Source organism: Kribbella sp. CWNU-51 (assembly GCF_054073265.1).
The window spans coordinates 1-57671 of record NZ_JBSXMZ010000003.1; the positions used below are offsets into that span (position 1 = coordinate 1).

Below are 57671 nucleotides of genomic sequence, written 5' to 3' on the forward strand. Positions count from 1 at the left end.
GTCGACAGGACTCAAACAGTCCAGGAGGTATGAGTGCTCACCCGCCAGCGGCTACCAGCCACCGAGTCTGTCACCAACCGACCCGATAACACCCATTAGGAGGTCTCGGCCCTGCTCCCGCCCAGTCGGCCGGTCTCACGCCTGAACACCCCGCGCGAGCGCCGCCCCGGGACCGACACCTCCTGTCAAGCTGCACCACACCCGGACCGATTCGTTCGCCTGGTGGTCGCGCGGCAGATCCCGGACCCGGACACCATCTGGGGACCTCGGACAGGCTGTGTCATGTCCGAGGTACGGGTGTGGTGTCCGAGGTTCCTGCTGGGTCGGAGCTTTCCCCCGACCGGGGTGGGGGTCAGAGTTTGCGGAGTCTGACCCAGCGGACGGCGTGGTCGGGGCCTTTGCGGAGGACCAAGGTGGCGCGGGAGCGGGTGGGGAGGATGTTCTCGCGCAGGTTGGGGCCGTTGATGCCGTCCCAGAGCGACTCGGCCTTCTTGACCGCTTCCTCCCGGCTCAGTTCGCCGTACCGGACGAAGTACGACTCCGGGTTGCGGAACGCCGTCTCCCACAGTTTGAGGAAGCGGTGCACGTACCAGGACCGGATGTCGTCGGCGGCCGCGTCGACGTACACGGAGAAGTCGAAGAAGTCGCTGACCGCGAGGCCGCTCTTGCCGTCCGCGTGCCGGGGCGCGGGCTGCAGGACGTTCAGGCCCTCGAGCAGCAGGATGTCGGGCTGCTCGACGGTCGTCCGTACGCCGTTCATCCGGTCGTAGTGCAGGTGGGAGTAGACCGGCGCCTCGACCGCGTCCATGCCGGACTTCACCTCGACCACGAAGCGCAGCAGCGACTTGCGGTCGTACGACTCCGGGAAGCCCTTGCGCATCATCAGGCTCCGGCGCTCGAGCTCCGCGTTCGGCCAGAGGAAGCCGTCGGTGGTGACGAGCGCGACCCGGGGGTGCTCGGGCCAGCGAGCCAGCAGTTCGCGCAGCAACCGGGCGGTGGTGGACTTGCCGACGGCAACCGATCCGCCGATGCCGATCACGAACGGGGTCCGGGTCGCGGCCGGCTTGCCGAGGAAGCTCTCGGTGTCGGCGTGCAGCGCGCGGGCGTGCCGGACGTAGAGCGAGAGGATCCGCGACAACGGCAGGTAGACCTCGCGGACCTCGTCCATGTCGATCTCGTCACCGAGGCCGCGCAGCCGCTCGATCTCGTCCACCGTCAGCGGGGAGACGGTCGTCTCGGCCAGTTGCGCCCAGGCGGCACGGTCGAGCTCGGTGTAGGGAGTCACCTCCCGCGACGGCTGCAGCATGAGCCCCATTCTTCCCATCCTCTCGGGGCGCACCCACCCCGGGAGGTAGTGGGCTTCGTCTCAATCGGACAGCGCCGAAACTTTCGGACCCGCGGCGCCCCGGAGTGACCGGGGTCGTGTGAAAGGATCCGGCGTGATGTTCGACCCCTGCTGGCTCGGCTCTCAGCGGTTGCCCGAGGTGACCGTGCACGCCTCGGGGGCGCTGGCCCAGACGATCCGGGCCGAGCTCCGGCAGACCCGCCGGATCCGCAACGGCGTGGAAGTTGCGCTGTGCGTGCTGACCCGGGTCCGGGAATCGTCGTTGTGGCAGGAGGTCGAGGCCGCGCTGCCGCTCGACGGGCTGGGCGCGGAAGGCTTCGTGGTGGTGCGACGAGGCAACCAACTGGTCGTCGCCGCCGAGGGCGGTCGTGGCTTGCTGTACGGGTACTTCTACCTGCTGCGGTACTTCGAGTGGATGACCGGCGACTTCACCGTGGTCGAGCGGCCGGCCATCCCGGTCCGGATGCTCGATCACTGGGACAATCTGGCGGGTTCCGTCGAGCGCGGGTACTCCGGTGGATCGATATTCTTCCGCGACGGCCGGGTGGTCCAGGATCTGACCCGGGTGCGGGCGTACGCGCGGATGCTGGCGTCGATCGGGATCAACGCGGTCGCGATGGCCGAGACCCGGTTGCTCGCCGACCATCTCCCGGATGTGTCCCGGCTGGCGGCGGTGTTCCGCGAGTACGGGATCGCGCTGAGCCTGGCGGTCGCGATGACCGATCCACCGGACGAGCGGGCGGCGCAGTGGTGGTCGGCCGCGGTCGGGCGCCTGTACGACGCCGTACCCGATCTCGGTGGGTTGGTGGTGTCAGCGGACTCCGAGGGGTGGTCGCCGGCGGACGGCGCGAACCTGCTCGCCCGGGTGCTGGCGCCGTACGGCGGGAGTGTGTTCTGGCGGTGTTCCGGGTACGGCGGCCGGCCGGACTGGCGGGATCGCCGGACGGATCGCGCGCGGGCGGCGTACGACCACTTCATCCCGCTGGACGGGCGGTTCGACGAGAACGTCGTACTGCAGGTGAAGCACGGGCCGCTGGACTTCCAGGCGCGGGAGGCGATGTCGCCGTTGCTGGGGGAGTTGCAGGAGACCGCGTTCGCGGTGGAGTTGCAGGTGACGCAGGAGTACACCGGGCAGCAGCAGGATCTGTGCTACCTCGGGCCGTGGTGGCGGGAGATCCTGCAGTTCGACACGACCGGATCGGGTGGGCCGACCGTTGCCGAGCGCACCGATGCGATCGTTGCCGTCGCCAACGTCGGCGACGATCCGAACTGGACCGGTCACAAGCTTGCCCAGAGCAACCTGTATGCGTACGGCCGGCTGGCCTGGGATCCGGGTGCCGATCCGGTCAGCCTGCTGCACGAGTGGGCCGCCGCGACCTTCGCGATGGACGATCGGACCCGATCCGAGCTGGTGTCGATCATGGCCGGGTCCTGGCAGACGTACGAGCGCTACACCGCGCCGCTCGGGGTCGGGTTCATGGTCGCGCCGCAGACGCACTACGGCCCGAACGTGAACGGGTACGAGTACTCGGCGCGCGGGACGTACCACTTCGCCGACCGCTACGGCGTCGGCGTCGACCGCACGGTCGCGACCGGCTCCGGTTTCACCGGGCAGTACCCCGAGCCCCTCGCGAGCCGCTACGAGAACGTCAGGACCTGCCCCGACGAACTCCTGCTGTTCTTCCATCACGTCGGGTACGACCACGTCCTGCAGAACGGCCGCACGGTCCTGCAGCACATCTACGACACCCACTTCCAGGGGTACGACGAGGTGGCGGCGATGCTGACCCGCTGGAAGGCCATCGCGGACCGCTTCGAGCCCGTGGTCCGCGAGAACATCGCCTCCCGGCTGGAGGCGCAGCTCGCCAACGCCGCCGACTGGCGGGATCAGGTGAACACGTACTTCTACCGTCTCAGCGGGATCCGGGACGCGGAGGGCCGCACGATCTACGGGTAGGCTGGCCGAAAGTTTCGAGGGGGAGGCGCTCGTGGGTCAGCGGATGACGATCGCGAAGATCGCGGAGCAGGCCGGGGTCTCGGTCCCTACCGTCTCCAAGGTGCTGAACGGTCGCGCCGACGTCGCCGCGGACACCCGGGCCAAGGTCGAGGGCATCATCCAGGAGCACGGCTACCAGCGCCGGAGCGCGAGTACGGCGAGCAGCCCGATGATCGACCTGGTGTTCCCCGAGCTGAGTGGGGAGTGGGCGATCCAGCTGATCCGCGGGGTCGAGGGTGTGCTCCGGGCGGAGGGCGTCGAGCTGGTGCTGTCCGAGTGTGGCGACGCCCGGCGGCCGCGGCAGGAGTGGATCGAGTCCGTCCTGAACCGGCGGCCGCTCGGCGTGATCATGGTGTTCTCCGACCTCGATCCGGACCAGCGCGCGCAGCTGGAGGCGCGGCGGATCCCGTTCGTCGTGGTCGACCCGATCGGTGACGAGGGGGACGACGTACCGTCCATCGGCTCGGCGAACTGGAACGGCGGGCGGATGGCGACCCTGCATCTGCGCAAGCTCGGCCACACCCGGATCGCGATGATCGGCGGGCCGGTCGAGACGCTCTGCTCGCGGATGCGGGTCGACGGATACCAGGACGCGTTGCGCTCGACCGGGATCGCGGTCGAGCCCGAGTTGATCCGCGCGGGTGACTTCAGCGTCGGCGGCGGTCACCGGCAAGCTCTCGCGTTGCTCCGGTTGCCGGAGCGGCCAACGGCGGTCTTCGCGGGCAGTGACATGCAGGCGCTCGGTGTCTACCAGGCCGCGCGCGAGCTCGGGCTGGAGATCCCGCGCGACCTGTCGGTGGTCGGGTACGACGACCTCCCGGTGGCGCAGTGGGTCGGCCCGACGCTGACGACCGTCCACCAGCCGCTGCACCAGATGGCCGAGCTGGCCGCCCGCCTCGTCCTCGACCTCGCCCGCGGCCTCACACCCGCCGCCCTCCGGATGGACCTGGCTGTGGAGATGCGGATCCGCCAGTCGACGGCGCCCCCGGTGGGCTGACCCCCGCGCCACCAGCGGCACGTGCTCTTCCGCTGGAGGCGTCCGGTTAGGGTGAGGACCATGATCGTCGGCGTGGGCATTGATGTGGTCGACGTCGAGCGGTTCATGAAGACGCTCGAGCGAACGCCCGGTCTGCGGGATCGGGTGTTCACGCCGACCGAGGCGGTCCGGCCGCCGGCTTCGCTGGCTGCTCGCTTCGCGGCGAAGGAAGCACTCGCCAAGGCACTCGGCGCACCCGCGGGCATGTTGTGGCACGACGCCGAGGTGCAGACCGACGAAACCGGCCGGCCGTGGCTGGAGATCAGCGGCACGGTCGCGGCCCAGGCGAGCAGGCTGGGTGTCCAGAGTCTGCATCTGTCGCTGAGCCACGACGCCGGCATCGCCTCGGCCGTGGTCATCCTGGAGGGCTGAACATGCGTCGCGCACACACCGTCGAACAGGTCCGAGCAGCCGAGGCCGAGCTGATGGCCCGGCTGCCCGAGGGCACCTTGATGCAGCGTGCGGCGACCGGTCTGGCAGTTGCTATCAGCAACTTCCTCGGCGGGACGTACGGCACCCGCGTCGTGCTGCTGATCGGCTCCGGCGACAACGGCGGCGACGCCCTGTACGCCGGTGCCCGGCTCGCCCGCCGCGGCGCCCAGGTCACCGCCGTCCTGCTCTCCACCAAGGCTCACTCGGCCGGTCTGGAGGCCTTGAAAGCCGCCGGCGGACGGGTCGGCTCGACCGACGACATCAGCACCGCCGACGTGGTGGTCGACGGCATCGTCGGCATCGGCGGTCGCCCCGGCCTCCGCCCGGACGCCTTGGCCGCGGTCGAGTTGGCCGACGAGTACGACGTACCGATCGTCTCCGTCGACACCCCGTCCGGCGTCGACGTCGACACGGGTGAGACCCCGGAACCGCACGTCCGCGCAGCACTCACCGTCACCTTCGGCACCCACAAGATCTGCCACTTCATCGACCCCGCCGCCACCGCCTGCGGCCCGGTCCACCTCGTCGGCATCGGCCTCGACCTCCCACCGGCCCCGGTCGAATCCCTCCAGGCCGCCGACGTCCGCGCCCGCTACCCCGTCCCCCACGGCGAGTCCGACAAGTACTCCCGCGGCGTCCTCGGCCTGATGGTCGGCTCCACGCAATACCCGGGCGCCGCCGTCATCGCGACCGCCGGCGCCCTTGGCGGCCCCGTCGGCATGGTCCGGTACGTCGGCCCCGATGCGGTCGCAGCCGAAGTCCGGGCAGCCCATCCGGAGATCGTCGCCGGCGACGGACGTGTGCAGGCCTGGACCATCGGCTCCGGTCTCGGCGACGAACTCGACATCGACCGGATCCGCGAACTCCTCGACGCCGAGGAGCCCGTCGTCCTCGATGCGGACGGACTGAAGGCGCTCGACGAGTCCGGCGACCACACCGGCGTACTCGTCACCCCGCACGCCGGCGAGCTGGCCCGCATGCTCGGCGTCGACCGCTCCACGGTCGAAGCCAACCGTCTCGAGCACGCCCGGCTCGCCGCCGAACGCTTCGACGTCACCGTCCTCCTCAAGGGCTCGACGACCGTCATCGCCACCCCCGACGGGCACGTCCGCGTCAACACCAACGCCACCCCCTGGCTGGCCACCGCCGGGGCCGGCGACGTCCTGGCCGGTCTCTGCGGCGCACTCCTCGCGTCCGGTCTCACGCCCTTCGATGCGGCTTCCCTCGGCGCCTATCTGCATGGCGCCGCGGCCAACCTCGCTTCGTCGAGTGCCCCGGTCACGGCCCTCTCGGTGGCGGCCGCTCTGCCGGAAGCCACGCGGTTCCTGTTGCGCGCCTGAGTGGTGTGGACGTAGGACTGGATCTGCCAGTGCCTCCACCGCCTTTGGAGTGTGCACGTGAAGCGATTCGTGGGGTTCGTCGTCCTTGCTCTGATTGCTGTGCTGCCGGTGCCGGTCGCATCGGCCAGTGTGGCCAAGCCGTATGTGGCTGATCGGCAGACGAAGATCGACGTGATGGGGGAGTGGGCCCATCCGGACGATGACACCAGCATCATCGGGCCCTGCGGGGTCTGGCATCAGCGGTACGGCGTGAAGTGTGGCGTGATCCAGGTGACGCGCGGTGAAGGCGGCGGCAATGCGGTCGGCAACGAGCTCGGCCCCGACCTCGGTCTGCGCCGCGAGAACGAGGACCGCGTCGCGCACTACCGCTCCGGCACCGTCGACATCTTCAACCTCGACCGGATCGACTTCTTCTACAACCAGAGCGCGCCGCTGACGCAGTACTTCTGGGACGAGGAGGAGACGCTGCGCCGGGTGACCCGCGTCATCCGCGAGACGCAGCCGGAGATCTACATCGGCTTCACGCCGACCCTCGCCGCCGGTCACGGCAACCACCAGCAGGCCGGCCGGCTGATCTGGGAAGGCGTCCTCGCGGCCGCCGATCCGACCCGGTTCCCCGAGCAGCTGAAGGGTCCGCACGCGCTCAGCACCTGGCAGGTGAAGAAGGTCTTCTCCGGCGGCAGCACGGCAGGCACCGGCGGTACGACGACCGCCGCGAACTGCACCACCGGCTTCACCCCGACCGGCCTGGACACCGTCGCGGGCGTGTGGACCGGCTACGATTCGCCGTACAAGTGGCCGGCCGGGAACCTGCAGGGACAGCCGGCCGGGACCGCGAAGATCTGGCAGCAGATCGCGGACGAGGGCCGCTCGGCGTACCCGACGCAGAGCCGGGTGATGTTCAAGGGGACTTCGGTTCCGGCGTGCTCGCGGTTCGGCATGACCGAGTCGTTCGTGCCGTTCCAGCCGAACAGCAGTCCACAGGCGGGGCTCGACGAGGCGATCCTGTTCGGCGCGACCAAGCCCGATCCCGGCGGGCTCCCGCTGGGCACCTTGGAGTACCTGACCTTCTCGCGGTTCTACAACGTCGCCGGTGAGCCGTTCCAGGCGACCGTGCACCTCCAGGCGCCGTCCGGGAAGCTTGCCAAAGGCAACATCGAGCTGACCGTGCCGGCCGGGTGGACCACGGACGGATCGAAGCCCGTCCCGGCGAAGTCGACCGCCGACATCACCTTCACCGTGACCCCGGCGGCCAACGCACCGGTGGACCAGAACGCGAAGGTCGCCGCCCGCTACACCACCGCTCATGCCTCCGGCTACACCGACAACGTCGTACGGATCGTGGCCGCTGCCGAGGGACGTTTCCAGCGGTGGGGGAACTGGCAGGAGTACGACCAGTGGCTGCAGAACACCGCGCCGCAGGCCAACCGTCTCGGCCGGTCCCAGGCCATCCAGTCGATGGGGATCGGCCAGACGATCGACCTGCCGGTTGTCGTGCACAACTGGTCGGCGCAGCAGCAGAGCGGTGCGGTGTCGCTCGACCTGCCGGCCGACTTCACGGTCGACGCGCCCTCGAAGCCGTACGACCTCCAGCCCGGTGCGGACGCCACCGTGACGTTCAAGTTGACCAACACCGACACGTCACTGCCGGCGAACCAGAACGTGTCGATCCCGATCCGGACCGCCACGGGCAGTGAGACGCTGACGCTGACCCTGGTGCCGACGACGGTCATCCCGCAGGCGACCCCGGTGGTCGACGGCACGGCGGAGCCGGGTGAGTACCCGGGCCCGACGCTCGACCTCGGCCGGATCTGGCAGGGCGCGGCCACCTGCACCGGCGTGGACGACTGCGGCGTTTCGTCAACCGGAGAAGGCAGTACGGCGAAGGTGAGCTGGTCCGACGACGCGCTCTACTTCTTCGTCCACGTGCGCGACGACTACCAGTCGTACGCCGTGACTCCGGCGGAGTGTGTCGGCCACTGGCAGGCCGACTCCGTCGAGATCCTGCTCGACCCGCGCGGGAACGCATCGGAGGCGCTGAAGGACACCGCGAACACGTTCAAGCTCGGCATCTTCCCGTTCACCCAGAGCGGCGGGCCCTGCTGGGAGCGGGATGCGGACAACCACCAGGGCTACTCCAGCGGTTCACTCGACACCGGCAACGCACCGGGCGTGCAGGTCGCGTCGACCGCGCAGTGGGTCGGCAGCAACGAGACCACGGTCCCGCACGCGTACGCCGGTGGCGGCTACGACCTCGAGGTCAAGATCCCGCTGGCCGACCTGCCCGCCGCCGTCGACCCGACCCGGCTGGGCCTGAACATCACGCCGTACGACAACGACGACACCTCAGCTGCCGGTACGACGACGCTGCGGCACATCGACATGAGTACGCGGCTGGCCTGGTCTGCGCTCGGCTCGGTCCAGTCCGACCCGTACCGCTGGGGCCTCGCGACCCTGCCGGGCTACACGCCACCGGCGGATCGCCCGACCACCCCGGCACCGCCGAACGTCTCCAACCCGAACCTGAACGGAGCCCTGTCGCCTCAGACCATCGCCCAGTCCGCCCGCAACGGCGTACCGATCTCCGGCCGCGTCCCGACCAGCGACCTGAAGATCCTGTCCGCCGGACTCCGCGGAAACGCCGTGGACATCGTCACCAGTTCGCGTGGAGCCGGTACGGCCCGGGCGTTCCTGACCACCGGTCAGCTCGGTGCGATCCCGGTCTGGACAACCAGCTGTTCACTGGCCGCGGACCCAGCGCCCGACTACGGTCTGACGCCCTGCGCAGTCACCGACGGCGGCATCCCGCCATGGTCCCCGGACATGAGCGGTCATCTCGTCAAACAGTCCAGCCAGCAGATCAGCCACGGCGTCCAGCACTGGTCCATCCCACTCACCGCGGCCCAACGCGCCACGCTGAGTGCCGACGGCCGGCTGCTCGTCTCCTACGAAACCCCACAGAACGAGGTCCAGGCGTTCGACGTCCGGCTCAGCCGGCGGTGAAGTCGAGTCCGCCGGCCGCTGTCCGGAGCTTCAACGTGGACGAGTCGATCTCGTAGCTGACGTCGCCCTTCAAGGCATTGAGGAGAGTGGTCTCGAGGGTCGCCGCGTCGCCGGTGCAGGCGCGGCGGGTGGTGGCGAGTTCGCCGAAGGTGAGCTTGCCGGTGGAACGCGCCACCATGCCCTGGAAGTCGTTGCACCCGGTCGATCCGGTGACGCGCTCGCCGTTGAGGGTCATCCACGCCTTCTCGAAGCCGGCCTGGTGGGTGGCGGCATCGCCGGTGACGACGGTGGTCAGGGTCCACCTGGTGCCGTCCAGGGCGCGAGCCGGCTCGGCGGTGGCGCGGTCCACCAGCGAGATCGTCGTGCTGCCGGAGGTGAGGTCGAGCTTGCTACCGTCGAGCTTCCAGGCCGGCTTGCCGGAGAGGATGTTCGCCAGCCAGGAGTCCTGACCCTGCTGCAGACCGGGGCAGCCCATCATGGTCATCACCAGCCCGCCCTCGAGCGTCAGCTTGCCGCCGCTCGTCGACACCTTCGACTGCATCGAGTTACAGCCGGCGTCCGCGACCAGGCGGCCGTCGTCGGTGAACTCCAGCCGGACCCGGGTGTCCGGCGCGAGCTGTTTGGGCTGCCCGTTCTCGGTCACGGCGGTGGACAGGAACGACTTGCCCGTCAGCGAGGCACCCGCCTGGGACTCTTGCCCGCAGGCGGTCAGGACCAGCAGCAAACCGGCGGCGGCCAGGGCGATCGTCCGCATCTTCACACCCTACGGACGCCGTCGGCCCGTCCTTCGTTGCAGTGTGAAGGCTTCGTTAAGTCGGGCCCCCGGGTTGGCACGTCAGATCACGGTTGGATAACGTCGCGGCGTACGCGAGAGCGAACGAGAAGGACAAGGCCGGTACGCCGGTCTGCCGGATCGGATCGGTGTTTCTGGGGACGCCGCCTGTTTCTGGCCCTCTGGGGACCAAACCAACATTTGTTGGGTCACACTGAAGGTCTGGGGCAACGCAGAGTGGCCCGTCGAGCAGACGAGGAATGTGTTTTCCATGCCCCCCATCCGAACTGCCCGGAGTCGCAAGATCATCCCGGCGGTGTTCCTTGCCGTCGGCGCGCTCGTCGCCGCGCCGATCGTCGTTCACGCGGCCAAGGACTCCCCGGTGTCAACTGCGAACGCCGCGGACAGCACGGTGACTGCCCTTCCGAGCGTCGGACGCGTCGAGACCTGCGTCCTGGACGCCTACTCCAGCTGTACCGTCCTGCACGGCTTCGCCCAGAAGCCGGTCGCCATCACCGCGACCGCCTCCGGACCTGCGATCCTCTCGATCGACCCGAGCCGGACCACCGACCAGAGCTACCGCCTGCGCGCTCTGCGCTACGACGGCCAGAAGTACCGCGCCGGCACCAAGTTGACCTACACGGCGCACTACGACTTCACGGCCGCGCCCGCGCAGCCCACCACTCCGGCGCCGACCACCACGACGACGCCGACCAAGCCGCCGACGACCAGCACGCCGACGCCGTCCCAGCCGCCGACGACCACGACGACGCCGACCAAGCCGCCGACGTCGACTCCGACGACGACCACGCCCAGCACGACGACCCCCACGTCGACGGGCAGCCCGAGCCAGACCTGCACCAACCCGTCGTTCGTCACCACTTCGACGAACAACCAGGGTGACGGCCGGTCGTTCGGCGCCTACTACGTCCACAACAACATGTGGAACAACGACAACGGCACGTACACGCTGAGTGCCTGCAACTACAACAACTGGTTCCTCGACGTCACCCAGCCGCTGCCGGGTGACAAGGGCGTCCAGGCGTACCCGAACGTGCACAAGGACTACAACGACGTCGCGCTGTCGAAGATCCAGTCGGCCAAGTTCGCGGCGACCACGCCCGCCAACTGCTCCGCCTGCATCTACAACGTCGCGTTCGACGCGTGGATCGGCGACGGGCTGAACAACGAGCTGATGATCTGGACCGACAACAAGGGCCAGGTCCCGGCCGGGAACAAGGTCGGCACCGTGTCGTTCGGCGGCTTCACGTACGACGTCTGGCACGAGAACGGCTACACCGCGTACGTGTCCCAGGTGACGCAGAAGTCCGGCACGATGCCGCTGGCCAGCTTCTTCAACGACATGTCCTCCCGCGGCTGGGCCCCGAAGGCCACCACGTGGCAGGTCGACTTCGGCGTCGAGGTGGTGTCCACCGGCAACACCAAGCAGCGCTTCAACTTCACCGACTTCTCCATCCAGGAGAACTGACCCCCGCGCTCTCGCGATACCCGCGGCCGCCGTGACTCCCCCACGTCACGGCGGCCGCATTGCATAGGGTGCGGTGGTGATCGGACTCGTGATCTTCGACAACGACGGCGTACTGGTGGACTCCGAGCGGCTGGCCAACACGATCCTGGCCGAGCTGCTCACCGACGCCGGGCTGCCCTACACCTTCGAGGAAACCGTGCGTGACTTCATGGGCGGCAGCATGGCGTCGATGCGGCAGCAGGCCGAGGCCCGGCTCGGGCGGCCGTTGCCCGCGGACCTCGAGGATCGCTACCACCAGCGGCTCTTCGACGGGTTCGCGCACCTGCAGGCGATCGAGGGCGTTGAGGCTGTCCTCGATCACCTGGAGGCGCGCGGCGTCACGTACTGTCTCGCATCGTCCGGCACCCACCGCAGGATCCGTACGGCGCTGACCGCGGTGGGGTTCCTGGACCGGTTCGACGGCCGGATCTTCAGCGCCGAGGATGTTGCCCACGGCAAGCCCGCGCCCGATCTGTTCCTGCACGCGGCCGGTTCGATGGGGATGAAACCGGCCGACTGCCTGGTCGTCGAGGACAGCCCGCTGGGTGTCGCCGCGGCGGTTGCAGCCGGCATGAAGGTGTTCGGGTACGCCGGGATGACGGACCCCGCGAAGCTCTCCGATGCGGACGCGGTGTTCCACGACATGACCGCCCTGGCAGACCTGATCGACGCGGCCTGAGACACTGGAGGGGCTATGTCTACCCTCCAGTCACCTAGCGGCGACCGCCCGGTCCGTGCCGAGGCCGTCGTCGACCTGGCCGCGATCCGGCACAACGTGGCTACGCTGCGTGCCCGTGCCGCCGGCGCGCAGCTGATGACGGTCGTCAAGGCCGACGGATACGGGCACGGAATGGTCCCGGTCGCCCGGGCCGCCCGCGAGGCCGGCGCCGACTGGATCGGCGCCGCCGTCCTCGAGGAGGCGCTCGCGCTGCGTGACGCGGGCGACACCGGGCCGATCTTCTGCTGGCTGACCACGCCCGGCGAGCCGCTGGCCGACGCGATTGCCGCCGGCATCGATCTGTCCGCGGGCGCGCCCTGGGAGATCGACGAACTGGTCGCCGGCGTGGTGGACCGGCCGGCCCGGGTGCACCTGAAGATCGACACCGGGATGAGCCGCGGCGGCGCCGTACCCGAGGAGTGGCCGGCGCTGATCCGGGCCGCGGCGCGGGCACAGGCGACCGGCCGGATCGAGGTCAAGGGCATCTGGTCGCACCTGGCGTCGTCGGACGAGCCGAAGAGCCCGGTCAACGAGTCCCAGCTCGCGACGTTCACCGAGGCGATCGACGTTGCGGCCTCGTTCGGCATCGACGCCGAGTTCAAGCACCTGGCGAACTCCGGTGCCACGCTCGCGCTGCCCGAGACCCACTTCAACCTGGTCCGCCCGGGGGTGGCGACGTACGGGCTCTCGCCGTTCGGGCACACGCTGCCCTCGGCCGAGCTCGGGTTGCGGCCGGCGATGACGCTGCGGGCGCGGCTCGCGATGGTGAAGCGGGTGCCGGCCGGGGCGGGCGTCTCCTACGGCCTGACCTGGACCGCGCCGCGGCCGTCGACGCTGGGGCTGATCCCGCTGGGGTACGGCGACGGCCTGCCACGGCACGCGTCCAACGGTGCCCCGGTCCAGGCGGGTGGCAGGCGACGGACGATCGTCGGCCGGATCTGCATGGATCAGTGCGTGGTCAACCTCGAGGACGACCAGGCGGCCGCGGGCGACGAGGTGGTGCTGTTCGGCCCCGGGACCGCCGGCGAGCCGACGGCGGACGACTGGGCCGATGTCGCCGGGACCATCAACTACGAGATCGTGACCCGGCTGGGAGCCCGGATCCCCCGCCGGTACGTCGACAGTTCTGACAGCACCCCAGTTGAAAGGTAGACCGGTATGTCCAAAGCAGGACGGACTGCTGGTCTGATCGGGGCCGCGGTCGGCGTGCTGGCTGCGGGAGCGGCGGCCGGGGTCGCGGTCGAGCGGCAGGTGATCGGCCGCCGTTCGGGTCAGCGCGCGCAGCTGGAGGCCGAGCCGTTCGGTTCGCTGCGCGGCACTCCGCACGTCTTCACCGCCGACGACGGCGTCGAGCTGTACGTCGAGGTCGACGAGCTCAAGCGATCGCGCCGGCCGGCCCCTCCGCCGAAGCGCAGGTTCGGCAAGAAACTGCCGCTGCCGCCGGAGGATCTGACCGTGATCTTCGCCCACGGCTACGGGCTGAACATGGACTCCTGGCACTTCGAGCGCCGCGACCTGGCCGGCATCGGCACGATGGTGTTCTACGACCAGCGCTCGCACGGGCGGTCCGGCCGCTCGCCCAAGGACCACGTCACCATCGAGCAGCTCGGCCAGGACCTGTACGGGATCCTGGCGGAGTTCGCGCCGACCGGGCCGGTGATCCTGATCGGCCACTCGATGGGCGGCATGACGATCATGGCGCTGGCCGAGCACCATCCGGAGATCTTCGGGGACCGGGTCATCGGCGTCGGTCTGTGCTCGACCAGCGCGGGCGGGCTGGACGACGTACCGATCGTCTTCCCGGGCAAGCTGGGCATGCTGGCCCGGGCGCTCGCCACCCCGACGGTCTCGGCGCTGGCGCGGATCCCGGACGTGGTCGAGCGCAGCCGGAAGGCGGGGACGGACATCAGTTACCTGCTGACCCGGAAGTACTCGTTCGGCTCCGAGGTCCCAGCGGCGTACACCGAGTTCGTCAACGAGATGATCGCGGCCACGCCGATCGAGGTCATCGCGGAGTTCTATCCGATCTTCGCGCTGCACGACAAGTTCGACTCCTTGGAGCCGTTGCAGAAGGTGGAGTGCGTCGTGATCGGTGGCGACAAGGACCACCTGACCCCGTTCACGCATGCGGAGGAGATCGTCCGGCGGGTGCCCGGTGCGGAGCTGGTCGAGGTGAAGAACTGCGGCCACCTGGGCCTGATCGAGCACCACCGCGAGTTCACCGCCGCCCTCCTCGGCATGATCGAACGAGCCGAACAATCCCTAGGACCCACATGACCGACCTGCACGTCGTCGACGCCACGGCGGATCACGTCGACCAGATCGTCGCGGTGATCCACCACGCCTTCTCCCCCCGCCGGGTGCTCGACCCGCCGGCCACCGCCCTGTCCGAGAACCCCACGACGGTGGCCGCCGCCATCGCGGAGCACGGCGGACTGCTCGTGCTGATCGACGGTGCACCGGCCGGCGCGCTGCTGTTCAAGCAGACCGGTGACGTGCTCACCCTGCGCTGCGTCTCGGTGGACCCGCGCCACCAGGGCCACGGCGTCGCGTCGGCGATGGTGGGTTGCGCCGAGGAGGCCGCCGTACGGCGTGGTGTGAGCCGGGTGAACCTGATCGCGCGGGTCGAGTTGCCGGACACCGTGGAGTTCTGGCGGCGGCGTGGGTACTCGGTGGTCGAGCAGCAGGACCACAACCTCATCTACGCGAAGGCGATGCCGCTCGAGCTCACCGTGCCGACGGCCGACGAGATGCAGGCGATCGGCGAGGAGCTCGCGGGGCAGTTGCGGGCGGGCGACGTACTCGTGCTGTCCGGTGACCTGGGGGCCGGCAAGACGACGTTCACCCAGGGGCTCGGCGCGGGGCTGAAGGTGCGTGGTTCCATCACGTCGCCGACGTTCGTGATCTCGCGGGTACACCCGTCACTGGCCGGCGGTCCGGCGTTGGTGCACGTGGATGCCTATCGGCTCGGTGGGTTCGCCGAGCTGGACGACCTCGACCTCGACGCGAGTCTGGAGGACGCGGTCACCGTGGTCGAGTGGGGTCACGGCCTGGCCGAGGCGCTGGCGCCGGACCGGCTGGACATTGTCGTGACCCGTGGCGACGACGACACCGACGAGACGCGCGAGCTGCGGATCACCCCGGTTGGTCCGCGCTGGGCGGCGTCCGGTGTCCGCGTATCTGTACTGGAGACGAACTGAGATGCTGCTTGCTTTCGACACCTCGAGTGCTGCCGTCACCGTCGCGCTGGCGTCACCGGACGGCGAGATCCTCGCCTCGTCCACGACCGTCGACGCCTTACGGCACGGGGAGTTGCTGGCCCCGGCGATCGCGGACGCCTTCGCGACCGCGGGCGTGACGCCGCGCGACCTGACCCGGATCGCGGTCGGCGTCGGGCCCGGTCCGTTCACCGGATTGCGGGTGGGGCTGGTGACCGCGCGGACGATGGCCGACGTGCTCGGGATCGAGGTCGCGGGGGTGTGCAGCCTCGACATCCTGGCGCGGCAGTCGTCGCTGACCCTGCCCGTGGCGGTCGCGACGGACGCGCGGCGCAAGGAGATCTACTGGGCGCTGTACGACGGCCCGGCCGCGGACGGGAGCCGGCGTCGCCTCGAAGGGCCGGCGGTGGATCGTCCGGCCGAGGTCGCGCACGTGCTGTCGGGCCTGCCAGTGATCGGCCGCGGTGCCGTGCTGTACGCCGACGCGCTCGGCGTCTCCGATGTCGCTGTCGCCGAATATCCGTCGGCCGAGGTGCTGGCCGTTGGGGTGGCGACCGGCACGCTGGAGGTCGTCGCGCCCGACCCGCTGTACCTGCGCCGGCCGGACGTGACGATGTCCGCCGGCCCGAAGAGCGTGCTGCCCAAGTGAGACCAGCCATTCGCGCGGCTGGGGCGGATGATCTGCCCGCGCTGGTCGCGTTGGACGAGGTGTGCTTCGGCGCGGCGGCGTGGAGTACGGTCGCGTGGGCGACCGAGTTCGACCGGTTGTCCGAGGATCGGGTGATCCTGGTCGCGGACGAGGGCTCCGTGGTCGGATACGCCGTACTCCTGGTGCCGCCGGTCGCGCTGGACGTGGTGGAGTTGCTGCGGATCGCGGTGTCGCCGGCCGAGCGCTGTACCGGGATCGGCGGGCAGTTGATGACCGCAGCGCTGGCACGGTGCGCCGGGCGGACGGTGTTGCTGGAAGTTGCTGCGGGCAACGATTCGGCGCTGGGGTTGTACGAGGGCTTCGGGTTCGAGGAGATCAGCCGGCGGCGTGGGTACTACGCCGGTGGCGAGGATGCGGTGATCATGCGGTGGCGGGAGGAAGTGTGAGTACAGAGCCCCTGATTCTGGGGATCGAGACGTCGTGCGACGAGACCGGGGTCGGGATCGTCCGCGGGCAGACGCTGCTCGCCGACGCGATCGCGTCCAGTGTCGAGGAGCACGCGAGGTTCGGCGGCGTCGTACCGGAGGTGGCGAGCCGGGCGCACCTGGAGGCGATGGTCCCGACTATCCGGCGGGCGTGCGAGACCGCGGGGATCAAGCCGGCCGATGTCGACGCCGTCGCTGTCACCAGCGGACCAGGGCTCGCCGGCGCGCTGCTGGTCGGAGTGGCCGCGGCCAAGGGGCTGGCGCTGTCGCTCGACAAGCCGTTGTACGGCGTGAACCACCTGGCCGCACACGTGGCTGTCGACACCTTGGAGCACGGCGATCTGCCGAAGGGCTGTGTCGCGATGCTGGTGTCCGGTGGGCACTCGTCGCTGCTCGCGGTCGAGGACATCACCGACGGCGTCGTGCCGATGGGGAGCACCATCGACGACGCCGCGGGGGAGGCGTTCGACAAGGTCGCTCGCGTGCTGGGGTTGCCGTTCCCGGGCGGTCCCTATGTCGACAAAGCGGCGCGGGACGGCGGCGACAGGCTGTACGTGACGTTCCCGCGCGGGCTGACGTCGCAGCGGGATCTCGAACGGCATCGGTTCGACTTCTCGTTCTCCGGGCTGAAGACGGCGGTGGCTCGGTGGGTCGAGGCGCGGCGTCGCGATGGTGAGGACGTGCCGGTCAATCATGTCGCCGCGGCGTTTCAGGAGGCGGTGTGTGACGTGCTGACCCGCAAGGCGATCGACGCGTGCAAGGACCGTGGGTTCGAGCACTTGCTGATCGGTGGTGGGGTCGCGGCGAACTCCAGGCTGCGCGCGATGGCGGAAGAGCGGTGCACTGCGGCGGGCATCGCCGTACGCGTGCCGCGGCCCGGGTTGTGCACCGACAACGGCGCGATGGTCGCGGCGCTCGGCTCGGAACTCGTCCGGGCCGGGAAGGCGCCGTCGCCGCTGGGGCTGCCGGCAGACTCGTCGATGCCGATCACGGAGGTGCTGAACAAGTGAGGTGGACGGGGGCGGACGGGTTCGAGGCCGACGACGATGTCTCGCGGATCGATGTGGACGTCGTGCAGGGGTTCCTGAGTACGTCGTACTGGGCGAAGGGGATCCCGCGTGAGGTGGTGGCGCGGTCGATCGCGGGCTCGCTGAACATGGGTGTGTACGCGGCCGATGGCGCGATGGTCGCCTTCGCTCGCGCGGTGACGGACCGCGCGACGTTCGCGTGGCTCGCGGACGTCTTCGTGCTGGACGAGTGGCGAGGGCACGGACTTGGCCGGTTCGTGGTGTCCACGCTGGTCGACCACCCGGAACTGAAGGGCGTACGACGCTTCATGCTCGGGACCGCGGATGCGCACGAGCTCTACCGCAGTTACGGCTTCAGCGAACTCGCGGACCCGAGCAGCATGATGGCCATCCGCCACGACGCCGCCGACCTGTACGGCCCCCCGTGATCCAGCCCGGGGTGGACCTGGTGTGGCACCCAGCTGGTGCGACGGATCTCGTCGTACTGGCGCATGGCGGTAGGGAGCACTCTCAGGCGAGCCCGTACCTCTGGAATTCTGCCCTCCTCCGGATGTGGCCGTTCGCGGCAGCCGCGCGCACAGCCGTCCCTACTGCTGCGGTCGGCCTGCTGCGCTACCGCTACCGGGGCTGGAACGGCGACGCCGCCGACTCCGCCGCGGATCTCCGCGCTGTCCTCGACGAGCTTCCTCCGGTGATCCAGCGGGTCGTCCTGATCGGCCACTCGATGGGCGGCCGCGCGGTCGTCGCCGCGGGCGATCATCCCCGGGTCGCCGGCGTACTGGCTCTGGCTCCGTGGCTCCCCGACGGCGAACCACTCACCGCGCTGCGCGCCCCGGTCACCTTCGCCCACGGCACTCTCGACACCATCACCGACCCTCGCGCCACCACCGCCTACGCCAACCGCCTCCGCGCCGCCGGCACCCCGGTCACCGTGTACTCGGTCGCCGCGGAAACCCACACCATGCTCCACCGGCCCGCCGACTGGAACACCCTCGTCGCCGCCTTCACCCACGACGCCCTCAGCACCCCGTCGACCAGAACCCCTTCAGCTGCTGGGGATGCGGAGCCGCTGCCTGAGTACGAGCGTAGGTCTTCAGTGCCGGCTGCGGTCGGGTCCATCGCGGTGGCACGCTTGCGTTTCCCGGTGGTGGCACGCTTCCAGGCGGGCTGAGCTGCGAACGCGGAGCTGCGGCTGCAGTGCGGGGAAGGGCACGGCAGCGGGCAGAGACCTGGGGCTAGTGCGCCGCCTGCTCCCCAGGTGAACGGTCAGCGGCCAACCGGTTTCTGCCCAGCACTCTGCCGAACCCAGATGAACGCCTGACTGCACCCGCGTGACGCCCAGTCGACGTACGGCACCTCACTCCGTACGTCGTTCGACGCGCGGCTCCTCAACCGCATGTCGAGCCTTAGTGGCGGGCCCCCGGTGAGTGCGGCAGCGGACGCAGCACCTCGCCCACCGGCAGGTCATCCGGGGACCCGCACGCGAGATCGATCATATGTTCGAATACACTCAGAACGCAAGTCCGATGCGACGACAGGAATAGGCGACCGCGTCCCGGCCGATCCGGGTGATGATGAGCGTCGCGGTGGCAGAGCCTTTCGGGGCGAGCTTCTTCCGCAGCTGGGCCGGATCGACATCGACCCCGCGCTTCTTGATCTCCAGCGTTCCGATGCCTTGTGCGCGAACCCACGCCCGCAGCGCCTTCTCCTTGTACGGCAGCTGTTCCACCACCTGGTACGCCGACGCCAGCGGGGTCGGCACGAGTTTCGGTGCGGTGACGTAGGCGATGCGCGGATCCAGCAACCACCCGTCGACCGCGGCAGCCACAGCGGTCACCAGCCCAGCTCGCACCACGGCTCCGTCGGGCTCGTAGATGTACTGACCCACCGGACCACTCTCAGCTTCCGGTGCCTCGCTCACGCTCACGCCGCCGGGCAGAAGCGTCGCCCGCCGCGCGACCCCGGCGTACAGCGCGCCAGACCACAGCGCCGCCTCCTTCACCTCACCGGCGTCGCTGACCCACTCCGCCTCGACCCCATCGGGTACGGCGTCATGCGGGATGCCCGGTGCGACCTTCACACACGCAGTCCGCTGCAGGAGCCCAGTGACAAACGACCATGGCGGCGAATAGGCGTTGTGGTCGAACACGCGCCGGCCATCCGCCCGCCGCGCCGGGTCCGCGAACACCACGTCGTACGGCGTGAGCTCAGTCGACTCGGCGTCACCGACAACAACCTCACCGGGCAGACCGAGAGCGGCCAGGTTGGCGCGGGCCGTGGCCGCGGTCTCCGAATCGCGTTCGACACCAGTGACTCGTAGGCCGGCGCGGGCTGCGCTGACGAGATCGCCGCCGATGCCACAGCCCAGGTCGACCACGCTGGCACCCGGCAACGTCATTGCGATGCGTGCGGCACGGTGTGAACCGACAGTGGTCCGGGTGGCCTGCTCCAGACCGTCCGGCGTGAAGTACATCCGCGCAGCATCCGCACCGAACTTGGCGACGGCGCGGTGGCGCAGCGACGCCTGTGTGACAGCAGCAGTCACGAGTGACGCGTCGTACCGCCGCCGGAGCTTCTGGACTAGTTGGAGCTCGCGGCCGGGGTGGTAGTCCGCGCAGGCAGCGGCGAGCACCTCAGCGCCAGGCCCGTCCAGCAACGCGGTGACTGTCACCCCGCAACCTTAGAGGGGACTAGAGCAGCCTTTGCTCCAGCTTTGGGTGGCGGAGGAGTACAGGCGCGGCGACCACTCCGACGGCGAGCGCACCGATCGCGGCCAGGACTGCGACAGTACGGCCGGACAGCTTGGGTAGAGACGGGAAGCTGATAGCCGTGGCTTCTCCTCGGGGCGGTGCGCCGTTGACAGAACGGTCGCACGCCGACCACGGGGAGGCCCAGCGTTCGACCACATTCCGTGCCTGACCGGTCACCCGCCCGGGTGCGGCCCGGAGGTTGCTGCTGGATCAGGTCTGGCACTCGAGTTGACCGAGTGCTAATCGCGGCCTAGATTCGGTGTTGGCACTCTCCACCCGAGGGTGCCAGCGGTCCGGCCTCTGACCCCCGCGACGGCAGGGGAGCGCGACCAGTCTGAACCACTGACAAGCAAATCGACCGTGGAGGTCAGCAAGTGTCGGTCACGATCAAGCCGCTCGAGGACCGCGTCCTCGTCGCGCCGCTCGAAGCCGAGCAGACCACGAAGTCCGGTCTGGTGATCCCGGACACCGCCAAGGAGAAGCCGCAGGAGGGCGAGATCCTCGCTGTCGGCCCGGGCCGGATCGACGACAACGGCAACCGCGTCCCGCTGGACGTCGCCGTCGGTGACAAGGTCATCTACTCCAAGTACGGCGGCACCGAGGTCAAGTACGACGGCCAGGACTACCTGATCCTGGGCGCCCGCGACATCCTCGCAGTCGTCAGCAAGTGACGACCCCAGGGCGTGGGCCCGCGCCCCGGCGGACCCGCCGGGACGTTCCACGCCCTGCCCGCTGTTCCTGACTGACACCGCCCTGGTGCCGACGACCGGTGCCGGGGCGGAGTCGGTCTGAAACAGCGGGACCGGATCCGAACTGCTCACGAAGACATTCAGAGAGGGACTGGTTTTTTCCATGCCGAAGATCCTCGAGTTCGACGAGAACGCGCGGCGCGCGCTGGAGCGCGGCGTCGACAAGCTCGCGAACACGGTGAAGGTGACGCTGGGGCCCAAGGGCCGCTACGTCGTCCTGGACAAGAAGTGGGGCGCCCCGACCATCACCAACGACGGTGTCACCGTCGCCCGTGAGGTCGAGCTGGACGACCCGTTCGAGAACCTTGGTGCGCAGCTGGCCAAGGAGGTCGCCACCAAGACCAACGACATCGCCGGTGACGGCACCACCACCGCGACGGTGCTGGCGCAGGCACTGGTGCACGAGGGCCTGCGGGCCGTCGCCGCCGGGGTCAACCCGATGGGCCTGAAGAAGGGCATCGAGGCGGCCATCGAGGCCGTGTCGGCCAAGCTGATCGACTCCGCCCGGCCGGTGGACGACAAGGGCGACATGGCCCACGTCGCCACCATCTCCGCCCGGGACGCCGAGATCGGCACGCTGATCGCGGACGCGTTCGACAAGGTCGGCAAGGACGGTGTGATCACCGTCGAGGAGTCGAACACCTTCGGTACCGAACTCGAGTTCACCGAGGGCATGCAGTTCGACAAGGGCTACATCTCGCCGTACTTCATCACCGACGCCGAGGCCGGCGAAGCGGTGCTGGAGGACCCGTACATCCTGATCAACCAGGGCAAGATCTCCGCGATCGCGGACCTGCTGCCGCTGCTGGAGAAGGTCGTGCAGTCCGGCAAGACGCTGCTGATCATCGCCGAGGACGTCGAGGCCGAGGCGCTGTCCACCCTGGTGGTGAACAAGATCCGCGGCAACTTCACCTCCGTCGCCGTCAAGGCGCCGGGCTTCGGTGACCGCCGCAAGGCGATGCTGGAGGACCTGGCCGCGCTCACCGGCGCGCAGGTCATCGCCCCCGAGGTCGGTCTCAAGCTGGACCAGGTCGGTCTCGAGGTGCTCGGCACCGCGCGCCGGATCGTGGTCACCAAGGACAACACCACCGTTGTCGAGGGCGCCGGCAAGTCCGACGACATCGAGGGCCGGGTCAACCAGATCAAGGCCGAGATCGAGCGCACCGATTCCGACTGGGACCGGGAGAAGCTGCAGGAGCGGCTGGCCAAGCTGGCCGGCGGCGTCTGCGTGATCAAGGTCGGCGCGGCCACCGAGGTCGAGCTGAAGGAGAAGAAGCACCGCATCGAGGACGCCGTGTCGGCGACGCGTGCGGCGATCGAGGAGGGCATCGTCGCCGGTGGCGGCTCCGCTCTCGTCCACGCCGCCTCGGTGCTGGAGAACGGCCTGGACCTCGACGGCGACGAGCTCGCCGGAGTCCGGATCGTCCGCAAGGCCATCGTCGAGCCGCTGCGCTGGATCGCCGAGAACGGCGGCTACGAGGGCTACGTGGTGACCGCGAAGGTTGCGGAGCTGGAGGTCGGCAGCGGATTCAACGCCGCCACCGGCGAGTACGGCGACCTGCTGGCCCAGGGCGTGCTGGACCCGGTCAAGGTGACCCGGTCCGCGCTCGCCAACGCCGGCTCGATCGCCGCGCTGCTGCTCACCACCGAGACCCTGGTGGTCGACAAGCCCGAGGAAGAGGAGCCCGCCGCGGCCGGTCACGGCCACGGTCACGGCCACTGATCCTCAGGTAGCAGGACCAGAAACACACCGCACCGCCCGGCAGGTCTTCGGACCCGCCGGGCGGTGTTCTGTTCGGGGCGGAAGATGCGGTGGCGCGGCGATCTGGTGGGATGACGTCGTGGCGACGATTCGTGAACGCGCTGACGAGGACCTGGACGTTTGCGTCGGCCTGCTGCGGGACGTGCACGAGCTGGCGGGGTATCCGATCAATTGGCCTGCTGACGCGCGCAAGTGGCTGACACCGGATGACGGGCTCGGCTGCTGGGTTGCTGAGAGCAACGGCCGGGTCGTTGGGCACGTCGCGCTGACGGCGAACGGGGCTGACGGAGCGTCCGTGGAGCGGCTGTTCGTGGACCCGAAGGCGACCCGTGCGGGCATCGGCCGGGAACTGCTGGACCACTGCGTCAAGACCGCCGCCGACCTCGGGCGGAAGCTGTCGCTCGAGGTCGTCGACAACCGCGGTGCGGCCGTCACCCTGTACCGGCGTGCGGGGTGGCGGGAGACCGGCCGGACCCCGATCGACTGGGGCGGCGACCACGCATCGGCGGTCCTCCACTTCGACGCACCGCGCTGAATGTCTCACGGGACGCCGTCCTGCCGTCTCAAACTCGGACGTCGATCCTCCGGTCCGGGTACCGTACGGGCGAGTAGTGACAGATCGTGATCAGAATCTGAAAATGCTCACGAATTGCCACTAGGCAACGAGAGGTGAGAGCCATATCATCTTTCAGGCTGACCGGCCGACACGAGGGGGCGAGGGGTGACCGAGGTCCAAGTACCGCACACCCACGACCGGGTCGAGCTCAGGGATCTTGCCGCGCTGGCCGGCGACGGGGACCGCACAGCTCTCAACGACCTGCTCACCAGGGTGCGCGCCGTCGCGCACCGATACGTACGGTCCCGGTTGTGGACGTATCCCGGCGGCGCGGACATGGTCGACGACGTCGCGCAGGAAGTCTGTGTCGCGGTGTTCGGCGCGCTGGGCCGGTACCGTGACGAGGGGAGGCCTTTCGAGGCTTTCGTCTACGGCATCGCGGCCCGCAAGGTCGCCGATGCCCAGCGTGCGTTCGCGGTGGCCGACGTTTCGACGCCGGACCTGCCGGACGGCGCGGACGAGTCGCCGACTCCGGAGGAGCACGCGGTCCGGAGCTCGGAGGTCCAGCACATCATGGGGTTGCTGGACAAACTGCCCGAGAAGCTCCGCGAGATCCTGCGGCTTCGCGTGGTAGCGGGGATGTCAGCCGAGGAGACCGGCCGGGCACTGGGGATGACACCGGGGGCGGTGAGGGTCGCACAGCATCGAGCGTTGAACACGCTCAGGGGGTATGTGGGGCATGAGGGACGAGGAGCAGGGGAGGGGCATCATGGCTGACCGTTTCGACCTGGACGCGATCGACGCCGATGACGCACTGCTCGACCTGCTGGCCGCTGGTGGGGAGCCCGCGCGGAGCGCGGGGGAGCATGACCCGGCCGTTGCGCTGCTGGCCGAGCTGCGGCTGGCGGTGGAGGTCGAAGACGAACTCCCCGTGGAGACGATCGACGATCCGGAGAGCTTCCTGGCGCGTTGCGCCGCACTGAACCCGATCACGGACCCGTTCGCCCGCAAGGTGGCGGCGCGCGGTCTGGCGCTGGGTGTCGCCGCGGTGGCCGCGCTGTCGGTCTCCGGGGTGGCCGCCGCGGTCAACGGCGACCCGCTGTCGCCGTACGAGAAGGTCATCGAGAAGATGGTCGACGCGGTCCGCCCGCAGACCAGCTTCCCGAAGGAACAGCTCGACGGCATGCCGGTGGTCGACAAGACGAAGATCGTCAAGGTCGCCAAGGACTACAAGCTGCGGCAGGACGCGAAGATCGCGGCCGAGGACCGGGTGGTCCGGGAGCAGCCGATTCCGCCGGCCGCCGTGCTGCCGAGCGACACGCCGGACGTGCTGCAGCGGGCGATTCCGAAGATCATCGAGCAGCCGACGGTGACGAAGGTCGACCCGCCGGTCACGCAGACGACCCAGGCGCCGACGCAGACGGGCGACGACACGACGTCCAACCCGACCACAGAGCCGACCGACCCGCCGGCTACCCAGCCGACCGACCCGCCGGCCAGCGAGCCGACCGACCCACCGGCCACCACGGTGCCGGCCGACCCGCCGACGACCACGACGCCGCCGGAGGCAACGCCGTCCGATCCGCCCAGCGCGCCGGACACCGGCACCGGCAACACTGAGACCGGCACGGACACTGGGACCGGGAACCCGACGACTGCGCCGACCGGTGACACGAGTCAGGGTGACACCACGGGGTCGGACACCGGCACCACGCAGCCGGGTGACACGAGTGGTACCGATCAGTCCAGCACGGACCCGGCCGGGACGACTCAGGAGCAGCCGCCGGTCGACACGCCGTCGGTCGACGTGCCGGATCCGCTGGGCGGGCTGCTCGACAACGTCCTCGCGCCGATCCTGCCGACGGCGAGCGGGGCTGCGGTCGAGAACCAGAGCGCCCAGGAGTTCCTCGGCAGCGGCGTTCAGGCAGCCGGCAAGCACTCGAGCGGGCAGACCAGCACCGGTTCGGTCCGGGAGGTCTACCCGACCGGCCAGCACTCCACCGGCCTGTACGCCGAGGGCAAGCACGCGGCGATCGCCCGCGCGCACGGCTCGACCGCCGACGCCGACGTACTGAAGATCCTCGACGTCGTCAACAAGCCGCTCCAGTGACCCCGCCGCGCCGGCTCACCAGCCGGCGCGGCGGGTCCCGGCCGGGCACAGGCCCGGCCGAGGCGGCCCTGTGGACGGGCGGTTCGGGAGCCTGAGCGGGCGCGGATAGGATGGGGTTCCGTTCTCGCCGTGTAAAGGTGCTTGTTTTACCCATGGACATCACACCCACTGGAGTTCCGGACAAGTTCGCCGTCCTCGGGCTCACCTTCGACGACGTTCTCCTGCAGCCGAACGAATCCGACGTCATCCCGTCCGAGGCCGTCACCCGGTCCCGGGTCAGCCGCAACATCGAGGTGAACATCCCGCTGCTGTCCAGCGCGATGGACACCGTCACCGAGGCCCGGATGGCGATCGCGATGGCCCGCCAGGGCGGCCTCGGCGTCCTCCACCGCAACCTCTCGATCGAGGACCAGGCCCAGCAGGTCGACCTGGTCAAGCGGTCGGAGTCCGGCATGATCGCGCAGCCGATCACCATCGGCCCGGACGCCAGCATCGGCGAGGCCGACGCGCTCTGCGCGCAGTACCGGATCTCCGGCGTCCCCGTGGTCGACAACGCCGGCGTCCTGGTCGGCATCGTGACGAACCGCGACATGCGGTTCGAGAACGACATGTCCCGCCCGGTGCGCGAAGTGATGACCAGGCAGCCGCTGATCACCGGCAAGCAGGGCATCGCCGCCGACGACGCGATGGCACTGCTCAGCAAGCACAAGGTGGAGAAGCTGCCGCTGGTCGACGGGGCCGGCAAGCTGACCGGCCTGATCACGCTGAAGGACTTCGTCAAGCGCGACCAGTTCCCGCTGTCCACCAAGGACGGCACCGGACGGCTGCGGGTCGGTGGCGCGATCGGCTTCTTCGGTGAGGCCTACAAGCGGGCGATGACGCTGGTCGAGGCCGGTGTCGACGTGCTCGTGGTGGACACCGCACACGGTCACTCCCAGGCCCAGCTGGAGATCATCCGCAAGCTCAAGGCCGACCCGGCCACCCGTGGTGTCGACGTCGTCGGCGGCAACGTCGGGACCCGAGCCGGCGCCCAGGCACTGGTCGACGCGGGCGCGGACGGCGTCAAGGTCGGCGTCGGACCGGGCTCGATCTGTACGACGCGGGTCGTTTCCGGCGTCGGCGTACCGCAGGTCACCGCGATCTACGAGGCGTCCCTGGCCTGCAAGCCGGCCGGTGTGCCGGTGATCGGCGACGGCGGCCTGCAGTACTCCGGTGACATCGCCAAGGCGCTCGTGGCCGGTGCGGACAGCGTGATGCTCGGGTCGCTGCTGGCCGGCTGCGAGGAGTCGCCGGGCGACCTGGTGTTCATCAACGGCAAGCAGTTCAAGGCCTATCGCGGGATGGGCTCGCTCGGCGCGATGCAGTCCGGCGGCCTGCGCAAGTCGTACTCCAAGGACCGCTACTTCCAGAGCGACGTCGGCAGCGACGAGAAGCTCATCGCCGAGGGCGTCGAGGGCCAGGTCCCGTACCGGGGCCCGCTCTCCGCGGTCGCGCACCAGCTGATCGGCGGTCTGCGCCAGTCGATGTGGTACTGCGGCTCCCGGACCGTCCCCGAACTGCAGGAGAAGGGCCGGTTCGTCCGCATCACCTCCGCCGGCCTGCAGGAGTCCCACCCGCACGACATCCAGATGACGGTCGAGGCGCCGAACTACTCCGGCCGCTGACACCGCCTGTAACCGGTAAGGAACATCAGATGACCGAGATCGAGATCGGCCGCGCCAAGCGGGGCCGGCAGGCGTACGCGTTCGACGACATCGCGATCGTGCCGTCGCGCCGGACGCGTGACCCCGAGGAGGTCTCGGTCGCCTGGCAGATCGACGCGTACCGGTTCGAGCTGCCGATCCTGGCCGCGCCGATGGACTCGGTGATGTCACCGGCCACCGCGATCGCGATCGGCAAGGCCGGCGGTCTCGGCGTGCTCAACCTCGAGGGTCTGTGGACCCGGTACGAGGATCCGACCAACCTGCTCGAGGAGATCACCTCGATCACCCGAGAGCAGGCGACGCACCGGCTCCAGGAGATCTACTCGGCGCCGATCAAGCCCGAGCTGCTCTCCCAGCGGGTGCAGGAGATCCGCGACTCCGGTGTCACGGTGGCCGGCGCGCTGTCGCCCCAGCGGACCAAGCAGTTCGCGAAGCATGTCGTGGACGCGGGCGTCGACCTGTTCGTCATCCGCGGTACGACGGTCTCCGCCGAGCATGTGTCCGGTCAGGCCGAGCCGCTCAACCTGAAGCAGTTCATCTACGACCTCGACGTACCGGTGATCGTCGGCGGGTGCGCGACACACCAGGCCGCGCTGCACCTGATGCGGACCGGTGCGGCCGGCGTACTCGTCGGCTTCGGCGGTGGCGCGGCGCACACGACGCGGAAGGTGCTCGGCGTCGCGGTGCCGATGGCGTCGGCGGTGGCCGACGTGGCCGCGGCGCGTCGGGACTACATGGACGAGTCCGGCGGTCGCTATGTGCACGTGATCGCGGACGGCTCGGTCGGGCGGTCCGGCGACGTGGCGAAGGCGGTCGCGTGCGGTGCGGACGCGGTGATGGTCGGTTCGCCGCTGGCCCGCGCGAGCGACGCACCGGGCGGCGGGTACCACTGGGGTGCCGAGGCCTGGCACGCGGACCTGCCACGCGGTGAGCGGGTCGAGGTCGGCGTCACCGGGACACTCGAGCAGATCCTGTTCGGCCCGTCCTGGGTCCCGGACGGCACGATGAACCTGGTCGGCGCCCTGAAGCGCGCGATGGCCACCACCGGCTACACGGAGCTCAAGGAGTTCCAGCGGGTCGAGGTCGTCGTCGGGTGAGGACGGGCGCCAGCGGTCGGCGTGGACGTGGCAGGGCGAACCGCTGCCGTTCGTGCCGTTCGACCCGGACTGGAAGGCGGACGACGACCCGCCGAGCTACACCGGGTGGTATCGGCAGAGCCTCAAGGTGTACGACGCGTACGCCGAGCTCGCCCGGATCCCGGTGGAACGCATCCGCGAGGTGCTGCTGGTGGCCGGTGGTGACGACAAGGTCTGGCCGGCAGTGGAGTTCGCCGAGCAGATCGTCGCGTCGCGTGGTGCTCTGGAGACGCGCCTGGTGACACTGCCCGGGGCCGGGCACCGGGTCGTGCTTCCCGGCGAGCAGCCCAAGACCGCCGGGCAGCGGATGGCGCGCGGTGGTTCGCCCGAGGCCGATCGTGAGCTGGGCGCGCTCGCGTGGGACGACGTGCGTCGAGTCCTCACTGGTTGAGTGGTTCTGGAAGGATTGCCGCATGGGATTGTTCAGCCGACGAAGCAGCCAGGACACGGACAATGTTGCCCTCGCCGCAGCGCGGGCCAGACTGTCCCCCGATGACGTGGACCAGGTGCGGTTCCTGATCACCACCAAGAAGACCGTGCACGCGGTGAAGCTGATCCGCGACCGCACCGGTCTCGCCCTCAAGCCGGCCAAGGAACTCGTCGACGACATCCGGCTCGGCCGCTACGTCCCGCCGACGACCGGTACGCCGCTGGTCCGGCGGCCCGGCACCAACCTGGCCGAGCGCACCCGGGCCCTCAAGTCCGCCGGCGAACTCCACCAGGCGACCGCCCTGGTGGTTTCCGAAACCGGCATGACCGAAGCCGAGGCGGGACTGTTCGTCGGTGCTTTGCGGACCGACCTGCAGGACTCCTAGGGCTTCCAGGCCGGATCCCGGCCGAAGGCACCGAGGAGTGCGTCCGCCGGGTCGGTGAACCCTCCGAGCCGGTCGCCGATCATGCCGAACGACCGGTAGGTGTCCTCGCGTTGCGCGAACCAGCCGGCCACCTCGCTGACCAGTTCGGGCTCCATCCGGGGGTCGGCGCCGATCGCGGCCGCCAGATCCCAGCCGTGCACGAGGTGATCGGCGGACAGTTGCCGCAGATATTCGCTCGCGTCCTCGTCGCCGTACGACAGATGCACGGTGGCGATCGGCTCGCCGGCCGCCGCCTGCGCGGCGCTTGCCGCCGCGGTGGCCGCGCCGACGGGATCGTCGCCGAGCAGATCCCCGTCCAGCGAGGTGCCGACCTCCGCGATCGTCCGGCCCGCCATCAGCGGCACGGTCCAGCGTTCCTCGCCGACCACGTGGTTCACCAGCGTGCGGACGTCCCAGTCCGCGCACGGCGTCCGGCCCGACCACTGGCCCGGGCCGGCTTCGCTGACCAGCTGGGCGAAGTTGCCGACCGTTCGGTTGTGGAGTTCCACCGCGTCCATGACCTGCCCCCTCTCAGCGTCAGCGTCCGCCCGCGGGGGCAGCGCGTCAACGGCCGAGCTGGAGTTGCTCGGCGGCCTCGTGCGCTTGCTGCGAGGCGGTCAGGTCACCGCTGGCAGCAAGCAGGTCGCCGTGGTGGCGGTAGCAGGAGCCGGCCAGGTCCTTCATCACCTTGTCGTCGTCGGTGAAGGGGATCAGCGCGGTCGCGACCTCCGCGCACCAGCCGCCCAGGTCGAGGGCGATGTCGGTCCGCCCGGCCTGGTAGTACGCCTCCGAGATCTCCAGCAGCAACTGGGCCCAGATCGGCACGTAGGTGCTCGTCTCGTACCGCATCCGGTGCGACTCCCGCTCGGACGAGATCGCGAACAGGTAGTGCGCCTCCAGGCCCAGCGTCAGCGCGGTGTCCACGTCCTGCAGTAACAACGGCGGGATCAGCTCGGCCAGCTCGGTCGCCCGGACGGCCGCCGACTCGGGGTCGGTCCGGCCGGACACGGTCGCCAGCGTCATCCCTGGCGCGGGCTCGCTCAGCGCCAGCAGCCGGTGGTACTGCTCGAACGGACCGAGCTTGATCTCCGCGTTCTCCAGCGCGGCGACCAATGTGAGCGGCAGACCCCGGTCCAGCTCCTCGGTCACCCGGTTCGCCGTCTCCGGGTCGGTGTCGAACGCCGTCCGCAGGCAGGCCTCGCCCTCCATCAGCCGGCCGACGATGCCGAGGTGCTTGCCCTTCCTGGTCAGCGCCCCGACCAGCGTGCGCATGTCGGTCGTGGAGTCCGAGTCGGCGAGGGTGTCAGCCGTGGTCAGCCCGATCTCGTCGGCTTCCAGCGCGAGGTCGAGCCGGCCCTCGGCGGCATGGACGTCGGCCGACACGGCTGTCGCAGTACACAGATAGCGCGCGTACGAGAGCGACTGCGGGCTCTCGTTGATCTGGTCGGCCAGCTGCAGGAAAAGCTGGGTCGCCGCGTCCGCGGACGCCACCGCCAGCGCGGGATCGCCGTACCGCCGCAGGATGAGAGCGTTCATCGCGAGCACCCGGGCGAAGTCCGGTTGGTGCTTCAATCCGTCGACGCCGCCGACCAGCTGGCCGTACGCGATCACCGCGCCGTCCATCTCCAGTACGGCGGTCGCCCCGTGACCGCGATGTGCCTGGGTCATCGCCCGCCGGGCCCGCACGTCGGCCAGGAAGGAGGTCGCGTCGAGGACGCCGGCGTCGCTGAGCTCGGTGTAGCCGAGTTGGGCCTCGTGCAGCGCGGCCAGTGCTTCCTCGTGCCGGCCGGATGCGTTCAGCGAGCCGGCCAGCTCGTACTGGGTCGCGGCCATCAGGTGCTTGGCCTCGTAGTGGTTCGGGTGCCCTTCGGCCCGCTCCCTGGCCAGTTCGATGACGCGTTGCTGGTACGGTCCGGCCTCGTCGGCACGGCCTTCCTCGATCAGCACCTGGGCTGTCTGCAGCGCCTCACCGAGCTCGTCCTCAGGAGGCGTCCAAAGCCCCCCGCTGTCCACCATCTCGACGTTCCACCCCTTCGCAGGTTCAGCCGATCAGCTTAGTGGTCAAACGCCCGGAACTCTCAGTCCTGACACGACCGAGTTGCACTGCTGACATGGCTATTACCGGCAGGTAGCCTGGATGAATGAGCGAGCAGACCTCGATTCCGGCTGACCCCGAGCTCGACCCGACCGCGTCGTACGCGACCGATCAGTCGGTCATCCGGCGGCTCTCGGGGCTGCTGCGGGCGACGGCCGGCACGCGGACGTCGTACGCGCCGGCGACCGGTCAGCCGATCGCGGACCTGCCGGTCTCCAGCCCGGACGACGTGATCGCCGCGATCCGGACGGCCCGCAGGACCCAGCAGACCTGGCGCCGGGTGCCGCTCGCCGAGCGGGCCGCGATCCTGCTGCGGTACCACGACCTCGTCCTGGATCACCGCCACGAGCTGGTCGACCTGGTCATCCGGGAGTCGGGCAAGGCCCGCAAGCAGGCGTTCGAGGAGGTCGCTCACGTCGCGCTGACCGCCCGCTACTACGGCCGCAAGGCCGCCGAGCTGCTCGAGCCGCAGCGCAAGCTGGGCATCTTCCCGATCCTTACCCGGGCCGAGCAGCGGTTCGTGCCGAAGGGCGTCGTCGGCGTCATCTCGCCGTGGAACTACCCGCTCAGCATGGCGATGGCCGACGGTCTGCCCGCGGTGCTGGCCGGCAACACGATCGTGCACAAGCCGGACAGCCAGACCCCGCTGACCGCGCTCCGGGCGATCGAGCTGCTGTACGACGCGGGCCTGCCGCGGGACGCGTGGCAGCCGGTGAACGGCGACGGCCCGACCGTCGGCGGCGCCCTGATCCAGAACGCCGACTACATCTGCTTCACCGGCTCGACCAGGACCGGCCGGCTGGTCGCCAGGCAGGCCGGCGAGCGGCTGATCGGCTGCAGCCTCGAGCTCGGCGGTAAGAACCCGATGCTCGTCCTCCGCGACGCCGACATCCACCGCGCCGCCGAGGGCGCTGTCCGGGCCTGCTTCGCGAGCGCCGGCCAGCTGTGCGTCTCGATGGAGCGGCTGTACGTGGCCGACCAGGTGTACGACGCGTTCGTCACGGCGTTCGTGGACCGGGTGAAGAAGATCCGGCTGTCCGCCGGGACCGGCTGGGACGTGGACATGGGTTCGCTGATCTCGAAGGCCCAGCTGGAGACCGTGTCCCGGCATGTCGACGACGCACGAGCGAGGGGCGCCACGGTGCTCGTCGGCGGCAAGGCCCGGCCGGACATCGGCCCGCTGTTCTACGAGCCGACCGTGCTGTCCGGGGTGACCCCGGCGATGGAGTGCTTCGACAACGAGACCTTCGGGCCGGTCGTGTCGATCTACCGGTTCTCCGACGAGTCCGAGGCGATCCAGCGGGCGAACGAGGGCGAGTACGGCCTCAACGCGAGCGTCTGGACCCGGGACGGCCGCCGCGGCCGGGCGATCGCCGCGCAATTGGTGGCCGGCACGGTCAACGTCAACGAGGGCTACGGGGCGACGTTCGGATCGATCGACACCCCGATGGGTGGCATGCGAGCATCCGGGCTCGGCCGCCGCCAGGGCGCCGAAGGCATCCGCCGGTACGTCGATTCGCAGGCGATCGCCACCCAGCGCCTGCTGCCGATCGCGGCCTCACACGGCCTGTCCGACGAGACGTACGCCGAACTGATGACCGGCGCACTGCGGATCCTCAAGAAGCTGGGCCGCGCATGACTGAGCGAAGCGAAGTCATCATTCAACACAGTGTGATTTGCGCCTCATGCGCGCCCGGAGCGAAGCGAGGACGTGCATGAGCTACGACTATGACGTCGTCATCATCGGCTCGGGATTTGGTGGCAGCGTCAGCGCATTGCGGCTGACCGAGAAGGGCTACAAGGTCGCTGTCCTGGAGGCCGGAGCGCGGTTCGACGACGCCGGGTTCGCAAAGAACTCCTGGGATACCAAGCGATTCCTGTTCGCGCCGAAGCTCGGCTGGTATGGCATCCAGCGGATCAGCGCGCTGCGCGACGTGATCATCCTGTCCGGCGCCGGAGTCGGCGGTGGCAGCCTGGTCTACGCAAACACCCTCTACGAGCCGCTGCCCGCGTTCTACACCGACCGCCAGTGGGCGCACATCACCGACTGGAAGGACGAGCTCGCGCCGTACTACGACCAGGCGAAGCGGATGCTCGGCGTCACCACGTACCCGGGCTTCACGCCGGCGGACCGGGTGATGAAGCAGGTCGCCGACGACATGGGCGTGGGGGAGACATTCCACCCGACCCCGGTCGGCGTCTTCTTCGGTGAGCCAGGTGTCGAGGTCGACGATCCGTACTTCGGTGGCGCCGGCCCGCGTCGTACCGGCTGTATCGACTGCGGCGAGTGCATGACCGGCTGCCGGCACAACGCGAAGAACACGCTGACGAAAAACTACCTCTTCCTCGCCGAGCAGGCCGGCGCCCAGGTCTTCCCGATGACCACCGTGACCTCGGTGGAGCCGCTGCGGGACGGCGGGTACGCCGTGGACACCCGGCGTACCTCGGATCGGAAGAGCACGCGGCGGTTCACCGCAGGTCAGGTCGTCTTCGCTGCTTCGGCGTTGGGTACGGCGAAACTCCTGCACCGGCTGCGGGACGAGGGCAAACTGCCCCGACTGTCGGACCGGCTCGGCGTGCTGACCCGGACGAACTCGGAGTCATTGCTGGGCGCGATCTCCCGGGACCGCGACGTCGACTACAGCCGTGGGGTCGCAATCACGTCGTCGTTCCACCCGAACGACATCACCCACATCGAGCCGGTCCGGTACGGCAAGGGCAGCAACGTGATGTCGCTGCTGCAGACCGTGCTGACCGACGGCGACGGGGACAAGCCGCGGTGGCGGACCTGGTTGCGCGAGCTCGGCGTGCAGCGGAAGAACATCCGCCGGCTGTACGACCTGAAGCACTGGTCCGAGCGGACCGTGATCGCGCTGGTGATGCAGACCGCCGACAACTCGATCACCACGTTCGGCAAGCGGGACCGGCTCGGACGCTGGCGGCTGACCTCGAAGCAGGGCCACGGCGCCCCGAACCCCGCCTGGATCCCGGTCGCGAACCAGGTGGTCCGCCGGATGGCGAAGCTGATGAACGGGACCCCGGGCGGGACGATCGGGGAGCCGTTCAACGTGCCGATGACGGCGCACTTCATCGGCGGTTGCGCGATCGGCGACTCACCCGAGACCGGCGTGGTCGATCCGTACCACCGGGTCTACGGGTACGACGGTCTGCACATCGTGGACGGGTCCGCGATCTCGGCGAACCTCGGCGTCAACCCGTCGCTGACCATCACGGCCCAGGCGGAGCGAGCGCTCGCGTTCTGGCCGAACAAGGGTGCGGACGACGTCCGCCCGGCGCTCGGATCGGCGTACCGGCGGATCCAGCCGGTGAAGCCGGCGCACCCCGTCGTACCGGCTGATGCGCCCGGCGCATTGCGGTTGCCGATTGTGCCGAAACAGTCTGTGACGAAGCTGTAACGCAACGATAATACTTCGCAGTGCCATCAGGGGAAATGAAAGAACCTCAGCGATTGTGTGGACGCTGAGGTTTGTGAGGTATTTCTAAAAGGCCCAGTCTGTACCTTCGAAGAGGCCAGTCTGTGCCGTCGAAGAGGCCAGAAAAGGGAGCAGGTCCCTCGGGAGCGTTTCCGCCCAAATCGCTTCCCGAGGGACCCACTCAAGCCGGGGTGAGGCGCCCGGCGCTTTGGGATCGGGTCACCAACCATGGCTGGCGACCCGAGCTCTTGGTCACTACCTTACATCCGATTCCAGGAGTTTCGAGTGCTTGAGTGGGGTTGTGACCACTCTGCGTGCTGATCGTAATGATCAGCTTTCGTTGCTCTTTGTCACCGGGTGGCGGTCTTCCTTGCGGTAACCGCCTCTGCACACATCAACGAGCCCATCTACGGGGGGTTACGAGGTTCTCCAGAAAAGTCCAAAACTTTCTCCGCGGATGTGCGGAGAGTCGCTGAAGCACTGCAGCCCCCGATGCTTCACGTGACGCCCGCCGCAGAGACGACGTACCGGCCTGTCTTACTGTGAGCCGACCGTTCGATGAGGCAGGAGAACCATGAGCGACATCCTGGGCGTGGCACGTGAGCAGGTTCTGGAACAGGGCGTCGGCCTGAGCCAGGAGCAGCTGGTCGAGGTTCTCCGTTCGCCCGACGAGTTGCTGCCCGAGTTGCTCGCACTCGCCCACGAGGTGCGGGTCAAGTGGTGCGGCGAGGCGGTCGAGGTCGAGGGGATCATCTCGCTGAAGACCGGCGGCTGCCCGGAGGACTGCCACTTCTGCTCGCAGTCCGGCCAGTTCACCTCGCCGGTGCGCTCCGTCTGGCTGAACATCCCGGAGCTGGTGGAGGCGGCCAAGGAGACCGCGAAGACCGGCGCGACCGAGTTCTGCATCGTCGCCGCCGTCCGCGGTCCGGACGAGCGGCTGATGTCGCAGGTGAAGGCCGGCATCGAGGCGATCAACGCCGAGGTCGACATCAACATCGCCTGCTCGCTCGGCATGCTCACGCAGGAGCAGGTCGACGAGCTCAAGGCGATGGGCGTGCACCGCTACAACCACAACCTCGAGTCGGCCCGCTCGTACTTCGGCGACGTCGTCACCACGCACTCCTTCGAGGAGCGCTGGGAGACCTGCCTGATGGTGCGCGGCTCCGGGATGGAGCTGTGCTGCGGCGGTCTGGTCGGGATGGGCGAGTCGCTCGAGCAGCGCGCCGAGCTGGCCGCCCAGCTGGCCGAGCTCGACCCGCACGAGGTCCCGCTGAACTTCCTGAACCCGCGTCCCGGTACGCCGTTCGGCGACCTGGAGATCATGGACGGCAAGGACGCGCTGCGGACCATCGCCGCGTTCCGGCTGGCGATGCCCCGCACGGTCCTGCGGTACGCCGGCGGCCGCGAGCTGACCCTGGGCGACCTCGGCACGCGCGAGGGCCTGCTCGGCGGGATCAACGCCGTCATCGTCGGCAACTACCTCACCACTCTGGGCCGCCCGGCGACCGCGGACCTCGACCTGCTGGCCGAGTTGAAGATGCCCGTCAAAGAGCTGCAGAAGACGTTGTGACCGAGGTCTATTGCGGCCACTGCGGCCGGGAGCTGGCCGACGGCGATCACGACCGGTGCCGTCAGGCGCTGGCGCTCGAGCCGCCGAGGTACTGCGCCGAGTGCCGGCGCCGGATGGTCGTCCAGGTCCATCCGATGAGCTGGTCGGCCCGCTGCTCGGTCCACGGTGAGCTGGCCTCTCACTGACCTCGACTAGGGTTTGAGGCATGTCCGACGCCGTACCTCGCCTGCTGGTCGCTCTCTACGGACCGACCTCGGCCGGGAAGACCGCGGTGTCGGTCGACCTGTGTCTGCGGATCCGGGACGAACTCGGACGCGAGCCGATCGTCGTGTCGGCCGACTCGCGCCAGGTGTACCGGTACCTGGACATCGGGACCAGCAAGACCAGGCCGGAGGAGATGCGCGGCATCCGCCACACGATGATCGACGTCACCGAGCCGGTGCGGAAGCTCGAGCTGGAGACGTTCGTCGCCGAGGCGCGGCAGCACATGGACGCCTGCTGGGCGTCCGGCGGCGTCCCGGTGATCGTCGGCGGCACCAGTGTCTACGTGCGTTCCCTGCTCGAGGGCTGGGAGGTGGACGCGGTCGCCGAGGCGCGGAACGCGGTCCGCCGCGACTTCCCGCGCAGCATGGCCGAGGACGCGTACGCCGTGCTCGACCGCCTGGACCCGAAGGCGACCGGGAAGATCCACGCGAACAACTACGACGCCGTCGTCAACGCACTGGCGCATGCCATGGGCAACGATCCCGACCGCGCCGAAACCCCGGTCGCGGCCCGGCAGGTCGTGCTCGGGGTCGACCGTCCGGCCGCGGACATCGACCGCCGCGTGGCGGCGACGTACGACGACCAGGTCCGCCGCGGGCTGCGGGACGAGGTCCTCGGCCTCGACGAGCGGTACGACGTCCTGGCGCAGTACCGCCGTCTCGGCCAGAAGTCGCCGAACCAGGTCGTCCACACCCACGGCTACACCGAATGGTTCGACGTCGCCCTGGAGCGTGGCCGACCGGTGGAGAACCTCACGGCGGAAGACCTGGTCGAGGTCCGCGATCGGGTGGTCGAGCGCATCCGCACCCACACCCGGCGCCAGCGCGCGGCGATCCCGAAACTCACGGGCATCAAGCCGGTCCGCGGCGCCGACGGCGCCTTCGCCGCCGTGACAGCCGCCCTCGCAGCCGGTCCAGTCATGGCCACCGCTCCGGGAGGCAAGTCTTCCGGCAGGGATCGGTCAGGTGGCGGTCGCGCGGGAGGCAAACGCTCGCGCCGACGGTAGACCTCGGAATGCGCCGGCCGGGCCGCGCGTGACCCGGGATGTTCGATATCGTCCAGGTGTGGTTAACGTCGCCTTCAACGTTCTGGCCGAGCTCGGTACGGCGACCTGGACGGGGCCGCAGGCGATCGCGTACGAGACCGCGCAGGAGGGTGTTCGGCAGGCGATCGGCTACTACACCCGGCTGATCGAGACGGCCACCGAGCCGGATGCCGACGCCATCGCCGGCTGGCGGGCCAGACAGCAGGCCTGGGTCGCGCGGGGGCAGGAGCTCACTCCGCTGGACACCCGCGAGATCAAGCGCATCCGTCTCGACGCCGACAAGCTCCTCAGCGTCGAGGACCGCGACGAGGACGAGACCGACGACGCCGGCGAGCGCGACGACGAGGACGACTTCGACGCCGTGGCCGGCGATCAGGACGCAGGCGACAACGAGGTGCTGGGGCGAGCGTGACCGACGTGTGGGGGACCGGGCCGGCCGGTGACGACGACCGCTACCTGCTGGACGAGGCGGAGAGCGGGCGGATCTTCCGCGACCGGATCGTTCCCGACCAGCTGACCGGCGTCGCGCAGGAGCAGCCGGTCGTGGTGTTCGTCGGTGGTCAGCCGGGCGACGGCAAGGCCACGATCACCGCGATGGTCAAGGACGTCCTGCGTCGTCGCGGCCGTCCCGTCGTACTGAGCGCGACCGCCTACGAGCCGTACCATCCACGCTTCCACGAACCGATCACCGACGTACCGACGACCGCCGGCAAGTATGTCGCGGCCGACGGCCGGCGCTGGCTCGTGCAGGCCGAGGAGCTGGTGATCGAGGAGCGGTACGACGCGATCATCGAGACCGAGTTCCTCGACCCCGACGGCTTCGCGGCGTCCGCTGCGCGTTTCCAGGAGGCCGGGTTCCAGGTCGAGGTCGCGATCCTGGCGATGCACGAGGCGCGCAGCCGCTTCGGCGTCCTCGAACGGCACATGCGCGCGCTGGAGAACTTCGGCTTCGGCAGGCTCGCGGTGCAGAGCGTCCACGATGCCGGCTACGTGGGTGTACTGCGGGCCGCCGAGCTGATCGACCAGGGGGAGTGGGCCGACCGGATCGCCGTACTGCGTCCGGACGGGCAGCTGGTCTACGGCAACCAGCGCGACGCCGACGGTCAGTGGCAGCATCCCGCGCGGTCGGTCGACGCGATCACCTGGGAGCGGCACCGCCCGTGGACTGTCGTGGAGTCGCGGAACTTCCTGGACATCGCCTCGCTGGTCGGGCGGATCGGGCTGGCCGCGCACGTGCAGTGGATCCGGGACGAATCGCTCGAGGGCGCCAAGACGGTGACGGCGATGGCCCGGCCGCGGCTGCACCCCGACGCCGTGACGTTGCACATCGCAACGGCCGGCACCAAGCCGTAGGAGAGCTAGGCCACATCCTGGCCACCCACGCCTGCTGTCGTGGCGAGCAGCGATTACCGTGGTGAGTCCTCAGGACGGAGGCGGGACACGGTGTCACAGGCGGTCAATCGGCGGCTACAGCGGGATTCGGAGCTTCTCTGGCATCCGTACTCCTCGCTGACCGAGCCGTCGCCGGTCCGGTTGGTCCGGGGTGCGTCCGGCGTACGGCTGCAGCTGGACGACGGGGCCGGCGGGGTGGTCGAGGCGATCGACGCGATGGCGTCCTGGTGGTGCATGATCCACGGCTACCGCAACCCCGTGCTGGACGCGGCGGTGAAGAGCCAGGTAGACGACTTCAGCCACGTGATGTTCGGCGGGCTGACCCACGAGCCGGCCATCAGGCTGGCCGAGCGGCTGGTCGAGATCACTCCGGAACCGTTGCGGCACGTGTTCTTCTGCGACTCCGGTTCGGTCTCGGTCGAGGTCGCGATCAAGCTGGCGCTCCAGTACCAAGTTGCCCGAGGCAACAACGGACGGACCCGGATGCTGACCGTCCGTGGCGGGTACCACGGCGACACGTTCGCGCCGATGAGCGTGTGCGATCCGGTGAACGGGATGCACTCGCTGTTCACCGGCGCGTTGCAGGAGCAGGTGTTCGGGCCGCAGCCGCCGGCCGGTTTCGATCGCCCGGACGACGATCCGGAGCTGCTCGCCTGGGCCGCCGCCGTGACCGAGCTGGCGCAGCGGCACGCGGGTGAGATCGCCGGCATCATCGTCGAGCCGATCCTCCAGGGTGCGGGTGGCATGTATCCGTACCGCCCGGCCTGCCTGCGCGTGCTGCGCGACCTCGCCGACCGGCACGGATTCCTGCTGATCCTGGACGAGATCGCCACCGGCTTCGGGCGCACCGGCACGCTCTTCGCCTCCGAGCACGCGGGCGTCGATCCGGACATCCTCTGCGTCGGCAAGGCCTTGACCGGCGGCTATCTGACACTGGCCGCGATGCTGTGTACGACGGACGTCGCGCAGACGGTCTCGAACGGACCGGGCGGCGCGCTGATGCACGGCCCGACCTTCATGGCCAACCCGCTGGCCTGTTCGGTCGCGCTCGCGTCGATCGACCTGTTGCTGTCCCAGGACTGGGCCGGCCGGGTCGCTCGTATCTCGGAGGGGCTGTCGGCCGGTCTGGCGCCGGCGTCATCACTGCCTGCGGTCAAGGACGTCCGGGTGGTCGGCGCGGTTGGCGTCGTACAACTCGGTGGGCCCGTGGATCTGCCGCGGATGACCGAGGCGGCGCTGCGGCGCGGCGTGTGGGTCCGGCCGTTCCGCGATCTGGTCTACACGATGCCGCCGTACGTGTGCACCGACGACGAGATCGCCACCATCGCGGCGGCGATCGTGGGTGCGGTCGAGGAGGCCGGTTGATGCTCGAGGACTGGCTCGCTCCGAAGGCCGCGGCGCTGGAGTCCCGCGGCCTGACCCGCCGGCTCCGGGCCCGCGCGGCTGACGATCGGCTGATCGACCTCGCGGGCAACGACTACCTGGGCCTGGCGTCCGATCCGCGCGTGATCGAGGCCGCGGCCGAGGCCGTCTGCGTCTGGGGCACCGGGTCGACGGCATCCCGCCTGGTGACCGGTACGACGACTCTGCACGAGGAACTGGAATCGGCGCTCGCGTCGTACGTCGGCCAGGAGTCGGCGCTGGTGTTCTCGTCCGGATACCTCGCCAATCTCGGCGTGGTCACCGCGCTCGGTGGACCCGGCACGCTGATGGTGTCCGACGACCACATCCACGCGTCGCTCGTCGACGCCTGCCGGTTGTCCCGGTCACGGGTCGAGATCGTCCCGCACAACGACGTCGACGCGGTCACCAAAGTGCTTGCCGAACGCAACGAACCGCACGCGGTGGTGATGACCGAGTCGGTCTTCAGCGTGCTCAGCGATGCGGCGCCGTTGGCCGACCTCGCGTCCGTTGCTCGAGCGTACGACGCCGTACTGCTCGTCGACGAGGCTCACGGCCTCGGCGTCACCGGTGGCGGCCGTGGCTCCGTGCACGCCGCCGGCCTGGCCGGTCAGGACCATGTGCTGGTCACCATGACGTTGTCCAAGGCAATGGCCTCCCAAGGGGGTGTCGTCCTGGGGCCACGCATCCTGCGCGAACACCTCGTCAACCGGGCGCGTCCCTTCATCTTCGACACCGGCCTGAACCCAGCCGCCTGCGCCGCCGCGCTGGCTGCGCTCCAGGTCCTGCAGACCGAGCCCACTCGTCCCGACGCCATCCACGTCGCAGCCAGCCGCCTCGCCACTGCCTGCGGTGTCCCGCCTGCCGCGGGACCCGTCGTCTCCGTTCCCATGCCGGGCCCTCGCGAGACCGTCCACGCCGCAGACCTCTGCCTGGCGGCGGGTGTCCGCGTCGGCAGCTTCCGTCCACCATCGGTCCCCGACGGCATCTCACGCCTCCGGCTGACCGCCAACGCCGGTCTCACGCAGGCCGACTTCGACCACGCCTGCACCGTCATCGTCGACGCGATCGCCCAGGTCTCATGATCATCCTGATCACCGGCACCGACACCGGCGTAGGCAAAACCATCACGACCGCCGCGTTGGCCGTCCACCACGCGGGTGGTGGGCGGGTTGTTGTTGTCAAGCCTGCGCAGACTGGCGTCACCGCCGATGAGCCCGGGGATCTCGCGGACGTTCTGCGGCTGACCGGGATCACCGAGCTGCAGGAAGGTGTTCGACTGCGGGATCCGCTGGCGCCGACTACCGCGGCTCGGCGTGAGGGTGTGCCGTTGCCGACCGTCGAGGAGCACGCGAAGTTCATCGACGATCTGGCGGGTAGATATGACACCGTGCTGGTCGAAGGGGCCGGCGGGCTTCTGGTCGGACTGGATGCTGCGGGCAACAACCTGGCCGACCTCGCCGGGCACCTGACCATGCCGTTCACCTTCGTCGTAGTGACGCGCTCGGGCCTCGGGACGCTCAACCACACCGGGCTGACCGTCGAGGCTCTGCGGGCTCGCGGCCTGCCCATCGACGGACTGGTGATCGGCTCGTGGCCGGCCGAGCCTGATCTGGCTGAGGAGTGCAACCTCGAGGATCTGCCCGTGACGACCGGTGTCCCGGTGATCGGCCGGATCCCGGCGGGCGCGGGGCGGCTTGATCGGAGCGCGTTCAGCAGGGACGTGCCCGGCTGGTTCCGATGACGGGGTGTCCCGCGCGGTACGACGAGGAGCTCGGGTACTGGGTGATCGACGACCCCGCGCTGGCCCGCGAGGTGCTGCTCGATCCGGAGACGTTCCGGCCGGACAACGCCGTACTGGCGCACACGCCGTTGTCGGTGAAGGCGTTGCGGGTGCTGTCGGGGGTGGGGTTCGCATTGCCGCCGACGTTGGCGAACAACGCTGGGGAGTCGCATCGGCCGATCCGGGCGGCGGTGGCGCGGTTCTTCAGTCCGGCGCGGGTGGCGGCGGTGGAGCCGTTGGCGCGCGAACTGACGGCGGCTCGGGTGGACGACGCGACCAAGGCCTTGGAGCGCGACGGGCGGGTGGACCTGGTTCAGGCTGTCGCGGCCGAGCCGCCGGCGCTCGTCGTACTCGACATGCTGGGGCTGACCGATGTCGACGTGCCGGCGTTGAAGGCGTGGAGTCTGGACTCGCTGGAGCTGTTCTGGGGCCGGCCGGACGAGGACCGGCAACTGGAGTTGGCGCACAGTGCGGCTGAGTTCTACGCCTGGCTCCGATCCCGTACGACGGCCGCCCGCCGCGCACCCGGTGATGACCTGTTCGGCGTGCTCGTCGCACTCGGGCTCACCGACGGGGAGGTGTGCGCAGTCGGCTACTTCCTGCTGATCGCCGGTCAGGAAACCACCACCCAACTCATCTCCACCACCTTCCACCACACTCTGTTGGCAGGAGGCGGCCCGGCGGAGGTTGTCGAGGACGTGTTGCGGGAGGCTTCGTCGGTGCCGACGTGGCGGCGGGTGACTGCTGGGCCCGCGGAGGTTGGGGGCGTCGAGTTGCCTGGTGGCGCTCCTGTGCTCCTCGGGTTGTCTGGGCACGGCGGGCCCGCGGATCTCGCGTTCGGGGTCGGCGTACATCGGTGTCTGGGGGCTGGGCTGGCTCGGATGGAGGCGCGGGTTGCGCTCGAGTGTGCGGCCAGCCTACTGAGCACCGTACGGCTGGCGGAGGAGCCGCCGATGATCGACCTGCTGTCGTTCAGAGCGCCGAAGCGGCTGATGGTGACTTCCGTTCGTAACGCGGAGTAACACCGCGGACAGCCGGCGGCGATAGCGTCCGCCGGGTGAGCTTCCCACCTCGCCGCCGGGTGCGGCTGTGGTTCGGTCAGCACCAGCTCGCGGACTTCATCGGCGAACCGGCCGCGGCCACCCGCTACGAGGCCGCCATGCGCTGCCGCTTCCCCGGACTGGAGATCACCAACGACCCGGTGCCGGCCGCCCCGCGCCCGGTGGCGGTGACCTCCGGGCCCTAAGGCTTGGTCTTGAGGGTCGCCGTGACGCGCTGCCGCGAGACGAACCAGGTCTCGAGGGCGGGGTCGATCGCGAGGAGAACAGTTCTCATTCGAGCGAGCCGGTCTGCGACCATACCGGAATTGAGCAGCGGTTCGAGATGCGCGACGCGGTTGCGCAGCTTGTAGATGTGGTCGACATGGTCCACGAGGTCTGAGGACGTCCCCGTCAGCTTCGGGAAGGCACTGGCCAGTGCCTTGTTCCAGAGAAGTCGCCGGCCGGGGTCGTTGTCGGGCAGGAGGAAACGCCAGGTGCCGAAGCTGAGCTGAGCGAGGATGTCGGGGTGTCCCGGCGTGGTGCCGGCACCACGCACAGCGGACTGGGCTCTGCGAGTGGCTTTTGCGGATGTCGTCGCCGACAAGCCGTCGGATCAAACGGGCGGGGTCCATCAGCCAGTCCGACGAGTGCACCTGCCCGGTCTGCCTGTCACGCTGGGTGGCATTCCACCCGCAGAGTTGCTCATCGAGCGCGTTGCGAAGGATCACCTCGAACCGATGCAAGCACTCGTAGACGGCGCCAGAGAGTTCGACGTTCCACTGGTACAGGCCCAACGCCCGGCGGACGTCGCCGCCGGTTGTCGCCAGGTACGGCGCAAGTCGGGGAGCGCTGATCTTGGCAGCGACCGCGATGTGATGAGCAGCGGTTTGATTTGCTGAGGGCATGATCCTAAGCTTCTCGATGAAGGCGGAGGCAGGTCTCTCCGTTACAAGATCGCCTGAGGGCCCGTCGGTGTACGCCGGCGGGCCCTCAGCATGTTCGTGATCGGGCGCCCTAGTCCTCCAGCACGGCCCGATGGATCTTGGCCGAGACCGGAACCGTCTGCACCCGGGACCGAGGACAAGCTTCCCCGCCGCTGTGCGCCGCACTCAAATCCACTCGGTTCCGCGGCGCCGGTTTCCCGGACTGGAGATCACCAACGACCCGATGTGCGGAGCGCTCGATTACAACCCCGCTGACCTGCACCGATAGGCTTTGCAAGGTGACTGAGCATGAGTTGGTTCTGGTCGTCGACTTCGGGGCGCAGTACGCGCAGCTGATCGCGCGCCGGGTCCGCGAGGCCAAGGTGTACTCCGAGATCGTGCCGCACTCGATGCCGGTCGAGGAGATGCTGGCGCGCAAGCCGAAGGCGATCATCCTGTCCGGTGGGCCGCAGTCGGTGTACGCCGAGGGTGCGCCGCGGGTCGAGTCCGCGCTGTTCGACGCGGGCGTGCCGGCGTTCGGGATCTGCTACGGGTTTCAGGCGATGGCGCAGACGCTCGGCGGCGAGGTCCGCCGGACCGGTCTGCGCGAGTTCGGCCGCACCCCGGTGACGGTCAGCGCGGCCGGCACGCTGCTGGCCGACATCCCCGAGGACCTGAACGTGTGGATGTCCCACGGTGACGCGGTCCACGCGCCGCCCGCCGGATTCGCCGTACTCGCGGCGTCCGAAGGCGCACCAGTGGCAGCGTTCGAGGACCTGGACCGGCGGCTCGCCGGCGTGCAGTGGCACCCGGAGGTCCTGCACTCGCAGGCCGGGCAGGCGGTGCTCGAGCACTTCCTGTACGACATCGCCGGGTGCAAGGGCGACTGGACCACGACGAACGTCGTCGACGAGCAGGTCGAGCTCATCCGCAGGCAGGTCGGTGACAAGCAGGTGCTGTGCGCGCTGTCCGGCGGCGTCGACTCCGCGGTCGCGGCGGCCCTGGTGCACAAGGCGATCGGCGACCAGCTGACCTGTGTGTACGTCGACCACGGCCTGCAGCGGGCCGGCGAGTCCGAGCAGATCGAGAAGGACTTCGTCGCCGCGACCGGGATCCGGCTCGAGATGGTCGACGCGGAGGATCAGTTCCTCGGCGCGCTGGCCGGCGTGACCGACCCGGAGCAGAAGCGGAAGATCGTCGGCCGCGAGTTCATCCGGACCTTCGAGGCGACCGCGCGCAAGGTGGACGCCGAGCGGCACATCGAGTTCCTGGTCCAGGGCACGCTGTACCCGGACGTGGTCGAGTCCGGCGGCGGCACCGGCACGGCGAACATCAAGTCGCACCACAACGTCGGCGGCCTGCCGGACGACCTGCAGTTCAGCCTGATCGAGCCGCTGCGGACACTGTTCAAGGACGAGGTCCGCGAGCTCGGCCTGGCCGTCGGCCTGCCCGAGGCGATGGTCTACCGGCACCCGTTCCCAGGCCCGGGGCTGAGCATCCGGATCATCGGCGAGGTCACCAAGCAGCGCCTGGACCTCCTGCGCCAGGCCGACCTGATCGCCCGCACCGAGCTGACCGCGGCCGGTCTCGACCGCGACATCTGGCAGTTCCCGGTGGTCCTGCTGGCCGACGTCCGCTCGGTCGGCGTTCAAGGTGATGGCCGCACCTACGGTCACCCCGTCGTACTGCGTCCCGTCACCAGCGAGGACGCCATGACCGCCGACTGGGCCCGCCTTCCGTACGACGTCCTCGAACGCATCTCCACCCGCATCACCAACGAGGTCGACGAAATCAACCGCGTAACCCTCGACATCACCAGCAAGCCCCCCGGCACCATCGAGTGGGAGTGATCACTCGCTGAGGACCGCCTCCAGGGACGTCGCTTCGGTCGTGCGGCCCTGGGAGCGGAGGCGGTCGACCAGGAGCCAGCCGGCGCGGTACCAGGGTTCGGTGCCGGTGGTCAGGGTTGGGAAGAGTTGCTCCAGCAGGGTCTCGTCGGCGCTGTGCTCGGCGACCAGTAGACGTGCGTTGAGGTGCTGGTCCGTGTAGCCGCCGCGTTCGTAGTGGTCGGCGGCTTGTGACGCCTGCTGTACGGCGGTGTCCGGGTCGCCCTGCTGTAGGGCGATCAGCGCCAGATCCCAATGCACACCGGCGGTCTGGAAGATGACTCGCTGGTCGGCTGACGGCAGAGCGGTCAGCAACGGGCGGGCGCTGTCGATCAGCTCGACCGCCCGGGCGAAATCGCCGGTGTAGCGGGCGGACTGGGCCGCCAGGCGGAGTGCTTGCACCTGTTCGATCGGCTGCTCGGCAGCGGCGTACTGCGAGGCTGCGGACAGGAGCACCTCGACCGCCTCCTCGTCGCGGTCGAGCTTCTCCAGCAGCAAGCCCTCGTCGTGCCGGATCATCGCCAGCCAGGCCGGATGCGCATCTGCCGGCGCGGACGCCTGCAACTCGCGCACCTTGGTCAATGCGGACTCCAGCTCGCCCAGCGAACGGTAGGCCTCGATCAGTACGCCGCGCGCGTCGGCGAGCGGCTGGGCAAGACCAGGGTCACCACCCAGCACCGGCAGCGCCTCCTCAGCCGTCTCCGCTGCCTCCAGCGGCCGCCCGGTCATCAGATACGCACGCGCCAGCTCCAACCGGGCAAGTGCGACCTGAACCTCCATGCCCGGTACGCCGGCTAGCAGGGCGACTGCCTCAGTCAGGTCCTCGGCTGCCTCGGCCGGGCGTTCGAGCTCGAGACGGATCCGCCCACGCTGCCTGTACGCGAAGGACCGCACGAGTTCACTCGCCGCCCCCGACGCCACCGTGGCGGCCTCTTCCGCTTCCCCGAAGCGTCCCAGTTGCGCAAGGAGGTCGCCCTGCATCATCGCTGCGCCCGCCAGGAGCTCCTCCTCGACGTCCGGACGTGCACGCAGCTCACGCAGTTCGCGTACGGCGTCGTCGTACCGGCCGGCGTGGGCGTACACGGTCGCCAGCGAGTACTGCCAGTGTCCCTGACGTCGCGGCTCGTCCTCGGTGATCAGCCGGCGCAGCGGCTCCTCGCTGGTCGCGAGTCCCTCCTCGACCTGTCCCTGCTCGCAGAGCAGCCGGCCGATGCGTCCGCGGTCACGCAGCAGGCGGATCTCTTCACCAAGATCGGCGTACAGCGCGAGTGCTTCGCGCCAGGACTCCAGCGCGCGCTCCGGCTTGTCGGACGCCAGCAACCCTCGCCCATCCAGGGCACGGGCGCGGTCGAGTGCGGTCCACTCGCTCTCCGGTACCTCTTGCTCGAAAACTTGCCAGGCCATGATCGCTTGCTCGGACTGCCCGCGCTGCCACGCGTCCTCGGCCTCGTCGAGCCAGCCGCGGCCGGTGGGCTCGGGCCGAGCGGGACCGAGTGGCGGTTGGTCCGAGGGTTCGGCGGCCGGCTGGGCCTGCTTCCGGAGCTGGGCGCGCCGGGCGGTCTCCGAGAGCGGCAGGTACTCCACCCACGGCTCGGCGGTCAGCGTCGCGCGGATCTCGTCGCTGCGATGCGTTGTCCCGTTCCGTGCGTCGAACTGGGCTGCCAGCTCCAGAGCTCGCGCGGCCAGCTGCTCCGCCAGCTCAGCAGCCGGTGTGGCGCCGGAGGGTTGCCGGATCATCAGTCCGGCGTCGACCCGACCCAGGGCGAGTGACGCGCCCGCCGCGAACACCATCTCGGCGTACGGCGACGGCGGGTCGGCCAGCTCGGGTGCGTGCCGCTCGATCAGCTCGACGGCCTTCAGTTCGTTGCCGGTCCGGGCCAGGAACACCACGTGGTCCGCGTGCTCACTCAGTTCGCCGACCCGCCCGCGCAGGATCCGGTACGCCTTCCGATGTGCGTCCACCGCCTCGGAATACATGCCCTCGGCAACATACGCCGGCAGCAGCGCGGTCAGCATCTGCTGCGGCTGCTCCGCGCAGGTGAGCTGCCCGTCCAGCACGGACACGGCCAGCGCGACGGCGTCCGCCGTACGCCCGACGCTGGTCAGGTGGTGCACCTTCGAGGTCGGGTCGCAGCCGACGCAGTCCGACAGGTCGTCGCGCGGCGCGGTCGACCACAGCCGGAACTGCTCGGCCGCCGTATCCGCGTCGCCGATGTGGTGTGCGACCAGCCAGCGGTGCTGATGGACGGCGTGCATGCTGTGGCCGCCCTGCCGCCAACGCCGTTCCATGTCGTCCAGGACGGCGTACGCACGGTCCAACGGCACCTCGGGGAACTTGGTCAGCGTGCTCGGCGCGTACTTGAAGCACCACAGAAACGTGTGCGAGTAGCCGCGGTACTGATCGGGTGACGCATCCCAGTCCGCCACGCACCGCGCGAACGGCACCAGCGACTTCCCCGGCTCGCCACCCATCACGTACGCCGTCACGAGCGAGAGGCGGCTGTAGAACGCCAGGTCCTCCTCACCGGCCGCATCGGCCCGCCGTACGACGTCCTCGAGCAAAGCCGACCGTGCTTTCCCGTACGGCGCACTCTCGGCGCGCTGCAGTCGGTCCACGAGTTCCTGATTCATCGGGTCGGGTCCTCCTGCGTCGGGACAGCCTGGTCGAGCAGACCGAGGAAAGAGCGGTTCACCAGCGCAGAGTCCGCCGGAGTGATCGGGTGGTAACCGAGCATCAGCGCATGTCCGTACAGCCCTTCCACTGCGAGCTGTGCGAGCTCAGGATCGTTCAGTGACGCCATCCGCCGTACCAAGGGACTGCGGTAGTTCAGAACGAGTTGCGGCCGGCTGTCGTCGTGGGTGTCGAGTGCACCGAGTACCTCGGACCATAGCGCGTCCGCACGATCCTTGGTGGCTCTGAGCTCACTGGCGAACTGTGCGGACCGGTCCACCAGGTAGAGCGCGGGCAGACCGGCCGGCTCGAACGCACGGACCACTACCTCGCAACCGACCGAGTCCAGCGTGGCCTGCGCGAGCTGGACGAACGGGCGCAGCCCTAGCTCGGTGTCCGGGTCCAGACTGTCGAAGCTGGTGCTCAGCTCGGTCGGATCGAACCGTGTGGTGACCAGATCGGGCAGTACCTCGGGGAGGCGCTCGAGGAGTTCGCTGTCGTAGGTGTAGCCGCCGTTCACCACAGTGATCTGCTGTGCGGCCGCAACCGCGGCCAGCTGACGGAACTCCTCGACCGTGGCGACATAGCGGATCTCACCGCTGCGCTCCTGCAGCTCAGCGGTCGTCATCCGTCCATGGTTGGTCTCGAAGCGCAGCCAGCGGTGGACCAGCCGGAGCATCTCGTCGTCGTGGAGCGCGAGCGCCTTCACGCCGAGCTGGTGGATGGCGAGGAACCGGTCCAGCTTGGCCGGGTCCGTGTTACCGAGGCGGACCAGCCAGCCACGCAACTGCGCACCCAGCGCATCCCGGGTGGCTTCGAGGTTGCCGTCGTCGAACAGCGCCTCGCGGCTCGCGGTCGGCCGCAGCTCGGACGTGTCGATGACGGCGCGGACGAAGAACGCCCAGTCGGGCAGCAGCCCTTCGACGTTCTCGGCGAGCAGCATCCGCTTCAGGTACACGCGATGCGTGGCCCGCTCGGCCGGGTTCGCGGCGAACGGCAGCACGAACGCGACACCGGTGAGCCCGGCGGCCGGATTGTTCAAGTGGATCACGTCGAACGGCGTGAACCCGAGCTTGTCCTGCGCATAGCCGAGCAGATCGGCCCGCGAGCCCTCCCAGGGCGCGGTGCCGTCGGTGACCTGCTCGCCGTCGACCAGGATCTCGATCGGCAGCAGTGCGCCGAACAGACGGATCAGTTCGACCACTGTGGCCTTTTTGTACCACTGCTCCGCACCACGCCGCGCCTTGAGCGTGACCGTCGTACCCGGCTCGGGACGATCCGTCGTCTCCGCAATGGTGTAGCGGCCGTCCGCCGTACCGATCCAGTGCGTGGCCGGACCGCCGGCCGGTTGGGTGACGACCTCGATCTCGTCCGCGACCATGAACGCCGACAGCAGACCGATGCCGAACTGGCCGAGGAACTCGGTCCGGGCGAATCCGATCCCGTCCCGCTTCGAGCTCCGCCCGATCGTCGCCAGCAGCTCCCGCACCTCGTCCGGCGTGAGGCCGATCCCGGTGTCGGAGATGCTCAGCCCATCGTCGGCCGTGCGTACGTCGATCCGCTGCGGAGTGCCGGGATCAGTGGCCTGGCGGGCCGTGATCGCGTCGACGGCGTTCTGCAGCAGCTCGCGCAGGTACACCCGCGGACTGCTGTACAGATGGTTGCTCAGCAGGTCGACGATCCCTTGCAGGTCGACCTGGAAGTTCTCGCGCACCACGGCAACCTACGGCATGCCAGGGTCGGCGACTGTTCGCTTTGCGTTGGTGACGGGCGGTGGTGAACGGTTCCCCTTGATTTATAGGGTTTCCGGGGCCATCGCCTGGATGCCGTCGAGGAGACGGTCGAGGCCGTAGCGGTACGACTCGGCCGCGGCCTCGCGGGTGCTCGCCTGGTAGCCGTTCGCGTTCCAGATTGCTGTCATCGCGGGATGTCTTTCGACGTCGAAGTACGTCTCCCAGAGGTCGCTGCGCTCGTACCACCAGGAGTCGTTGCTCTGACCGGTCGCGCGCTCGATCAGCTCGCTCTCCGCCTCCAGGCCGGCGGCGGAGTCGACGTACGTCGTGATCGCGAGCGCGGCCGTGTTCGTCTCGGCTGGGCCGAGGCCTAGGCCGAGGAACGCGGACAGCAGGTACTCGCGGCCGGCCAGCATGCCAGGGCCGACCGGCGGACGGATCGTCGACACCTGCGCGAGCCAGGGGTGCCGTTGGAACATCGCTCGGGTCTGCTCCGAGTAGATCTCGATCTTCTCGCGCCAGTCGTCGGGGCGTGGCGCACCGGGGCCGGGCAGGTCGCGCTCCGCCAGCACCTGATCCACCATCAGGTCGAGCAACTCCTCCTTGGACGGCACGTAGGTGTAGAGCGTCATCGTCCCGACCCTCAACTCCTTGGCCACTCCACCCATCGAGGCCGCCACCAGCCCTTGCTCATCCGCCAACCGGATCCCCGCCATAACAACCTCGTCCACATCCAACGAAGGCCGACGCCCAGCCCCGCGGGCCTCGCGGCCCGGTGTCGCCCGCCCTGCCTCGGGAGCCTGCTTGCGGTGGTTCCGCCACAGCAGTGCCAGCGTCCGCTCCGGCTGCCCCTCACCACTCCGCCGAACCGTCAAAGCCCCTCCGCTCTCCAGCACTCCCGACCCTGCCCCTCCGGGCGCGCACGGCAAGCGTCGCACGTCCCTCGCCACCGAGGGACTCATAGTCACCCGGTCAAATTCTCGTATAGCCTACGAGAATTAGTCCGGTGTGAGGGGAGACGGCATGACGATCCTGGTGACCGGTGCGACCGGGAGTGTGGGGCGGCTACTGGTGGACGAGTTGGTGGCGGCAGGCGCCCCGGTACGCGCGCTCACCAACAACCCGACCCGGGCCGCGCTGCCGGACGGTGTCGAGGTCGCGCGCGGGTATCTGGGCAAGCCGGCGACCCTGCCTGCCGCGTTGGCCGGTGTCGACACGGTGTACCTCGCGCCACTTCCGGCGTACGTGGAGGACTTCGTCCGGTGTGCTCAGGACGCCGGCGTGCGGCGGGTCGTCGTACTTTCGGGTGAGCCCGCGGACTACGAGGCGCAGGGGGATCCGTCGACGTGGCACTACTACCGGATCGAGCGGGCGATCGAGGCAGCTGAGTTCGACTGGACGTTCCTGCGGCCGGGGCAGTTCATGAACAACACGCTGGACTGGGCTGCGTCCATCAAGGACGAGGGTGTCGTCCGTACGCCGTACGCCGGAGCCGTGCAGACGCCGATCGATCTGGCGGACATCGCGGCGGTCGCGCGGGTCGTCCTGCTTTCCTCGAGCTACAGCGGGCAGAAGCTCACGATGAGCGGGCCGGAGGGACTGACGGCTCCGGAGCAGGTCGCGTGCATCTCGGCGGCGATCGGGCGGGACGTTCGCTTCGAGGAGCTGACGCCGGCCGGCTATCTCGATCGGCTCGCGCCGGTGGTCGGCCTCGAGACGGCGCAGTGGTTGCTGGACGGGTTCCGGATGATGGCGGAGTATCCGATGAAGCCCGAGCCGACGGTGCCGTCGCTTCTCGGCCGGCCGGCGGTGACGTATCGCGAGTGGGCGGTCGCGAACGCTGCCGTCTTCCTCGGTTGATTTGCTGCCGAACATGTGTTCGACTGTGGTGCATGAGATGGGCCGGTCAGCAGCTCGATGTAGAGACTCCAGGGACGTTGCCAGGTCTCGGGTCGATCGCGGGTCTGGTCCGGTCGGTGACGACGCCGGAGTTCCGGGGCATCACCTTCCATGAGGTCGTCGCCCGATCCGCGCTGAACTCAGTGCCCGGTACGTCGCTGCCCTTCAACTGGACCATCAACCCGTACCGCGGCTGCACGCATGCCTGCCGCTACTGCTTCGCCCGCCCTAGCCATCGCTACCTCGAACTCGACCAAGGCCTGGACTTCGACCAGCAGATCGTCGTGAAGACCAACGTCGTCGACGTCCTCCGCCGTGAACTCGCCCGCCCGTCCTGGAACCACGAACAAGTTGCCCTAGGCACCAACACCGACCCCTACCAGCGAGCCGAAGGCCGCTACCGCCTGATGCCGGGCATCATCGACGCCCTGGCCGGCTCCGGCACGCCTTTGTCCGTGCTGACCAAGGGCACCTTGCTCCGCCGCGACCTCCCACTCCTCGCCGCAGCCTCCGAGCAGGTCCCCGTGGGCATCGGGATCTCGCTGGCCCTCGGCGACGAAGAGCTCCGGCGGCACGTCGAACCCGGCGTCCCCTCCGTCCGTGGCCGCCTCGACCTCATCCGAGCCGTCCGCGAAGCCGGCCTCCCGTGCGGTGTCATGGTGGCCCCCGTCCTCCCTTGGCTGACGGACTCACCCGACCAGCTGGACCACCTCTTCGGTGAGCTGGCCGAAGCCGGCGCCACCGGCGTAACCACCCTCGTCCTCCACCTCCGCCCCGGCGTCAAAGACTGGTTCATGAGCTGGCTGGCCCAAGACCACCCCCACCTGGTGGCCCGCTACAAATCCCTCTACGCCCATGGCTCCTACGCGTCCTCCAGCTATCGCAAAGCCTTCGAACAAAAAGCCCGCCCCCTCCTCGACAAACACGGCTTCGGCCGACCCTCCAGCCACCGATCCGACCCCCTCCCCGGGCGCCCGACCCAACCCAGCCCGAGGTCCGCCCAGCCCCGCGGCAACCCGAACCACCCCCGCGGCATCGTCGAAGTCCCCGGCCCCACCGCCACCTCCGACTCCGCCACCGGCTGGGGCGAACCCGACCCCACCACCCACTTGCGCCGCCCCCCACACCCCAAACCAGCCAGCCGAGAAGCACTACCAACTCAACAGCCCCTCTTCTAACCAGGCGGCCGGAGAACCCCCACGGCGACTACGTCCACTCCTTCGTCGCCCACCCGCGCCGCTCCTCCCCACCACGCGGGCTCCTCTCGTCGCGCGCTCAGCGATAGCCCAACAAACTGTGGAGATCCCGGAACAACCGGCGTCGGGGGCTGGCCAACCGGTGCCCCGCGGGTGTCGCACGCGCTCATTTGCTCCGCAAGTACTTTGCCTAAGGCAACCTTCATGAAGTTGTCCACAGTGATTGGCGCCTGTGGATAGCCAGAGCCCTTGAAAACAAGGGGTTCCGGGTTTGAGAACTGTCGGTGGCTGTGTCTAGAGTTGACGGCATGGAACTCCTCGGCGAGCGGCCGGTGTGGTCGATGAGCGGCAGCGAAAAGCTCGCTGCTCTCGACGCCCTCGAGGCCGACCTCGCCCGCCGGCAGACCTACCGCCTCCACCTCATCGCGAGCCTCGACCACGACGGCTACGCCCAAGAAATCGGCGCCCACGACACCACCCAGCTCCTCGCGTTCCGCTACCGCCTCGACCGTCCCCAAGCCCGCCGCGACGTCCGCCTCGCCCAAACCCTGCCCAAATACGCCGCGGTGTCGGCCGCCCTCCCGACGCCCTACCGCGCAGCACACACCCCCGACACCCCGACCGACAATCCAGATGACCCGGACCAGCCGGACCAGCCGGACCAGCCGGACGAGGCGGACGAGGCGGACCAGGCGGACCAGGCGGGCGAGCCGGACGCGGCGGGTGGCGCGGGGGCGGCGGAGGGGTTCCTGCGCCCGGCCCAGGCCGAGGCGATCGTGACCGCGCTCGAGAAAGTCCCCGACACCGTCCCGGTCGAGGACCTCGACGTGGCCGAACGCGAACTCCTCGCCCTGGCCCGCCACCTGTCCCCGGCCGAACTCCGCAAGGCCGGCCAACGCGTCCGCGACATCCTCGACACCGACGGCCCCGAACCCGACGAACACCACGCCTACACCCACGAATCGCTGACCCTGACCGGAACCGACCGGGGCGTGAAGTTCCGCGGCTACCTGGCCAACGAAAACGCCGAACTCCTGCGCTCCCTCATCCACGCCGGCGCCCGCCCCCACCGCACCCACACCGGCGACCTCGACCCCCGCCCCCGCGACAAACGCCAAGCCGACGCCCTCACCACCGCCCTCACCCTCGCCGCCACCGCCTACGACACCACCACCACCGCCCGTCCAACTGACGCCGCCACGGCCGGAGCCACTACAGCGGGCGCCGGTGCGCCGGGTGCGGCCGATGCCCGCACGGCCGGTGCCGGTACGGCGGACGTGGATGGGGCGGTCGGGGTCGGGGCTGGTGGGTTTGGGCGGATTCCGGGGTTCGGTGCGAAGGCGAACATCACCGTGACCATCGACCTGCAGGACCTGAAGTCGGCGGCCGCCGACGCGATCGGCGACGTGGTGTACGGCGACGGACTGTCCGCGGCCACCATCCGGCGACTCGCCTGCGACGCCAAGATCATCCCGCTGGTGCTCGGGTCGAAATCGGAGCCGCTGGACGTCGGGCGGGCCGAGCGGCTGGTCACCGGCGCGATGCGCCGCGCCCTGAACGCCCGCGACACAGGCTGCGTCGTCTGCGGCGCCCCACCCGTGCAGTGCGACGCCCACCACCTGCAGTCCTGGATCGACGGCGGCGCCACCGCCGTACACAACCTGTGCCTGCTCTGCCGCCGCCATCACGTCGACCTCCACCACGGCGACTGGACCATCACCATCACCGACGGCGAGGTCCACGTCGCCCGCCCCGCCTGGGCCGACCCGCCACCCCAACACACCACCCGACCAGCCCGGCAACCCGACCCCTGCCGACCACGGCACCAGCCCGCCCAACAGCCGCCGGCACCGTCACCGCCACCGCCGCCGCCACAGCCCACCGGACCAAGCACGACCGGTGCATCCCGCATGAGCTCACCGCACACCGGACGCGACCCGTCCGGATCACCTCATGCGGGCTTACCGCACCTGGGAGACAACCCGTCCGCTGAGTCCCGCTCGCCCTCAACACCCGAGCCGGGCGCGCCGACACCCCGACCACCCGAGCCGGATGCGACGACAACCCCGCCGCCTGAGCCGGATGCGACGACAACGCCGCCGCCTGAGTCCAGCGCGACAACCGCGCCAGTTGGGTCTGCGGCATGATGCCCGCGGCGCGTCGAGCCTTGCCGTATCTGGTCTGCGAGCAGGGCTGCTGCACAGCCTGCGGCTCGCCGGTTGTGAGTGGATCGGGGATGTCGGGTCGTCGTCGCTCCGTGAGGCGGCGAGCTTGGCTATCTGGGGTGAGGCTCCCGAGCCAACCGATCGACCCGTGCACCCAGCCGGCTCCACGGGCGATCATCCAAACGATCACCACGACGACCGCGTGTCAGATCCATGGCAGGAGGCCGCACTCAGCCCGAAGGTCACCCCATAGAAGCCCAGGTCGAGGCCGCCGCCCGCAAGTGGGTGCGTGGCCGGTCCGGTGGGGTGCGTTGCGGGTGCGGTGGGGTGTGTGTGGTGGGTGTGCGCGGGGTGGGTCGGGTGGGTGTGCGCGTGGTGGGTGGCGTGGGGGTTTCTAGGGGAGGGTGAGGATTTCGGGGCCTGTTGGGGTGATGGCTACTGTCTGTTCGGCGTGGGCGCCTCGGGATTGGTCGGCGGAGCGGAGGGTCCAGCCGTCTTCGTCGATGCGGTAGGTGCTGCCGGGGCCGGACCAGAACCAGGGTTCGATGGCGAAGACGTGGCCGGCGCGGAGTTTGAGGCCTCGGCCGGGGCGTCCGCCGTTCGGGATGTGGGGGTCTTCGTGCATGCGGTGGCCGATGCCGTGGCCGCCGAAGTCGAGGTTGGTGCCGAGGCCGGCGTCGTGGCCGATGCGGCCGATCGCGGCACTGATGTCGCCGAGGCGGTTGCCGTCGACCGCGGCAGCGATGCCGGCGGCGAGCGCGCGTTCGGTGGTCGCGATCAGCTCCAGGTCTTCGGGATGCGGCGTACCGATGCAGAAGCTGATGGCGGAGTCCGCGCACCATCCGTCGACGGAGGCGCCGCAGTCGACGTTCAGCAGGTCGCCGTCCTCGAGTTTCAGGTCGGTCGGCAGGCCGTGCAGTACCGCGTCGTTGACCGACGTACAGATGACGCCGCTGAACGGGCTCGTCGCGAACCCGGGCTGGTAACCCTCGAACAGCGACACCGCCCCGGCCGAGCGCAGGACGTCCCGGGCGACCTCGTCGAGCTCGCGCAACGAGACCCCGACGGAGGCCTCCTTCTTCACTGCCTGCAGGGCGTTGGCGACGACACGGCCGGCCGTGCGCATCTGTTCGATCTCCGCCGGCGTCTTCAACTCGACCATTGGCTGCTTCCTCAACTTCACGGGATAGTTATACCGGTACTATTATCACGCTCATGGTAAGACCACCTCTGTCCAGCTGGGATCGCGAACGCGGCCGCCAGCTCGGCCGCCTGCTCCGTGAGGCCCGCGGCGAGCGCAGCATGGTGGACGTCGCGGCCGCCTGCGGGGTCTCCGTCGACACCCTCCGCAAGATCGAGACGGGTCGTATCCCCACCCCAGCCCTGTTCACTGTTGCCGCCGTCGCCGCCACCCTCGACCTCTCCCTGGACACCCTGGTGGCCGCCTGCCAGGACAACCACGTCGCCGACGCCCCACCGGACTCCTCCGGCCTGATCGCCTAGACCTCCTGTAATGGTTCGCGGCGAGCGGGAACGCAATGACCACGCCGGAAACGGCTGACCTCGACCAGCGCTTCCGCGACCACTATCGCGCCGTACTGCGGTACGTCGTGCGCCGCGCTGGTGATCGCAACAGAGAGCTGGTCGTCGCGCTGACCGACCTCTACGAGACCGTGCCGGTCCCCGGCGTTCGGTCGGCGACGCTGACCCTGCTGGCCGACCGGGGCGACGTCGTGGCGCTGGGATCGATGACCGATCGGGCACACCCTCTACCTAAAGGCCCGCTGAGCCCGCTAAGGACACTGGTTGGTTGCCGCGGCAACTAAATCTGGGGTTGCTGCGTCTCCTGAGCGAATGGAGTTGAGGCTTGGGGGACGGGATGGCGGTACGACGACGTACGGTGCTCGGCGGATTGCTCGCCGGAGCCGGAGTACTGGCGACTGCAGGGTGCATCGCCGACACGGCAGCCGACACCGGGAGCGGTACAAAGACTGGTCAGCCCGG

General features: G+C 69.4%; 54 protein-coding genes (1 of these 54 running past the window's edge). 44 read left to right on the forward strand and 10 right to left on the reverse strand.

All coding sequences use genetic code 11. The features are described from left to right. Positions 1–352: 352 nt before the first annotated feature. Positions 353–1315 (reverse strand): type I pantothenate kinase, encoded by a 963-nt coding sequence (coaA, locus tag ACXC9Q_RS01105; RefSeq protein WP_457054570.1) that lies wholly within the window; start codon positions 1313–1315, stop codon positions 353–355. A 127-nt stretch (positions 1316–1442) separates the two neighbouring features. Here coaA and ACXC9Q_RS01110 point away from each other — a divergent pair, with 127 nt between their 5' ends. The 5 genes from ACXC9Q_RS01110 to ACXC9Q_RS01130 are packed head-to-tail and all read left to right on the forward strand — an operon-like array spanning position 1443 to position 9152. Beyond that, positions 1443–3302, forward strand: coding sequence for an alpha-glucuronidase (locus tag ACXC9Q_RS01110; RefSeq protein WP_457054756.1), 1860 nt, complete (start codon positions 1443–1445; stop codon positions 3300–3302). A 43-nt stretch (positions 3303–3345) separates the two neighbouring features. Continuing rightward, complete coding sequence (locus ACXC9Q_RS01115) at positions 3346–4338, forward strand: LacI family DNA-binding transcriptional regulator (RefSeq protein ID WP_457054571.1); 993 nt, start codon at positions 3346–3348, stop codon at positions 4336–4338. A 60-nt stretch (positions 4339–4398) separates the two neighbouring features. Then, on the forward strand, positions 4399–4749 hold the full coding sequence (locus tag ACXC9Q_RS01120) for a holo-ACP synthase (RefSeq protein ID WP_457054572.1): 351 nt from the start codon (positions 4399–4401) through the stop codon (positions 4747–4749). 2 nt (positions 4750–4751) lie between these two features. Further along, the gene (locus ACXC9Q_RS01125; protein ID WP_457054573.1) at positions 4752–6149 is read left to right on the forward strand and encodes an NAD(P)H-hydrate dehydratase; all 1398 of its coding nucleotides are present in this window, start codon (positions 4752–4754) and stop codon (positions 6147–6149) included. 57 nt (positions 6150–6206) lie between these two features. Continuing rightward, positions 6207–9152: a sugar-binding protein gene (locus ACXC9Q_RS01130; RefSeq protein ID WP_457054574.1), complete on the forward strand. Its 2946-nt coding sequence runs from the start codon at positions 6207–6209 to the stop codon at positions 9150–9152. On the opposite strand, the gene ACXC9Q_RS01135 is transcribed toward ACXC9Q_RS01130, so the two are convergent. Continuing rightward, positions 9139–9906 carry an META domain-containing protein gene (locus tag ACXC9Q_RS01135; protein WP_457054575.1) on the reverse strand — a complete coding sequence of 256 codons (768 nt, stop codon included), beginning with the start codon at positions 9904–9906 and terminating at the stop codon, positions 9139–9141. The two genes, ACXC9Q_RS01130 and ACXC9Q_RS01135, sit on opposite strands and share 14 nt — an antisense overlap. Before the next feature lie 289 nt (positions 9907–10195). On the opposite strand from ACXC9Q_RS01135, the gene ACXC9Q_RS01140 reads away from it, so the two are divergent. The 10 genes from ACXC9Q_RS01140 to ACXC9Q_RS01185 all read left to right on the forward strand — a co-directional run bounded on the left by ACXC9Q_RS01140 (position 10196) and on the right by ACXC9Q_RS01185 (position 18721). After that, on the forward strand, positions 10196–11413 hold the full coding sequence (locus ACXC9Q_RS01140; protein ID WP_457054576.1) for a GH12 family glycosyl hydrolase domain-containing protein: 1218 nt from the start codon (positions 10196–10198) through the stop codon (positions 11411–11413). A gap of 76 nt (positions 11414–11489) precedes the next feature. Continuing rightward, on the forward strand, positions 11490–12131 hold the full coding sequence (locus ACXC9Q_RS01145; protein ID WP_457054577.1) for an HAD family hydrolase: 642 nt from the start codon (positions 11490–11492) through the stop codon (positions 12129–12131). Between the two features lie 15 nt (positions 12132–12146). After that, positions 12147–13322 (forward strand): alanine racemase, encoded by a 1176-nt coding sequence (gene alr / locus ACXC9Q_RS01150; protein WP_457054578.1) that lies wholly within the window; start codon positions 12147–12149, stop codon positions 13320–13322. A 6-nt stretch (positions 13323–13328) separates the two neighbouring features. Further along, a complete protein-coding gene (locus ACXC9Q_RS01155) occupies positions 13329–14447 on the forward strand; it encodes an alpha/beta fold hydrolase (protein ID WP_457054579.1) in 1119 nt (372 codons plus the stop codon). Further along, positions 14444–15370, forward strand: coding sequence for a tRNA (adenosine(37)-N6)-threonylcarbamoyltransferase complex ATPase subunit type 1 TsaE (tsaE, locus tag ACXC9Q_RS01160; protein ID WP_457054580.1), 927 nt, complete (start codon positions 14444–14446; stop codon positions 15368–15370). The genes ACXC9Q_RS01155 and tsaE overlap by 4 nt, the downstream gene beginning before the upstream one ends. 1 nt (position 15371) lies before the next feature. After that, positions 15372–16037 (forward strand): tRNA (adenosine(37)-N6)-threonylcarbamoyltransferase complex dimerization subunit type 1 TsaB, encoded by a 666-nt coding sequence (gene tsaB / locus ACXC9Q_RS01165; protein WP_457054581.1) that lies wholly within the window; start codon positions 15372–15374, stop codon positions 16035–16037. Then, on the forward strand, positions 16034–16483 hold the full coding sequence (locus tag ACXC9Q_RS01170) for a GNAT family N-acetyltransferase (RefSeq protein WP_457054582.1): 450 nt from the start codon (positions 16034–16036) through the stop codon (positions 16481–16483). The genes tsaB and ACXC9Q_RS01170 overlap by 4 nt, the downstream gene beginning before the upstream one ends. Continuing rightward, complete coding sequence (gene tsaD, locus ACXC9Q_RS01175; protein WP_457054583.1) at positions 16480–17532, forward strand: tRNA (adenosine(37)-N6)-threonylcarbamoyltransferase complex transferase subunit TsaD; 1053 nt, start codon at positions 16480–16482, stop codon at positions 17530–17532. Before ACXC9Q_RS01170 ends, tsaD begins: the two co-directional genes overlap by 4 nt. Further along, positions 17529–17978, forward strand: coding sequence for a GNAT family N-acetyltransferase (locus ACXC9Q_RS01180; protein ID WP_457054584.1), 450 nt, complete (start codon positions 17529–17531; stop codon positions 17976–17978). The genes tsaD and ACXC9Q_RS01180 overlap by 4 nt, the downstream gene beginning before the upstream one ends. Before the next feature lie 20 nt (positions 17979–17998). Then, positions 17999–18721, forward strand: coding sequence for an alpha/beta hydrolase (locus tag ACXC9Q_RS01185; protein WP_457054585.1), 723 nt, complete (start codon positions 17999–18001; stop codon positions 18719–18721). A 339-nt stretch (positions 18722–19060) separates the two neighbouring features. On the opposite strand, the gene ACXC9Q_RS01190 is transcribed toward ACXC9Q_RS01185, so the two are convergent. Continuing rightward, entirely contained in the window at positions 19061–20221 is a 1161-nt protein-coding gene (locus ACXC9Q_RS01190) for a class I SAM-dependent methyltransferase (protein ID WP_457054586.1), read from the reverse strand. A gap of 453 nt (positions 20222–20674) precedes the next feature. Here ACXC9Q_RS01190 and groES point away from each other — a divergent pair, with 453 nt between their 5' ends. From groES to ACXC9Q_RS01235, 9 genes are all read left to right on the forward strand, one after another. Continuing rightward, positions 20675–20971 (forward strand): co-chaperone GroES, encoded by a 297-nt coding sequence (groES, locus tag ACXC9Q_RS01195; RefSeq protein ID WP_130384566.1) that lies wholly within the window; start codon positions 20675–20677, stop codon positions 20969–20971. 181 nt (positions 20972–21152) lie between these two features. Beyond that, positions 21153–22772 (forward strand): chaperonin GroEL, encoded by a 1620-nt coding sequence (gene groL / locus ACXC9Q_RS01200; RefSeq protein ID WP_457054587.1) that lies wholly within the window; start codon positions 21153–21155, stop codon positions 22770–22772. 118 nt (positions 22773–22890) lie between these two features. Then, positions 22891–23346, forward strand: coding sequence for an N-acetyltransferase family protein (locus tag ACXC9Q_RS01205; protein ID WP_457054588.1), 456 nt, complete (start codon positions 22891–22893; stop codon positions 23344–23346). Positions 23347–23532: 186 nt separating this feature from the next. After that, complete coding sequence (shbA, locus tag ACXC9Q_RS01210) at positions 23533–24144, forward strand: RNA polymerase sigma factor ShbA (RefSeq protein WP_405069224.1); 612 nt, start codon at positions 23533–23535, stop codon at positions 24142–24144. Continuing rightward, positions 24137–25477, forward strand: coding sequence for a hypothetical protein (locus ACXC9Q_RS01215; protein ID WP_457054589.1), 1341 nt, complete (start codon positions 24137–24139; stop codon positions 25475–25477). The genes shbA and ACXC9Q_RS01215 overlap by 8 nt, the downstream gene beginning before the upstream one ends. A gap of 152 nt (positions 25478–25629) precedes the next feature. Continuing rightward, positions 25630–27141: an IMP dehydrogenase gene (guaB, locus tag ACXC9Q_RS01220; RefSeq protein WP_457054590.1), complete on the forward strand. Its 1512-nt coding sequence runs from the start codon at positions 25630–25632 to the stop codon at positions 27139–27141. Between the two features lie 29 nt (positions 27142–27170). Beyond that, positions 27171–28277, forward strand: coding sequence for a GuaB3 family IMP dehydrogenase-related protein (locus ACXC9Q_RS01225; protein ID WP_457054591.1), 1107 nt, complete (start codon positions 27171–27173; stop codon positions 28275–28277). A gap of 52 nt (positions 28278–28329) precedes the next feature. After that, positions 28330–28707, forward strand: a complete 378-nt coding sequence (locus tag ACXC9Q_RS01230; RefSeq protein WP_457054592.1) for an acyl-CoA thioester hydrolase/BAAT C-terminal domain-containing protein — start codon at positions 28330–28332, stop codon at positions 28705–28707. 22 nt (positions 28708–28729) lie between these two features. Further along, positions 28730–29131 (forward strand): hypothetical protein, encoded by a 402-nt coding sequence (locus ACXC9Q_RS01235; RefSeq protein ID WP_457054593.1) that lies wholly within the window; start codon positions 28730–28732, stop codon positions 29129–29131. On the opposite strand, the gene ACXC9Q_RS01240 is transcribed toward ACXC9Q_RS01235, so the two are convergent. Together ACXC9Q_RS01240 and ACXC9Q_RS01245 are read right to left on the reverse strand one after the other, a co-directional pair. After that, entirely contained in the window at positions 29128–29688 is a 561-nt protein-coding gene (locus ACXC9Q_RS01240) for a TIGR03086 family metal-binding protein (RefSeq protein WP_457054594.1), read from the reverse strand. The genes ACXC9Q_RS01235 and ACXC9Q_RS01240 overlap by 4 nt on opposite strands. A gap of 46 nt (positions 29689–29734) precedes the next feature. Then, positions 29735–31186 (reverse strand): hypothetical protein, encoded by a 1452-nt coding sequence (locus tag ACXC9Q_RS01245; protein ID WP_457054595.1) that lies wholly within the window; start codon positions 31184–31186, stop codon positions 29735–29737. A gap of 125 nt (positions 31187–31311) precedes the next feature. Between ACXC9Q_RS01245 and ACXC9Q_RS01250 the strand changes: the two genes are divergently transcribed. The 12 genes from ACXC9Q_RS01250 (at position 31312) to ACXC9Q_RS01305 (ending at position 43400) form a co-directional block, all read left to right on the forward strand. Continuing rightward, a complete protein-coding gene (locus tag ACXC9Q_RS01250) occupies positions 31312–32904 on the forward strand; it encodes a succinic semialdehyde dehydrogenase (RefSeq protein WP_457054596.1) in 1593 nt (530 codons plus the stop codon). A 76-nt stretch (positions 32905–32980) separates the two neighbouring features. Further along, positions 32981–34681: a GMC oxidoreductase gene (locus tag ACXC9Q_RS01255; RefSeq protein ID WP_457054597.1), complete on the forward strand. Its 1701-nt coding sequence runs from the start codon at positions 32981–32983 to the stop codon at positions 34679–34681. A gap of 592 nt (positions 34682–35273) precedes the next feature. Continuing rightward, positions 35274–36269: a biotin synthase BioB gene (bioB, locus tag ACXC9Q_RS01260; RefSeq protein WP_457054598.1), complete on the forward strand. Its 996-nt coding sequence runs from the start codon at positions 35274–35276 to the stop codon at positions 36267–36269. After that, on the forward strand, positions 36266–36454 hold the full coding sequence (gene bsaP, locus ACXC9Q_RS01265) for a biotin synthase auxiliary protein BsaP (protein ID WP_457054599.1): 189 nt from the start codon (positions 36266–36268) through the stop codon (positions 36452–36454). The genes bioB and bsaP overlap by 4 nt, the downstream gene beginning before the upstream one ends. A gap of 20 nt (positions 36455–36474) precedes the next feature. Further along, positions 36475–37539 carry an isopentenyl transferase family protein gene (locus tag ACXC9Q_RS01270; RefSeq protein WP_457054600.1) on the forward strand — a complete coding sequence of 355 codons (1065 nt, stop codon included), beginning with the start codon at positions 36475–36477 and terminating at the stop codon, positions 37537–37539. 58 nt (positions 37540–37597) lie between these two features. Then, positions 37598–37990 carry a hypothetical protein gene (locus ACXC9Q_RS01275; protein WP_457054601.1) on the forward strand — a complete coding sequence of 131 codons (393 nt, stop codon included), beginning with the start codon at positions 37598–37600 and terminating at the stop codon, positions 37988–37990. Further along, positions 37987–38931, forward strand: coding sequence for a zeta toxin family protein (locus ACXC9Q_RS01280; RefSeq protein WP_457054602.1), 945 nt, complete (start codon positions 37987–37989; stop codon positions 38929–38931). The genes ACXC9Q_RS01275 and ACXC9Q_RS01280 overlap by 4 nt, the downstream gene beginning before the upstream one ends. A 90-nt stretch (positions 38932–39021) precedes the next feature. Then, complete coding sequence (gene bioA, locus ACXC9Q_RS01285) at positions 39022–40335, forward strand: adenosylmethionine--8-amino-7-oxononanoate transaminase (RefSeq protein ID WP_457054603.1); 1314 nt, start codon at positions 39022–39024, stop codon at positions 40333–40335. After that, a complete protein-coding gene (locus ACXC9Q_RS01290) occupies positions 40335–41456 on the forward strand; it encodes an 8-amino-7-oxononanoate synthase (RefSeq protein ID WP_457054604.1) in 1122 nt (373 codons plus the stop codon). Before bioA ends, ACXC9Q_RS01290 begins: the two co-directional genes overlap by 1 nt. Next, positions 41453–42115 carry a dethiobiotin synthase gene (gene bioD / locus ACXC9Q_RS01295; protein WP_457054605.1) on the forward strand — a complete coding sequence of 221 codons (663 nt, stop codon included), beginning with the start codon at positions 41453–41455 and terminating at the stop codon, positions 42113–42115. Before ACXC9Q_RS01290 ends, bioD begins: the two co-directional genes overlap by 4 nt. Next, positions 42112–43176, forward strand: coding sequence for a hypothetical protein (locus tag ACXC9Q_RS01300; RefSeq protein WP_457054606.1), 1065 nt, complete (start codon positions 42112–42114; stop codon positions 43174–43176). Before bioD ends, ACXC9Q_RS01300 begins: the two co-directional genes overlap by 4 nt. 35 nt (positions 43177–43211) lie before the next feature. Next, a complete protein-coding gene (locus ACXC9Q_RS01305) occupies positions 43212–43400 on the forward strand; it encodes a hypothetical protein (protein WP_457054607.1) in 189 nt (62 codons plus the stop codon). Here the strand turns inward: ACXC9Q_RS01305 and ACXC9Q_RS01310 are convergent. Further along, positions 43397–43750 carry a hypothetical protein gene (locus ACXC9Q_RS01310; RefSeq protein WP_457054608.1) on the reverse strand — a complete coding sequence of 118 codons (354 nt, stop codon included), beginning with the start codon at positions 43748–43750 and terminating at the stop codon, positions 43397–43399. The genes ACXC9Q_RS01305 and ACXC9Q_RS01310 overlap by 4 nt on opposite strands. 19 nt (positions 43751–43769) lie before the next feature. Here ACXC9Q_RS01310 and ACXC9Q_RS01315 point away from each other — a divergent pair, with 19 nt between their 5' ends. Then, a complete protein-coding gene (locus tag ACXC9Q_RS01315; protein WP_457054609.1) occupies positions 43770–44093 on the forward strand; it encodes a hypothetical protein in 324 nt (107 codons plus the stop codon). 323 nt (positions 44094–44416) lie between these two features. Beyond that, positions 44417–45967: a glutamine-hydrolyzing GMP synthase gene (guaA, locus tag ACXC9Q_RS01320; protein ID WP_457054610.1), complete on the forward strand. Its 1551-nt coding sequence runs from the start codon at positions 44417–44419 to the stop codon at positions 45965–45967. Here guaA and ACXC9Q_RS01325 read toward each other — a convergent pair whose 3' ends face one another. From ACXC9Q_RS01325 to ACXC9Q_RS01335, 3 genes are all read right to left on the reverse strand, one after another. Then, on the reverse strand, positions 45968–48634 hold the full coding sequence (locus ACXC9Q_RS01325) for a tetratricopeptide repeat protein (protein WP_457054611.1): 2667 nt from the start codon (positions 48632–48634) through the stop codon (positions 45968–45970). Further along, positions 48631–50388, reverse strand: a complete 1758-nt coding sequence (locus tag ACXC9Q_RS01330; protein ID WP_457054612.1) for an HSP90 family protein — start codon at positions 50386–50388, stop codon at positions 48631–48633. The genes ACXC9Q_RS01325 and ACXC9Q_RS01330 overlap by 4 nt, the downstream gene beginning before the upstream one ends. A gap of 81 nt (positions 50389–50469) precedes the next feature. Then, positions 50470–51282, reverse strand: a complete 813-nt coding sequence (locus ACXC9Q_RS01335; protein ID WP_457054613.1) for a TetR/AcrR family transcriptional regulator — start codon at positions 51280–51282, stop codon at positions 50470–50472. Positions 51283–51430: 148 nt separating this feature from the next. Here ACXC9Q_RS01335 and ACXC9Q_RS01340 point away from each other — a divergent pair, with 148 nt between their 5' ends. From ACXC9Q_RS01340 to ACXC9Q_RS01350, 3 genes are all read left to right on the forward strand, one after another. Next, a complete protein-coding gene (locus tag ACXC9Q_RS01340) occupies positions 51431–52267 on the forward strand; it encodes an NmrA family NAD(P)-binding protein (protein ID WP_457054614.1) in 837 nt (278 codons plus the stop codon). 32 nt (positions 52268–52299) lie between these two features. Next, complete coding sequence (locus ACXC9Q_RS01345; protein WP_457054615.1) at positions 52300–53484, forward strand: Rv2578c family radical SAM protein; 1185 nt, start codon at positions 52300–52302, stop codon at positions 53482–53484. A gap of 326 nt (positions 53485–53810) precedes the next feature. Continuing rightward, entirely contained in the window at positions 53811–55649 is a 1839-nt protein-coding gene (locus ACXC9Q_RS01350) for a DUF222 domain-containing protein (RefSeq protein WP_457054616.1), read from the forward strand. 412 nt (positions 55650–56061) lie between these two features. On the opposite strand, the gene map is transcribed toward ACXC9Q_RS01350, so the two are convergent. Next, positions 56062–56829, reverse strand: a complete 768-nt coding sequence (gene map, locus ACXC9Q_RS01355; protein ID WP_457054757.1) for a type I methionyl aminopeptidase — start codon at positions 56827–56829, stop codon at positions 56062–56064. Between the two features lie 53 nt (positions 56830–56882). Between map and ACXC9Q_RS01360 the strand changes: the two genes are divergently transcribed. The 3 genes in view from ACXC9Q_RS01360 to ACXC9Q_RS01370 are tightly spaced (at most 41 nt apart) and all read left to right on the forward strand, a layout consistent with a single transcriptional unit that may run on beyond the window. Beyond that, positions 56883–57170, forward strand: coding sequence for a helix-turn-helix domain-containing protein (locus ACXC9Q_RS01360; RefSeq protein WP_328526243.1), 288 nt, complete (start codon positions 56883–56885; stop codon positions 57168–57170). 35 nt (positions 57171–57205) lie between these two features. Beyond that, a complete protein-coding gene (locus ACXC9Q_RS01365) occupies positions 57206–57493 on the forward strand; it encodes a hypothetical protein (RefSeq protein WP_457054617.1) in 288 nt (95 codons plus the stop codon). Positions 57494–57534: 41 nt separating this feature from the next. Then, a protein-coding gene (locus tag ACXC9Q_RS01370; RefSeq protein ID WP_457054618.1) for a CapA family protein crosses the window boundary here: on the forward strand, positions 57535–57671 show its start. It continues 1033 nt past the right edge of the window; 137 of the gene's 1170 nt are visible here — the first part of the coding sequence; its start codon is at positions 57535–57537; the stop codon falls past the right edge of the window.

Bases quoted from the DNA above. Each gene is read 5' to 3' on its own strand.
- ACXC9Q_RS01140 (WP_457054576.1), top strand. From the start codon at position 10,196: ATGCCCCCCATCCGAACTGCCCGGAGTCGCAAGATCATCCCGGCGGTG.
- ACXC9Q_RS01250 (WP_457054596.1), top strand. From the start codon at position 31,312: ATGAGCGAGCAGACCTCGATTCCGGCTGACCCCGAGCTCGACCCGACC.
- map (WP_457054757.1), bottom strand. From the start codon at position 56,829: ATGGTCGAGTTGAAGACGCCGGCGGAGATCGAACAGATGCGCACGGCC.
- ACXC9Q_RS01235 (WP_457054593.1), top strand. From the start codon at position 28,730: ATGGGATTGTTCAGCCGACGAAGCAGCCAGGACACGGACAATGTTGCC.
- ACXC9Q_RS01365 (WP_457054617.1), top strand. From the start codon at position 57,206: ATGACCACGCCGGAAACGGCTGACCTCGACCAGCGCTTCCGCGACCAC.
- ACXC9Q_RS01215 (WP_457054589.1), top strand. From the start codon at position 24,137: ATGGCTGACCGTTTCGACCTGGACGCGATCGACGCCGATGACGCACTG.
- ACXC9Q_RS01155 (WP_457054579.1), top strand. From the start codon at position 13,329: ATGTCCAAAGCAGGACGGACTGCTGGTCTGATCGGGGCCGCGGTCGGC.
- ACXC9Q_RS01290 (WP_457054604.1), top strand. From the start codon at position 40,335: ATGCTCGAGGACTGGCTCGCTCCGAAGGCCGCGGCGCTGGAGTCCCGC.
- ACXC9Q_RS01350 (WP_457054616.1), top strand. From the start codon at position 53,811: ATGGAACTCCTCGGCGAGCGGCCGGTGTGGTCGATGAGCGGCAGCGAA.
- tsaB (WP_457054581.1), top strand. From the start codon at position 15,372: ATGCTGCTTGCTTTCGACACCTCGAGTGCTGCCGTCACCGTCGCGCTG.
- ACXC9Q_RS01110 (WP_457054756.1), top strand. From the start codon at position 1,443: ATGTTCGACCCCTGCTGGCTCGGCTCTCAGCGGTTGCCCGAGGTGACC.
- ACXC9Q_RS01115 (WP_457054571.1), top strand. From the start codon at position 3,346: ATGACGATCGCGAAGATCGCGGAGCAGGCCGGGGTCTCGGTCCCTACC.
- ACXC9Q_RS01240 (WP_457054594.1), bottom strand. From the start codon at position 29,688: ATGGACGCGGTGGAACTCCACAACCGAACGGTCGGCAACTTCGCCCAG.
- bioD (WP_457054605.1), top strand. From the start codon at position 41,453: ATGATCATCCTGATCACCGGCACCGACACCGGCGTAGGCAAAACCATC.
- coaA (WP_457054570.1), bottom strand. From the start codon at position 1,315: ATGGGGCTCATGCTGCAGCCGTCGCGGGAGGTGACTCCCTACACCGAG.
- ACXC9Q_RS01245 (WP_457054595.1), bottom strand. From the start codon at position 31,186: ATGGTGGACAGCGGGGGGCTTTGGACGCCTCCTGAGGACGAGCTCGGT.
- bioB (WP_457054598.1), top strand. From the start codon at position 35,274: ATGAGCGACATCCTGGGCGTGGCACGTGAGCAGGTTCTGGAACAGGGC.
- alr (WP_457054578.1), top strand. From the start codon at position 12,147: ATGTCTACCCTCCAGTCACCTAGCGGCGACCGCCCGGTCCGTGCCGAG.
- ACXC9Q_RS01345 (WP_457054615.1), top strand. From the start codon at position 52,300: ATGAGATGGGCCGGTCAGCAGCTCGATGTAGAGACTCCAGGGACGTTG.
- tsaE (WP_457054580.1), top strand. From the start codon at position 14,444: ATGACCGACCTGCACGTCGTCGACGCCACGGCGGATCACGTCGACCAG.
- ACXC9Q_RS01300 (WP_457054606.1), top strand. From the start codon at position 42,112: ATGACGGGGTGTCCCGCGCGGTACGACGAGGAGCTCGGGTACTGGGTG.
- ACXC9Q_RS01225 (WP_457054591.1), top strand. From the start codon at position 27,171: ATGACCGAGATCGAGATCGGCCGCGCCAAGCGGGGCCGGCAGGCGTAC.
- ACXC9Q_RS01270 (WP_457054600.1), top strand. From the start codon at position 36,475: ATGTCCGACGCCGTACCTCGCCTGCTGGTCGCTCTCTACGGACCGACC.
- ACXC9Q_RS01255 (WP_457054597.1), top strand. From the start codon at position 32,981: ATGAGCTACGACTATGACGTCGTCATCATCGGCTCGGGATTTGGTGGC.
- groL (WP_457054587.1), top strand. From the start codon at position 21,153: ATGCCGAAGATCCTCGAGTTCGACGAGAACGCGCGGCGCGCGCTGGAG.
- ACXC9Q_RS01325 (WP_457054611.1), bottom strand. From the start codon at position 48,634: ATGAATCAGGAACTCGTGGACCGACTGCAGCGCGCCGAGAGTGCGCCG.
- ACXC9Q_RS01125 (WP_457054573.1), top strand. From the start codon at position 4,752: ATGCGTCGCGCACACACCGTCGAACAGGTCCGAGCAGCCGAGGCCGAG.
- ACXC9Q_RS01360 (WP_328526243.1), top strand. From the start codon at position 56,883: ATGGTAAGACCACCTCTGTCCAGCTGGGATCGCGAACGCGGCCGCCAG.
- ACXC9Q_RS01340 (WP_457054614.1), top strand. From the start codon at position 51,431: ATGACGATCCTGGTGACCGGTGCGACCGGGAGTGTGGGGCGGCTACTG.
- ACXC9Q_RS01135 (WP_457054575.1), bottom strand. From the start codon at position 9,906: ATGCGGACGATCGCCCTGGCCGCCGCCGGTTTGCTGCTGGTCCTGACC.
- guaB (WP_457054590.1), top strand. From the start codon at position 25,630: ATGGACATCACACCCACTGGAGTTCCGGACAAGTTCGCCGTCCTCGGG.
- ACXC9Q_RS01120 (WP_457054572.1), top strand. From the start codon at position 4,399: ATGATCGTCGGCGTGGGCATTGATGTGGTCGACGTCGAGCGGTTCATG.